Origin of the sequence: Pseudorhodobacter sp. W20_MBD10_FR17 (genome assembly GCF_052119765.1) — a bacterium.
Taxonomy (GTDB): Bacteria; Pseudomonadota; Alphaproteobacteria; order Rhodobacterales; family Rhodobacteraceae; genus Pseudorhodobacter.
In genome coordinates this window covers 111,798-166,473 of the sequence record NZ_JBGQOQ010000002.1, presented here as the reverse complement: position 1 = coordinate 166,473, position 54,676 = coordinate 111,798, and the positions used below count along the sequence as shown (strand labels likewise).

At 57.4% G+C, this 54,676-nt stretch carries 62 protein-coding genes (2 of these 62 only partly in view); 52 read left to right on the top strand and 10 right to left on the bottom strand.

Features of this window, described 5'->3' with window-relative positions:
- The 18 genes from ACEN2J_RS02340 to cysE all read left to right on the top strand — a co-directional run.
- On the top strand, positions 1–748 hold the 3' portion of the coding sequence (locus ACEN2J_RS02340) for a DNA-packaging protein (protein ID WP_442102948.1). Its footprint begins 596 nt before the window's first position; 748 of the gene's 1,344 nt are visible here — the last part of the coding sequence; its start codon lies beyond the left edge, outside the window; it ends in the stop codon at positions 746–748.
- 90 nt (positions 749–838) lie between these two features.
- Positions 839–2,014: a phage portal protein gene (locus ACEN2J_RS02335; protein ID WP_442102946.1), complete on the top strand. Its 1,176-nt coding sequence runs from the start codon at positions 839–841 to the stop codon at positions 2,012–2,014.
- On the top strand, positions 2,011–2,259 hold the full coding sequence (locus ACEN2J_RS02330; RefSeq protein ID WP_442102944.1) for a GTA head formation protein, RCAP_rcc01685 family: 249 nt from the start codon (positions 2,011–2,013) through the stop codon (positions 2,257–2,259). Before ACEN2J_RS02335 ends, ACEN2J_RS02330 begins: the two co-directional genes overlap by 4 nt.
- Positions 2,260–2,272: 13 nt before the next feature.
- On the top strand, positions 2,273–2,824 hold the full coding sequence (locus ACEN2J_RS02325) for an HK97 family phage prohead protease (RefSeq protein ID WP_442103042.1): 552 nt from the start codon (positions 2,273–2,275) through the stop codon (positions 2,822–2,824).
- A 37-nt stretch (positions 2,825–2,861) separates the two neighbouring features.
- The gene (locus ACEN2J_RS02320) at positions 2,862–4,058 is read left to right on the top strand and encodes a phage major capsid protein (protein ID WP_442102942.1); all 1,197 of its coding nucleotides are present in this window, start codon (positions 2,862–2,864) and stop codon (positions 4,056–4,058) included.
- Positions 4,059–4,226: 168 nt separating this feature from the next.
- Positions 4,227–4,829: a head-tail connector protein gene (locus tag ACEN2J_RS02315; RefSeq protein WP_442102940.1), complete on the top strand. Its 603-nt coding sequence runs from the start codon at positions 4,227–4,229 to the stop codon at positions 4,827–4,829.
- Complete coding sequence (locus ACEN2J_RS02310; protein WP_442102938.1) at positions 4,826–5,164, top strand: head-tail adaptor protein; 339 nt, start codon at positions 4,826–4,828, stop codon at positions 5,162–5,164. Before ACEN2J_RS02315 ends, ACEN2J_RS02310 begins: the two co-directional genes overlap by 4 nt.
- Positions 5,161–5,559 (top strand): DUF3168 domain-containing protein, encoded by a 399-nt coding sequence (locus tag ACEN2J_RS02305; protein ID WP_442102936.1) that lies wholly within the window; start codon positions 5,161–5,163, stop codon positions 5,557–5,559. The genes ACEN2J_RS02310 and ACEN2J_RS02305 overlap by 4 nt, the downstream gene beginning before the upstream one ends.
- Before the next feature lie 48 nt (positions 5,560–5,607).
- Complete coding sequence (locus ACEN2J_RS02300; protein WP_442102934.1) at positions 5,608–6,021, top strand: phage major tail protein, TP901-1 family; 414 nt, start codon at positions 5,608–5,610, stop codon at positions 6,019–6,021.
- A complete protein-coding gene (locus tag ACEN2J_RS02295) occupies positions 6,021–6,341 on the top strand; it encodes a gene transfer agent family protein (protein ID WP_442102932.1) in 321 nt (106 codons plus the stop codon). The genes ACEN2J_RS02300 and ACEN2J_RS02295 overlap by 1 nt, the downstream gene beginning before the upstream one ends.
- Complete coding sequence (locus tag ACEN2J_RS02290; RefSeq protein WP_442102930.1) at positions 6,338–6,541, top strand: rcc01693 family protein; 204 nt, start codon at positions 6,338–6,340, stop codon at positions 6,539–6,541. The genes ACEN2J_RS02295 and ACEN2J_RS02290 overlap by 4 nt, the downstream gene beginning before the upstream one ends.
- Positions 6,534–7,187, top strand: coding sequence for a phage tail tape measure protein (locus tag ACEN2J_RS02285; RefSeq protein ID WP_442102928.1), 654 nt, complete (start codon positions 6,534–6,536; stop codon positions 7,185–7,187). The genes ACEN2J_RS02290 and ACEN2J_RS02285 overlap by 8 nt, the downstream gene beginning before the upstream one ends.
- Before the next feature lie 9 nt (positions 7,188–7,196).
- Positions 7,197–7,829 (top strand): phage distal tail protein, Rcc01695 family, encoded by a 633-nt coding sequence (locus ACEN2J_RS02280; RefSeq protein WP_442102926.1) that lies wholly within the window; start codon positions 7,197–7,199, stop codon positions 7,827–7,829.
- On the top strand, positions 7,829–8,716 hold the full coding sequence (locus tag ACEN2J_RS02275) for a DUF2163 domain-containing protein (protein ID WP_442102924.1): 888 nt from the start codon (positions 7,829–7,831) through the stop codon (positions 8,714–8,716). Before ACEN2J_RS02280 ends, ACEN2J_RS02275 begins: the two co-directional genes overlap by 1 nt.
- A complete protein-coding gene (locus tag ACEN2J_RS02270) occupies positions 8,713–9,159 on the top strand; it encodes an NlpC/P60 family protein (RefSeq protein WP_442102923.1) in 447 nt (148 codons plus the stop codon). Before ACEN2J_RS02275 ends, ACEN2J_RS02270 begins: the two co-directional genes overlap by 4 nt.
- Positions 9,160–13,053 (top strand): baseplate multidomain protein megatron, encoded by a 3,894-nt coding sequence (locus tag ACEN2J_RS02265; RefSeq protein ID WP_442102921.1) that lies wholly within the window; start codon positions 9,160–9,162, stop codon positions 13,051–13,053. It begins immediately after the preceding gene.
- Between the two features lie 14 nt (positions 13,054–13,067).
- Positions 13,068–13,394, top strand: a complete 327-nt coding sequence (locus tag ACEN2J_RS02260; RefSeq protein ID WP_442102920.1) for a DUF7742 family protein — start codon at positions 13,068–13,070, stop codon at positions 13,392–13,394.
- Positions 13,395–13,439: 45 nt separating this feature from the next.
- A complete protein-coding gene (gene cysE / locus ACEN2J_RS02255) occupies positions 13,440–14,249 on the top strand; it encodes a serine O-acetyltransferase (protein ID WP_442102918.1) in 810 nt (269 codons plus the stop codon).
- 75 nt (positions 14,250–14,324) lie between these two features.
- Here cysE and ACEN2J_RS02250 read toward each other — a convergent pair whose 3' ends face one another.
- The 7 genes from ACEN2J_RS02250 to ACEN2J_RS02220 form a co-directional block, all read right to left on the bottom strand.
- Positions 14,325–15,608, bottom strand: coding sequence for a pyruvate dehydrogenase complex dihydrolipoamide acetyltransferase (locus ACEN2J_RS02250; protein WP_442102916.1), 1,284 nt, complete (start codon positions 15,606–15,608; stop codon positions 14,325–14,327).
- A gap of 11 nt (positions 15,609–15,619) precedes the next feature.
- Positions 15,620–16,981, bottom strand: coding sequence for a pyruvate dehydrogenase complex E1 component subunit beta (locus tag ACEN2J_RS02245; protein ID WP_442102915.1), 1,362 nt, complete (start codon positions 16,979–16,981; stop codon positions 15,620–15,622).
- 15 nt (positions 16,982–16,996) lie between these two features.
- Positions 16,997–17,986, bottom strand: coding sequence for a pyruvate dehydrogenase (acetyl-transferring) E1 component subunit alpha (pdhA, locus tag ACEN2J_RS02240; RefSeq protein WP_442102913.1), 990 nt, complete (start codon positions 17,984–17,986; stop codon positions 16,997–16,999).
- Positions 17,987–18,129: 143 nt separating this feature from the next.
- Complete coding sequence (locus ACEN2J_RS02235; RefSeq protein WP_442102911.1) at positions 18,130–18,432, bottom strand: FtsB family cell division protein; 303 nt, start codon at positions 18,430–18,432, stop codon at positions 18,130–18,132.
- Positions 18,433–18,540: 108 nt separating this feature from the next.
- Complete coding sequence (locus ACEN2J_RS02230) at positions 18,541–19,434, bottom strand: fructose bisphosphate aldolase (protein ID WP_442102910.1); 894 nt, start codon at positions 19,432–19,434, stop codon at positions 18,541–18,543.
- 122 nt (positions 19,435–19,556) lie between these two features.
- Positions 19,557–20,339, bottom strand: a complete 783-nt coding sequence (locus ACEN2J_RS02225; RefSeq protein ID WP_442102908.1) for an SDR family NAD(P)-dependent oxidoreductase — start codon at positions 20,337–20,339, stop codon at positions 19,557–19,559.
- Between the two features lie 4 nt (positions 20,340–20,343).
- Positions 20,344–21,537, bottom strand: coding sequence for a phosphoglycerate kinase (locus ACEN2J_RS02220; protein WP_442102907.1), 1,194 nt, complete (start codon positions 21,535–21,537; stop codon positions 20,344–20,346).
- Positions 21,538–21,660: 123 nt separating this feature from the next.
- On the opposite strand from ACEN2J_RS02220, the gene ACEN2J_RS02215 reads away from it, so the two are divergent.
- Both ACEN2J_RS02215 and ACEN2J_RS02210 read left to right on the top strand, forming a co-directional pair.
- Positions 21,661–22,167 (top strand): peptidylprolyl isomerase, encoded by a 507-nt coding sequence (locus ACEN2J_RS02215; RefSeq protein ID WP_442102905.1) that lies wholly within the window; start codon positions 21,661–21,663, stop codon positions 22,165–22,167.
- Complete coding sequence (locus tag ACEN2J_RS02210) at positions 22,160–22,771, top strand: peptidylprolyl isomerase (RefSeq protein ID WP_442102903.1); 612 nt, start codon at positions 22,160–22,162, stop codon at positions 22,769–22,771. Before ACEN2J_RS02215 ends, ACEN2J_RS02210 begins: the two co-directional genes overlap by 8 nt.
- A gap of 46 nt (positions 22,772–22,817) precedes the next feature.
- On the opposite strand, the gene ACEN2J_RS02205 is transcribed toward ACEN2J_RS02210, so the two are convergent.
- The gene (locus ACEN2J_RS02205; protein ID WP_442102901.1) at positions 22,818–23,324 is read right to left on the bottom strand and encodes an asparaginase domain-containing protein; all 507 of its coding nucleotides are present in this window, start codon (positions 23,322–23,324) and stop codon (positions 22,818–22,820) included.
- 134 nt (positions 23,325–23,458) lie between these two features.
- Between ACEN2J_RS02205 and ACEN2J_RS02200 the strand changes: the two genes are divergently transcribed.
- Both ACEN2J_RS02200 and ACEN2J_RS02195 read left to right on the top strand, forming a co-directional pair.
- Positions 23,459–24,925, top strand: coding sequence for a protein adenylyltransferase SelO (locus tag ACEN2J_RS02200; protein WP_442102899.1), 1,467 nt, complete (start codon positions 23,459–23,461; stop codon positions 24,923–24,925).
- Positions 24,926–24,963: 38 nt separating this feature from the next.
- Positions 24,964–25,446, top strand: a complete 483-nt coding sequence (locus tag ACEN2J_RS02195) for a hypothetical protein (protein ID WP_442102897.1) — start codon at positions 24,964–24,966, stop codon at positions 25,444–25,446.
- On the opposite strand, the gene ACEN2J_RS02190 is transcribed toward ACEN2J_RS02195, so the two are convergent.
- Positions 25,443–26,429 (bottom strand): LLM class flavin-dependent oxidoreductase, encoded by a 987-nt coding sequence (locus ACEN2J_RS02190; RefSeq protein WP_442102895.1) that lies wholly within the window; start codon positions 26,427–26,429, stop codon positions 25,443–25,445. The two genes, ACEN2J_RS02195 and ACEN2J_RS02190, sit on opposite strands and share 4 nt — an antisense overlap.
- A 51-nt stretch (positions 26,430–26,480) precedes the next feature.
- Positions 26,481–27,311, bottom strand: coding sequence for a 3-deoxy-8-phosphooctulonate synthase (kdsA, locus tag ACEN2J_RS02185; RefSeq protein WP_442102894.1), 831 nt, complete (start codon positions 27,309–27,311; stop codon positions 26,481–26,483).
- A 182-nt stretch (positions 27,312–27,493) separates the two neighbouring features.
- Here kdsA and ACEN2J_RS02180 point away from each other — a divergent pair, with 182 nt between their 5' ends.
- The 30 genes from ACEN2J_RS02180 to ACEN2J_RS02035 form a co-directional block, all read left to right on the top strand.
- On the top strand, positions 27,494–28,651 hold the full coding sequence (locus tag ACEN2J_RS02180) for an acyl-CoA dehydrogenase family protein (RefSeq protein WP_442102892.1): 1,158 nt from the start codon (positions 27,494–27,496) through the stop codon (positions 28,649–28,651).
- Positions 28,648–29,103, top strand: a complete 456-nt coding sequence (locus tag ACEN2J_RS02175; RefSeq protein ID WP_442102891.1) for a lysozyme inhibitor LprI family protein — start codon at positions 28,648–28,650, stop codon at positions 29,101–29,103. The genes ACEN2J_RS02180 and ACEN2J_RS02175 overlap by 4 nt, the downstream gene beginning before the upstream one ends.
- A complete protein-coding gene (locus tag ACEN2J_RS02170) occupies positions 29,103–30,707 on the top strand; it encodes a carboxyl transferase domain-containing protein (protein WP_442102890.1) in 1,605 nt (534 codons plus the stop codon). The genes ACEN2J_RS02175 and ACEN2J_RS02170 overlap by 1 nt, the downstream gene beginning before the upstream one ends.
- 109 nt (positions 30,708–30,816) lie before the next feature.
- Entirely contained in the window at positions 30,817–32,751 is a 1,935-nt protein-coding gene (locus tag ACEN2J_RS02165; protein WP_442102888.1) for an ATP-binding protein, read from the top strand.
- Positions 32,752–32,794: 43 nt separating this feature from the next.
- Positions 32,795–33,664, top strand: a complete 870-nt coding sequence (locus tag ACEN2J_RS02160; protein WP_442102887.1) for a hydroxymethylglutaryl-CoA lyase — start codon at positions 32,795–32,797, stop codon at positions 33,662–33,664.
- 3 nt (positions 33,665–33,667) lie between these two features.
- A complete protein-coding gene (locus ACEN2J_RS02155; protein ID WP_442102885.1) occupies positions 33,668–34,453 on the top strand; it encodes a crotonase/enoyl-CoA hydratase family protein in 786 nt (261 codons plus the stop codon).
- A 179-nt stretch (positions 34,454–34,632) separates the two neighbouring features.
- Complete coding sequence (locus ACEN2J_RS02150) at positions 34,633–34,998, top strand: NADH-quinone oxidoreductase subunit A (protein WP_442102884.1); 366 nt, start codon at positions 34,633–34,635, stop codon at positions 34,996–34,998.
- The gene (locus ACEN2J_RS02145; RefSeq protein WP_082223943.1) at positions 34,989–35,522 is read left to right on the top strand and encodes a NuoB/complex I 20 kDa subunit family protein; all 534 of its coding nucleotides are present in this window, start codon (positions 34,989–34,991) and stop codon (positions 35,520–35,522) included. Before ACEN2J_RS02150 ends, ACEN2J_RS02145 begins: the two co-directional genes overlap by 10 nt.
- Before the next feature lie 11 nt (positions 35,523–35,533).
- Complete coding sequence (locus tag ACEN2J_RS02140) at positions 35,534–36,139, top strand: NADH-quinone oxidoreductase subunit C (RefSeq protein ID WP_442102883.1); 606 nt, start codon at positions 35,534–35,536, stop codon at positions 36,137–36,139.
- 5 nt (positions 36,140–36,144) lie between these two features.
- Positions 36,145–37,032, top strand: a complete 888-nt coding sequence (locus ACEN2J_RS02135; protein ID WP_442102882.1) for a sulfotransferase — start codon at positions 36,145–36,147, stop codon at positions 37,030–37,032.
- On the top strand, positions 37,032–38,240 hold the full coding sequence (locus ACEN2J_RS02130) for an NADH-quinone oxidoreductase subunit D (protein ID WP_442103041.1): 1,209 nt from the start codon (positions 37,032–37,034) through the stop codon (positions 38,238–38,240). The genes ACEN2J_RS02135 and ACEN2J_RS02130 overlap by 1 nt, the downstream gene beginning before the upstream one ends.
- Complete coding sequence (locus ACEN2J_RS02125) at positions 38,240–38,461, top strand: hypothetical protein (protein WP_442102881.1); 222 nt, start codon at positions 38,240–38,242, stop codon at positions 38,459–38,461. Before ACEN2J_RS02130 ends, ACEN2J_RS02125 begins: the two co-directional genes overlap by 1 nt.
- Complete coding sequence (locus ACEN2J_RS02120) at positions 38,461–39,606, top strand: NADH-quinone oxidoreductase subunit E (protein WP_442102880.1); 1,146 nt, start codon at positions 38,461–38,463, stop codon at positions 39,604–39,606. The genes ACEN2J_RS02125 and ACEN2J_RS02120 overlap by 1 nt, the downstream gene beginning before the upstream one ends.
- Before the next feature lie 2 nt (positions 39,607–39,608).
- Positions 39,609–39,848 carry a DUF5337 domain-containing protein gene (locus ACEN2J_RS02115; RefSeq protein ID WP_442102878.1) on the top strand — a complete coding sequence of 80 codons (240 nt, stop codon included), beginning with the start codon at positions 39,609–39,611 and terminating at the stop codon, positions 39,846–39,848.
- A 9-nt stretch (positions 39,849–39,857) separates the two neighbouring features.
- Entirely contained in the window at positions 39,858–41,153 is a 1,296-nt protein-coding gene (nuoF, locus tag ACEN2J_RS02110; protein WP_442102876.1) for an NADH-quinone oxidoreductase subunit NuoF, read from the top strand.
- Positions 41,150–41,440, top strand: a complete 291-nt coding sequence (locus ACEN2J_RS02105; RefSeq protein ID WP_442102875.1) for a hypothetical protein — start codon at positions 41,150–41,152, stop codon at positions 41,438–41,440. Before nuoF ends, ACEN2J_RS02105 begins: the two co-directional genes overlap by 4 nt.
- Positions 41,437–41,928: a DUF3291 domain-containing protein gene (locus ACEN2J_RS02100; protein WP_442102873.1), complete on the top strand. Its 492-nt coding sequence runs from the start codon at positions 41,437–41,439 to the stop codon at positions 41,926–41,928. Before ACEN2J_RS02105 ends, ACEN2J_RS02100 begins: the two co-directional genes overlap by 4 nt.
- A 4-nt stretch (positions 41,929–41,932) precedes the next feature.
- Entirely contained in the window at positions 41,933–43,954 is a 2,022-nt protein-coding gene (gene nuoG / locus ACEN2J_RS02095) for an NADH-quinone oxidoreductase subunit NuoG (RefSeq protein WP_442102872.1), read from the top strand.
- Positions 43,955–43,957: 3 nt separating this feature from the next.
- Positions 43,958–44,356 carry a hypothetical protein gene (locus ACEN2J_RS02090; protein ID WP_442102870.1) on the top strand — a complete coding sequence of 133 codons (399 nt, stop codon included), beginning with the start codon at positions 43,958–43,960 and terminating at the stop codon, positions 44,354–44,356.
- Positions 44,357–44,395: 39 nt separating this feature from the next.
- Positions 44,396–45,433 carry an NADH-quinone oxidoreductase subunit NuoH gene (nuoH, locus tag ACEN2J_RS02085; RefSeq protein ID WP_442102868.1) on the top strand — a complete coding sequence of 346 codons (1,038 nt, stop codon included), beginning with the start codon at positions 44,396–44,398 and terminating at the stop codon, positions 45,431–45,433.
- A 2-nt stretch (positions 45,434–45,435) separates the two neighbouring features.
- Positions 45,436–45,954 carry an NADH-quinone oxidoreductase subunit NuoI gene (gene nuoI / locus ACEN2J_RS02080; RefSeq protein WP_442102867.1) on the top strand — a complete coding sequence of 173 codons (519 nt, stop codon included), beginning with the start codon at positions 45,436–45,438 and terminating at the stop codon, positions 45,952–45,954.
- The gene (locus ACEN2J_RS02075; RefSeq protein ID WP_442102866.1) at positions 45,951–46,361 is read left to right on the top strand and encodes a carboxymuconolactone decarboxylase family protein; all 411 of its coding nucleotides are present in this window, start codon (positions 45,951–45,953) and stop codon (positions 46,359–46,361) included. The genes nuoI and ACEN2J_RS02075 overlap by 4 nt, the downstream gene beginning before the upstream one ends.
- Complete coding sequence (locus ACEN2J_RS02070; protein ID WP_442102865.1) at positions 46,358–46,972, top strand: NADH-quinone oxidoreductase subunit J; 615 nt, start codon at positions 46,358–46,360, stop codon at positions 46,970–46,972. Before ACEN2J_RS02075 ends, ACEN2J_RS02070 begins: the two co-directional genes overlap by 4 nt.
- A gap of 80 nt (positions 46,973–47,052) precedes the next feature.
- The gene (nuoK, locus tag ACEN2J_RS02065; RefSeq protein ID WP_050522600.1) at positions 47,053–47,358 is read left to right on the top strand and encodes an NADH-quinone oxidoreductase subunit NuoK; all 306 of its coding nucleotides are present in this window, start codon (positions 47,053–47,055) and stop codon (positions 47,356–47,358) included.
- A gap of 4 nt (positions 47,359–47,362) precedes the next feature.
- Positions 47,363–49,489: an NADH-quinone oxidoreductase subunit L gene (gene nuoL / locus ACEN2J_RS02060; protein ID WP_442102863.1), complete on the top strand. Its 2,127-nt coding sequence runs from the start codon at positions 47,363–47,365 to the stop codon at positions 49,487–49,489.
- A complete protein-coding gene (locus ACEN2J_RS02055) occupies positions 49,489–51,027 on the top strand; it encodes an NADH-quinone oxidoreductase subunit M (protein WP_442102862.1) in 1,539 nt (512 codons plus the stop codon). Before nuoL ends, ACEN2J_RS02055 begins: the two co-directional genes overlap by 1 nt.
- A gap of 10 nt (positions 51,028–51,037) precedes the next feature.
- A complete protein-coding gene (gene nuoN / locus ACEN2J_RS02050) occupies positions 51,038–52,477 on the top strand; it encodes an NADH-quinone oxidoreductase subunit NuoN (protein WP_442102861.1) in 1,440 nt (479 codons plus the stop codon).
- On the top strand, positions 52,467–53,228 hold the full coding sequence (locus ACEN2J_RS02045) for a biotin--[acetyl-CoA-carboxylase] ligase (protein ID WP_442102860.1): 762 nt from the start codon (positions 52,467–52,469) through the stop codon (positions 53,226–53,228). The genes nuoN and ACEN2J_RS02045 overlap by 11 nt, the downstream gene beginning before the upstream one ends.
- A gap of 16 nt (positions 53,229–53,244) precedes the next feature.
- Positions 53,245–54,018 (top strand): type III pantothenate kinase, encoded by a 774-nt coding sequence (locus ACEN2J_RS02040; RefSeq protein WP_442102859.1) that lies wholly within the window; start codon positions 53,245–53,247, stop codon positions 54,016–54,018.
- Positions 54,015–54,676, top strand: the 5' end (the start) of a protein-coding gene (locus ACEN2J_RS02035; RefSeq protein ID WP_442102857.1) for a ribonuclease J. 1,015 nt of this gene lie beyond the right edge of the window; only the first 662 of its 1,677 coding nucleotides appear in the window; the start codon lies at positions 54,015–54,017; its stop codon lies off the right edge, out of view. The genes ACEN2J_RS02040 and ACEN2J_RS02035 overlap by 4 nt, the downstream gene beginning before the upstream one ends.

The window sequence follows — 54,676 nt, the reverse complement described above, 5'->3', positions numbered from 1 at the left end:
GGCCGTGTTGAAAAACCCGTCGACCGTTTCAACCCATGCGCCTACGCAGGCCAACCGTGCCAATCTGGCGGCGTCTTTCCTTGAAGAGGTCGAGCGGCGCTATGCAGGCACGGCGCTGGGGCGACAAGAAATTGAGGGTGTGCTGTTGGAAGAAGCCGAAGGCGCGATGTGGACCCTTGCGCGGCTAGAGGCTGGGCGGGTGGAGCGTGCGCCTGCGCTGAGCCGCATTGTGGTGGCAGTAGACCCGCCGGTGACGGGCCATGCCGGATCGGATGAATGCGGGATTTTGGTTGTGGGGGCGGTGACCGAGGGGCCGCCGCAAACTTGGCGGGCTTATGTGTTAGAGGATGCGAGCGTCAAGGCGGCCTCGCCCGATACTTGGGCGCGGGCGGTGATTGCCGCCAAAGAGCGGCATGGGGCGGACCGTGTGGTGGCCGAGGTGAACCAAGGCGGCGACATGGTGGAAAGCATTATGCGCCAGATTGACCCGCTGGTGGCTTACCGTGCTGTGCGTGCGACACGGGGTAAAACCGTGCGGGCCGAGCCTGTGGCTGCGCTCTATGAGCAGGGGCGCGTGCTGCATTTGCCGAACCTTGGCACGTTGGAGGACCAGATGTGCCAGATGACCGGCACAGGCTTTCAAGGCAAGGGCAGCCCTGACCGCGTGGATGCGCTGGTTTGGGCGCTGACGGATTTGATTTTGGATGCGTCGGCCAAGTGGCAACGCCCCACCGTTCGCACACTTTAACGCTTTTTAATCAATTTCGATCAGATTGTTTTCAAGTCGAGGGGGCCACCGCTACGGGCCCGCAGACAAAGACAAAAGGAGCTGACCCAGATGGTTTTCGATTTCCTGAAACGCAGCGAGGTTGCGGTGCCGGAACAAAAGGCGTCGGCCACGGGGCCGGTGATCAATTATTCCAGCACGGGCCGTGTGGCCTGGAGCCCGCGTGACACTGTGAGCCTGACCAAGACGGGGTTTCTTGGCAACCCGATCGGGTTTCGTGCGGTGAAACTGATTGCGGAAACGGCGGCGTCTATGCCGTTGGTTTTGCAAGATTGCGAGCGGCGGTTTGACGTGCATCCATTGCTGACACTGCTGCGCCGCCCAAACCAGATGCAAGGGCGGGCCGAGCTGTTTGAGGCGCTTTATGGTCAGCTTTTGCTGTCTGGCAATGCATATCTTGAGGCGGTGCAAGGCGTGGATTTGCTGCCCTCAGAGCTGCATGTGTTGCGGTCGGACCGGATGAGCCTGGTGCCAGGGGCGGATGGCTGGCCGGTGGCCTATGACTATACTGTGGGTGCCCGCAAGCATCGGTTTGATATGACCACGGGGTTGAACCCGATTTGCCATATCCGCAATTTTCATCCGCAAGATGACCATTACGGGTTTTCGCCGATGCAGGCGGCGGCGGTTGCGCTGGATGTGCATGTCTCGGCCTCGCATTGGTCTAAGGCGTTGTTGGATAATGCCGCGCGGCCAAGCGGGGCGATCATTTACAAAGGCGCGGATGGGCAATCACAGTTGTCGAATGACCAGTATGACCGGTTGCTGAACGAGATGGCCTCGCATCACCAAGGCGCGCGCAATGCGGGGCGGCCGATGCTGCTGGAAGGCGGGCTTGATTGGAAGCCGATGGGGTTTAGCCCGTCAGATATGGAGTTCCAAAAGACCAAAGAGGCCGCGGCGCGGGAAATCGCGATTGCCTTTGGTGTGCCGCCGATGCTGATGGGGATTCCAGGCGACGCGACCTATGCCAATTATCAAGAGGCCAACCGCGCTTTCTTTCGCCTGACAGTGTTGCCGTTGGTGACCAAAGTGGCGGCGAACCTGTCGCATTGGTTGTCGGGGTTTAGCGGCGAAGAGGTCGAACTGAAGCCCGATTTGGACCAGGTGCATGCGCTTGCGACCGAGCGTGACCAGCAATGGGCGCGCGTGGGGGCGGCGGATTTTCTGACACAGGCCGAAAAGCGATCCATCCTTGGGCTGCCGGTTTTGGCTGTAGATGAATGAGCCCGCGCGGCAAAGAGGCCGGCGGCTCGCGCTATTTATACGACAGCTTTGACGCGACGCAAGCACGGATTGATGCGAATGAGCGGGTGGCCGAGGAGCGCTGGTCGGGCCTGGAATACCGGCTGGGCCAGATAGAGGGCACGCTGGACAGGTTGGAGCGGCGGATCTGGCTGGGCGTTTACGGGGTTGCGGCCTTTCTGCTGGCGCAGGGGGCCGAGGCTGTACTGAAAGCGGCAATGAGGTAAGATTATGGGATATATGGATAATCATGGCGCGCCCGAGCGTAAGTACCATGCGCCTGAGGCGGGGCTGATCGTGACGGATGGGCGGCTGATTGAGGGCTATGCAAGCCTGTTTGGCAAGCGCGATCAGGGCGGCGATGTGGTGCAAAAGGGCGCTTATGCAGGCAGTCTGAAGGCGTTGGCGGCATCAAATCGGCGGGTGAAAATGCTGTGGCAGCATGACCCCCAACAGCCTATCGGCGTGTGGGATGAAGTGCGAGAAGATGGCACCGGCCTGTTTGTCAAAGGCCGCATTCTGACCGATGTGGAAAAGGGGCGCGAGGCGGCGGCACTGCTGGCTGCTGGCGCGATTGACGGGCTTTCTATCGGCTACCGCACGTTGCGGGCCGAAAAGGATGGCAAAGGCCAGCGGCTTTTGTCGGAACTGGAGCTTTGGGAGGTGTCACTGGTGACGTTCCCGATGCTTTCCGAAGCACGGGTGGCGGCGAAGGGCGATGCGCTTGCCGACACTTGGCGCAGTGTGGCGCAGATTTTTGAGGATGCGCGCCGGGACTTAGCCGCCCGCTAAAGCGGCTTTCACGACTGAAACCCAAAAGGAATTAATGATGACCGAGGTAAAGGCTCGGGCTGGGGAAGTATTCCCTGAGGCCCAGCATCCGGGTGCGGAAGTGAAATCCGCAATGGCCGGATTTTTGAAAGAATTCAGCGGCTTTCAGGCCGAAGTGAAGACAGCGTTGCAACAACAGGAAGAGCGTATGACCATGCTTGATCGCAAATCGATGACCTACGGCCGCCCGGCACTTTCCGCCCACGCGGATGTGGAAGTGCCCCATATGAAAGCCTTTGATGCGTATTTGCGTTCGGGGGATGATGACGGCCTGCGCGGCCTTGTGCTGGAAGGCAAAGGCCTGAACACGTCGGTCAATGCCGAGGGTGGCTATTTGGTCGACCCGCAGACGGCGGATAGCATTCGGTCGAGCCTGAAATCGACCTCGTCAATCCGTGCAATTGCGAATGTGGTGCAGGTTGAGGCGACGTCGTTTGATGTGCTGATTGACCACACCGACGTGGGGTCTGGCTGGGCAACCGAAAGCGGGCCGCAGGTGGAAACCGGTGCCCCGACGATTGAGCGTATCTCGATCCCGCTGCACGAACTGTCCGCGATGCCAAAGGCCAGCCAGCGTTTGTTGGATGACGCGGCATTTGACGTTGAGGGCTGGCTTGCAGGCCGTATCGCTGACAAGTTTATGCGCGCCGAGGCTGCGTCTTTTGTGGCGGGCAATGGTGTCGATAAACCGCGCGGTTTCCTAAACCATACGGCGGTGGCGGATGATGTTTGGACTTGGGGCAACCTTGGTTATATCGCGACTGGTGAGGCTGGTGATTTCCAAGCGGCCAACCCAGTCGATGCGATCGTGGATCTGGTTTATGCGCTGGATGCGACCTACCGCGCCAATGCGAGTTTCGTGATGAACTCGAAAACCGCAGGGGCCGTGCGTAAGATGAAAGATGCCGATGGCCGCTTCTTGTGGTCGGATGGTCTGGCGGCTGGTGAGCCTGCACGCCTCATGGGCTATCCGGTGCTGATTGCCGAGGATATGCCGGATATTGCGGCAGGGGCCTATGCGGTTGCCTTTGGTGATTTTGCCAATGGCTACACGATTGCCGAGCGTCCTGACCTGCGGGTTATGCGTGACCCCTTTAGCGCGAAACCACATGTTTTGTTCTATGCGACCAAGCGCGTGGGCGGCGATGTTTCCGACTTTGCGGCAATCAAACTGCTGAAATTCGCGGTGTCTTAAGCGGCGACTGCGAAGGCCCGACCCTTAGAAAAGGGGTCGGATTTTGGGCGCGCACTTGGGTTCGACCCTGACCCGGGTCGTCTAGCTGCTCCCACCCGATCGAGCGATGCGGGGTGTGCGTCCAATTTTTGGCCGACGGTTTTAGGCAGATTTATCGGAGAATAAGAGATGATGTTGATCGAGCAGACAACGGTTCCTACGCTGGCCTTGCCGGTGCAGGCGTTGAAAAACCATCTGCGGCTTGGCACCGGGTTTGCCGATGACGGGATGCAGGATGGGCTGATTGAGAGCTATCTGCGTGCGGCCATGGCGGCGATTGAGGGCCGCATTGGCAAGGTGTTGATTGAACGCGGCTATTTGTGGCGGCTGGAGGATTGGCGCGGCGGTGGTGAGCAGGCCTTGCCGGTGGCCCCCGTGCGCAGCATCACTCAGATCTCGCTGTTTGACAGAGAGGGGGCGGTAGAGGTCATCCCTGCGTCTTTGTACCGTTTGGTGCAAGATATTCACCGGCCCAAAGTTCAGCCCCAAGGGTTTATGCTGCCGCAGGTACCGATGGGCGGTGCGGTCGAGGTGACCTTCGTTGCGGGCTTTGGGCCGGATTGGGCCGATGTGCCAGCTGATCTGGCGCAGGCCGTGTTGATGCTGGCGGCCGAGTATTACGAGCGCCGCCATGATGGTGGGATGAGCGGCGATGCAGGCCTGCCTTTTGGTGTGGTCACGTTGATCGAGCGTTGGCGCACGGTACGGGTGCTGGGGGGGGCGGGCGCATGAAGGGGGTAAACCTGTCACGCGCGCTGGTGCTGGAAGGGCCGGTTGAAACCGTCGATGGCATGGGCGGGATTGCGTTGAGTTGGGCCGTAATTGGCACGCTTTGGGCCGAGGTTTTGCCCGGCACAGGGCGCGATACATCGGGCGAGGAGGTGGTTTTATCGACCGTACCTTATCGCATCACGGTGCGGGGGGCACCGCAGGGGGCGGCGTCGCGCCCTGTCGCAGGGCAGCGGTTTCGTGAAGACGCGCGGATTTTTACCATTCTGGCAGTGACAGAGCGCGATGATACCGGGCGCTATTTGGTGTGCTTTGTACGCGAGGAGGTGCCGTCATGAGCTATGGGGCCGCGGCGGCGCTTCAGGCCGCGATTTATGGGCGATTGACGGAGACTGCGACGCTTGCGGGGGTGTCGGTGTTGGATGCGATGCCGTCGGGCAGTGGCACAGGGACGTTTGTGTTGATCGGGCCCGAGGATGTGATTGACCAGTCGGATAAAACCGGCGGCGGTGCCGAGCATCGCCTTACCGTGGCCGTGATTTCGGATGCGGCGGGGTTTCAGGCGGCCAAGGATGTGGCGGTTGCGGTATCGGATGCGCTGATCGATGCGCCGCTGGCGTTGACGCGCGGGAATTTGGTGGGCTTGCGGTTTTTAAAGGCCAAGGCGCGGCGGTTGGACACCGGCTTGACGCGGCGGATTGATCTGAGCTTTCGGGCGCGGGTTGAGGACTAGGCCTATGCCCGTTTGGGCAAGGTGATCTTTCAAAAATGGAGATGTGCGATGGCTGTTCAAAACGGTAAGGATCTGTTGATCAAACTGGATATGGTCGGCGACGGGAGTTTCGAGACGATTGCGGGCTTGCGGGCCTCGCGCATCAGTTTCAACGCCGAAACAGTGGATGTGACGAGCCTGGAAAGCAGCGGCGGCTGGCGTGAATTGTTGGCGGGGGCTGGCGTGAAGACGGCGTCGATTTCCGGGTCGGGTGTGTTTCGCGATGCCAGCACTGATGAGCGCGCGCGCCAGATTTTCTTTGACGCCGAAATCCCGTCTTTTCAAGTGATTATCCCTGATTTCGGCGTTGTTGAGGGGCCGTTCCAGCTGTCGTCTATTGAGTATTCGGGCAACCACAATGGCGAGGCAACCTATGAGATGACGATGGCCTCGGCCGGTGCTTTGACGTTTACGGCGCTATGATGGCGAACCCTTGGGCAGGAGAGGTGGCGGTCGTGCTGGACGGCACACGCTATGTGGCCAAGCTGACGCTGGGAGCGCTGGCCGAGTTGGAGGCGGTGTTGGAAACTGGCTCACTGATTGAGTTGGTCGAGCGGTTTGAAGCTGGACGATTTTCGACGCGGGATGTGCTGGCACTGTTGGTGGCGGGCCTGCGTGGCGGTGGTTGGCAAGGTACGGCGGCGGATTTGCGCACTGTCGATATTGGCGGTGGGCCAGTCGAGGCAGCACGCTGTGCGGCCGAGCTGTTGGCGCGGGCTTTTGCGACCCCGGGTGAGACATGACAGGGATCGATTGGGCAGGGCTGATGCAGGTGGGCCTGCACGGTTTGGGCCTACAGCCTGATGCGTTTTGGCGGCTGACGCCGGTAGAACTGCGCATCAAGCTGGGTGCGCAGGCCAGCGCTGCCCCGTTAACCCGCGCGCGCCTTGAGGATTTGGCGCGTGCTTTTCCAGATGTGAAAAGGGAGCCGACAGATGGCTGATATATCCGGATTGGAAGACCAGATTGCCGCGCTTGAGGTATCGTTGGACGGTGCAGGCGGCATGGTGGGCGCGTTTGAGAGTGAGCTTTCGCGGATGCGGGAGAGCCTTGTTTTCACAGGGCGCGAGGTGAACACGCTGTCGACCAGCATTGGTGGCGGGCTGCGGCGGGCCTTTGACGGGTTGGTTTTTGACGGGGTTAAGCTGTCGGATGCGCTGAACGGGGTCGCCCAGACGATGATTGACACGGTGTATGCGGTGGCGATGAAACCGGTCCAAAACGCGCTTGGCGGTCTTGTGGCGAATGGGGTGAATTCGCTGTTAAGCGGGGTAATGCCCTTTGCCAATGGCGGCGCGTTTGCACAAGGACGTGTGATGCCCTTTGCCAAGGGCGGCGTTGTATCATCGCCAACCCATTTTCCAATGCGGGGCGCTACCGGGTTGATGGGTGAGGCGGGGCCAGAGGCGATTATGCCATTGGCGCGCGGCGCGGATGGGCGACTTGGCGTGCAATCGGCGGGCGGGGGGCAATCGGTGACAGTGGTGATGAATATTTCTTCGCCCGATGTCGCAGGCTTTCAGCGCAGTCAAAGCCAGATTGCGGCGCAAGCGTCGCGGGCTTTGTCACGCGGGCAACGGAATAGGTAAGGGCAGGTTATGGGATTTCATGAGATACGGTTTCCGGCAAACCTTAGCTTTGGGTCGGTTGGTGGGCCTGAACGGCGTACCGAGATTGTGACGCTTGCCAACGGGTTTGAAGAGCGCAACACCCCTTGGGCCCATTCGCGCAGGCATTATGACGCGGGGGTCAGCCTGCGCAGTCTTGATGATGTCGAGGCGCTGATCGCGTTTTACGAGGCGCGGCGCGGCCAGCTGTTCGGCTTTCGGTGGAAGGATTGGCCGGACTATAAATCCTGTTTGCCGTCAAAGACGGTGTCGGCGGATGATCAGCTTATTGGGCTGGGTGACGGCGAACGGTTGGTTTTTTCGTTGTCCAAAACCTATCAATCGGGCGAGCAAAGCTATGTGCGCCCCATTGTAAAGCCCGTTTTGGGTACGGTCTTGGTGGCGATCGCGGGTGACCCAAAGGTGGAGTCCCTGGAATTTTCGGTTGATGTGACGCGCGGCCAGATTTCTTTTCCCACACCGCCGGACCCCGGCGTGCGTATCACTGCCGGGTTCGAGTTTGACGTGCCAGTGCGCTTTGATACCGACCAGATCCAAACCTCGGTTGAGAGCTTTCGCGCAGGCAGTGTGCCGAGTGTGCCAGTATTGGAGCTGAGAGTTTGATGGCGGGTGCAGAGGGGCTGTATGAACATTTGGCGACGGGAACCACAACCGTTTGTCATGCTTGGGAAATTTTGCGCAAAGATGGGTTTTGGTTTGGCTTTACCGACCACGATACTGATCTTGATTTTGGCGGTAAAACTTACGCTGCCAATTCGGGCCTTACAGCGCGGGCCTTGCAGCAGACCACCGGTTTGTCGGTTGATAATACCGAGGCTGCCGGGGCCTTGTCTGATCTGGGAATGACCGAGGCAGATATTTTGGCAGGCAGGTTTGACGGTGCTGATTTGATTGGTTGGGACGTGAACTGGACCGATACCGAAAGCCGTGCCCTGACGTTTCGCGGTACGATTGGCGAGATAACACGCGCGGGCGGTGCATTTCAGGCCGAATTACGGGGCTTGACCGAGGCACTGAACCAACCGCAGGGCCGCGCGTTTCAGCGCAGTTGCCCCGCCATTCTGGGCGATGGGAAGTGCGGGTTTGACCTGTCGCAGCCGGGCTATTCGACCGAGTTGATGGTGGAATCCATTTCTGAAAATCGTGTGTTGGTTTTCTCGGATCTTTCGGAGTTTGAGGACCGGTGGTTTGAAAAAGGCCGTCTGAAGGCGCTTACTGGCGCTGCGACGGGGGTGATCGGCATTGTCAAAAATGATCGGATTGTCAGTGGCGGGCGGAAGGTGGAACTGTGGCAGGGGCTCGGCCCAAAGCTTGAGGTTGGTGATGTTGTCAGGCTAGAGGCGGGCTGTGACAAACGCGGCGAAACCTGCCGGTTGAAGTTTGATAACTTTCTGAATTTTCGGGGATTTCCGGATATTCCGGGTGAAGAATGGCTAACGTCATATCCGATCTCGTCGCAGTCGAACGATGGCGGGAGCCTGGTGCGATGAACCCGCATCAAGACCGCATTGTTGCCGAGGCGCGAAGCTGGATTGGCACGCCCTATGTTCATCAGGCCAGCGTAAAAGGGGCGGGGACAGATTGCCTCGGCCTGTTGCGCGGCGTTTGGCGGGTTGTGTTGGGGCAAGAGCCTGAACGCGTCCCCGCCTATACTGCCGATTGGGCAGAGCCGGGGCGTGATGAGGTCTTAATGCGTGCGGCGTTTCGCTGGTTGCGGCCTGTGGCTAAGGGCCATAAGGGGGCGGGCGATGTGCTGTTGTTTCGCATGCGCCAAGGCAGTGTTGCTAAACATATCGGGATCGCGGGGCCTTGTGCCCCCAATCCCAGCTTTATTCATGCCTATACGGGGCATGGTGTCATTGAAAGCCCGTTGTCCGAGCCGTGGGGGCGACGCGTGATTGCGCGGTTTGAAATACCAGAAGGAGTGCTATGAATGGCGACGATTCTGCTGTCAGCTGTTGGGGCCGCCGCCGGGGCGGGGTTTGGGGGCACGGTCTTGGGCCTGTCTGGTGCGGTTATTGGCCGTGCCATTGGCGCCACTTTGGGCCGGGTTATCGACCAGCGTTTGCTTGGGTCCGGCTCGGAAGCCGTTGAAACCGGCCGTGTGGACCGGTTTAGGATTGCAGGGGCATCAGAGGGTGCGGCTGTTCCGCAAATCTACGGGCGCATGCGCACCGCGGGCCATATTATTTGGGCAACGCGTTTTGAAGAAAGCTCCACCACGCAAAGCAGCGGCGGGAAAGGTGCACCAAAATCAAGTGTCACGCGCTATACTTATACGGTTAGTTTTGCTGTCGCATTGTGTGAGGGCGAGATTTCGACCATTGGCCGCGTCTGGGCTGATGGTGCGGAAATTGATCCGGATACAATCAATCTGCGGGTGTATCGCGGCACCGAAGATCAGCAGCCTGACCCCAAGATTGCGGCGGTAGAAGGGGCGGCTAACGCGCCAAGCTATCGCGGGATTGCCTATGTGGTGATCGAAGATCTTGATCTGTCGAGTTATGGCAACCGTGTGCCGCAGATGACCTTTGAGGTGGTTCGGCCAGCGCAAGGCGACTATGCCGAGACGACCGTGGATCTGGCGCGTTCAGTGAAAGCTGTGGCAATGATGCCGGGCACGGGCGAGTATGCTTTGGCCACCACTGCGTTGCATTTTAACGATGGTCCGGGCCTTAGCCGAAGTGCCAATGTGCATTCTGCCTCGGGCAAAAGTGACTTCGTGACCTCGCTTGCACAATTAAACGGGGAATTGCCGAATGTGGCGTCGGTCTCGTTGATCGTGTCTTGGTTTGGCAATGATCTGCGGTGCTCGACCTGCTTGGTTCAGCCAAAGGTCGAGCAAACGGCGCAAAACGTGACAGCTATGGCATGGCGGGCCGGAGGCATCGCACGCGGTGCGGCAGCCGAGCTTCCCAAAGTGACTGGGCGGTCAATTTATGGGGGTACGCCGTGTGATGCATCGGTCATCGAGGCGATCACAGCTGTTCGTTTCGGTGGCCAAGAGGTCATGTTTTATCCGTTTATCCTTATGGAGCAATTGGATTCGAATACATTGCCAGACCCGTATTCGGATGCGGCAACGCAGGCGAAACTGCCTTGGCGCGGCAGGATCACCCTGTCGGTAGCACCAGGCCGCGATGCCAGCCCTGACCGAAGTGCGGCCGCCGAAGCCGAGGTCGCCGCGTTTTTCGGAACCGCATCGGCATCAGATTTTTCTACGTCCGGGAATGTGGTCAATTATGCGGGTCCGAATGAATGGCGCTATCGGCGGTTTGTACTGCATTATGCCCATTTATGTGCGCTTGCGGGTGGGGTTGATGCGTTTTGCATAGGGTCTGAAATGCGAGGGTTGACCCAGATCAGGGGTGCGGCGGATAGTTTTCCCGCGGTTGCTGCTTTGCGCCAGCTTGCCGCCGATGTGCGGGGCATTTTGGGGCCAGAGACCAAGATCACCTATGCGGCTGATTGGACAGAGTATTTCGGGTATCAGACCGATGGGAACGTGTATTTTCATCTTGACCCGCTTTGGGCCGACCCGAATATCGATTTTGTCGGTATCGACAATTACATGCCACTTTCAGATTGGCGTGACGGTGATGATCACGCAGATTCTGAATTTAAATCAATCTATGACTTGGATTATCTCAGCAGCAATGTCTTGGGCGGGGAAGGGTTTGATTGGTATTATGACAGCCTTGAAGGCGAGGCGGCACAACGCCGTTTGCCAATTGAGGATGGAGCGCATGATGAGCCTTGGGTGTTTCGCTATAAAGACCTGAAAAGCTGGTGGTTGAATGATCACTATGAACGGATTGATGGCGAACGTCAGCTTGTAGCGACAGATTGGATGCCACAATCAAAGCCTATTCGTTTCACCGAATATGGGTGTGCCGCAATCGACAAAGGGGCCAACCAGCCCAACAAGTTTCTTGATCCGAAATCATCTGAATCTAGTTTGCCAAAATATTCGAACGGCCGCCGCGATGATACGATGCAAATGCAATATTTGCGTGCGATGGCGCTGACTTGGGCAAAGGCGGAAAACAACCCCGTCTCGGCGCTCTATGGTGCGCCGATGTTGGATATGGAGCGGGCGCATGTCTGGGCTTGGGATGCGCGGCCATTTCCTCAATTCCCGAACAACCAAGAGGTTTGGTCCGATGGAGAGAATTATTCGCGTGGCCATTGGTTAACCGGACGCAGCGCAAACCAGCCGCTGTCGCTTGTTGTGGCCGAAATTTGCGAACGCTCAGGACTAAAACATTTTGATGTGTCTGGCCTGTTTGGCGTGGTGCGTGGGTATGTGCCCGAAGGCGTTGGAACGGCGCGGGCAGCGTTGCAGCCACTCATGCTTGCCTATGCATTTGAAGCGATCGAGCGCGAGGGCAAGCTTGTGTTTCAAATGCGTGGCACCCAAAGGGCAAATATTTTGGATGGAGAGCATCTGGTTGATAGCGCGGATTTGAAGGGCGCGATTGAGGCGACGCGCACGCCCGAGGCGGAAACAGCCGGTCGGGTGCGCCTGAACTTTGTTGAGGCCGAGGCGGATTTTGGTGCGCGGCAGGTTGAGGCAATCTTTCCGGATGAAGAAAGCTTTGGGGTATCGCAGAGCGAACTTGCACTTGCCTTGACGGATGCCGAGGGGCGCAGCATTGCAGAACGTTGGCTTTCCGAGGCTCGCGTTGCGCGGGATAGTTCCCGCTTTGCTTTGCCGCGCTCGCTGGCGCATTTGGGGGCGGGGGATGTGGTTGACCTTGCTGGCACCCAATACCGCATCGACCGCATTGAACAAACAGACGCGGCACTGGTTGAAGCGGTTCGCATTGAGCGTTCGATCTATACGCATTCGGACGCGGCAGATGAACGCCGACAGGTAAATCAGTTTGTGGCGCCGGTTCCAGTGTATCCCGTGTTTCTTGATTTGCCCCTTTTGACAGGGGATGAGGTTGAAAACGCGCCACATATTGCCGTGACAGCGCGGCCTTGGCCCGAATCCGTCGCGGTATGGAGCGCCGTTGAGGACGCAGGTTACCGCCTCAACCGATTGATATCACGTCCTTCTACGGTTGGCGTGACCCAAACGCATCTTGCCGCAGCCAAGCCTGGGCTGTGGGATAGGGGCGAGGCCTTGCGGGTAAAGCTAAGTTATGGCGAGCTTTCGTCAGCGGATGAGCTTGCCGTATTGAACGGGGTAAATGCGGTGGCGATTGGGGACGGAAGCACCGACACTTGGGAGGTCTTTCAGTTTTCGGATGCTCACTTAGTCGAACCGGGGGTGTATGATTTAAGCCATCGTTTGCGGGGCCAATTGGGTACGGACGGGGTGACTCCCGCCAATTGGCCTGCCGGCAGTTTGGTCGTTCTTTTGAACAGTGCCTTGCAACAAATAGAATTGGCGCAATCTGCACGGGGCTTGGCACGCAACTATCGCATTGGTGCGGCTGGGCGGGGTGTGGACGATGCGAATGTTGTGCATTTGGTTGAGGCGTTTTCTGGAATTGGCCTGCGCCCTTATGCGCCGGCACAGCTGAAAGCTGTGGCACAGTCAAATGGGGAACTCGCGGTTTCTTGGGTGCGGCGCACACGGATAGATGGCGACAGTTGGGAATCGTTTGAGGTGCCTCTGGGAGAGGCGCAAGAGCAGTATCTCATTCGGGTTTTTGCTGCGGGAAATCTAGTTCGAGAGGTTCAGACCGCTGTAGGCAACTGGACCTATGCGAGCAGCGCACAGCTGGCTGACGCGGTCGGGGGCACAGTAACGATATCCGTGGCACAACTTTCTGATCGGTTTGGGCCGGGGCTGTTCTCTAGTCTTGTTCTTTGAAACGGGACGAAAAAATGCGTCAGGTTCTGATGGGGGATATTATTGCGGCGGCACGCTCTTTGCAAAACGTGCCGCCGCAGATGAAAGCGGCGGCTGCCAACGAGATGCTATTTCGGGCCCATGCAGCCGATAAGTTTGTGAAGCGAACAGGCACTGCCCATGCCGTTTGGGGAAATGGCAGCCTGATGGCGTCTGCTTTGAATTGGCCAAGGCAGACAGAGCCTTTTCCAAGCAATTTGGAGTATCTTGATAGCCTGCGTTTGGTGATTGAAAAACTCATCGTTTGGAAAAAGGCTCAGGCGGCTCTCAACTCGTCGTGTGCTGCGATGGACCTTTGCTAAACCTTTCGAGTATAGTCTAGGACATATTATTGACGGAGCATTGCTATGGCGGAATACAAAAAAAGCGTCGCAACAGTTGATCCTGTATGGCAGCGTGTCTGTGAAGAGGCGGTGCAAGCCATCGCAGCCGAGCCACTTTTGGGTGGCTTGATCCATTCAAGCATATTGCATCACCCCTCGTTTGAGCGCACTTTGGCCTATCGGTTTTCGCTAAAGCTGGCCTCTGGTGAGATGAGCGAGCAGATTTTGCGGGAAATTGCGGATGAGGCATTTGCCGCCGATGACCAACTTGGCCAATATGCCCGCGCCGATATTACTGCGGTGCTGGATAGGGACCCAGCTTGCAACAGATATCTTCAGCCGTTGCTTTTCTTTAAGGGATATCAAGCGGTTCAGGCGTACCGGATCGGCCATTGGCTGTGGCTGCAAGGGCGTCGTGACTTGGCCTATTTTGTGCAAATGCGTGTCTCTGAAGTGTTTGGCGTAGATATTCATCCCGCAGCAAAGCTTGGTCGAGGCTTGATGATTGACCATGCCCATTCAATCGTCATTGGTGAAACTGCAGTGGTTGGCGACAATGTGTCCATGCTGCATTCGGTCACCCTTGGCGGGACGGGCAAGCAAGATGGCGACCGGCACCCAAAAATTGGCAACGGCGTTTTGATTGGTGCAGGAGCCAAAATTCTTGGCAACATCAAGGTCGGAAATTGCTGCCGAATCGCAGCGGGCTCGGTCGTTTTGCAAGACATTCCAAACTGTAAAACCGTCGCCGGGGTACCCGCCCGGGTGGTTGGGGAGGCCGGTTGCGACCAGCCTGCCGTGATGATGGACCAAATGTTTGAGCGCGAAGCCTGACATAATCCCAACATTTCAATTCAAAAGGCCGGGCATTTAGCGTGCCCGGCCTTTTTTCTATTTTTAAAAGCGGCGTTATGCCAACATCGACATCGGGTTTTCCAAATTCTCGATCACAGCTTTCAGGAAGGCAGCACCTAGTGCACCATCGATAACCCTATGATCGACGGAAAGTGTCATCGACATCACCGTTGCCACAACGATTTCTCCCGCAGCATTGACGACAGGTTTTTTCACACCAGCGCCAACCGCCAAGATAGAGCCATGCGGTGGGTTGATCACGGCGTCAAAGTTATCGATGCCCATCATTCCAAGGTTGGAAATCGCAAAGCTGCCGCCTTGGTATTCGTGCGGGGCAAGCTTTTTGGTCTTGGCGCGCCCCGCCAAATCTTTCATTTCGGCGGAAAGTGCAGATAGCGATTTTTGATGCGCGTCGCGCAGCACAGGCGTGAACAAACCGCCTTCAATCGCCACGGCTACTGCCACGTCCGAAGGTTTCAGCTTCAAAATCCGGTCGCCCGCCCAAACGGCATTGCAATCCGGAACGGCTTGCAGGGCGTTGGCACAGGCTTTGATGATGAAATCATTGACCGACAGCTTTACACCGCGCCCTTCCAATTGCTTGTTCAGCGTGGCGCGGAAGGCCATCAGCGTATCGAGCTGCACATCGCGGCGCAGATAGAAATGCGGGATGGTTTGCTTGGCTTCGGTCAAACGGGCGGCAATCGTTTTGCGCATCCCGTCCAGTGCCACCTCGGTATATTCGCGGTCTGCGAACATCTTTTTAACCGTATCGGCCGATGCACCGATTGCCATTGCTGGGGCAGCTTTGGCTGGGGCAGGGGTTGCTGCCGCCGCAGGGGCAGACGTTGCGGTGGGGTTAGCGGCCTCAACATCGGCCTTTACAATACGACCATGTGGGCCAGAACCGGAAATGCCTGTTAAATCAATGCCTTTTTTAGCCGCAATGCGGCGTGCAAGCGGTGATGCAAAGACCCTTGCGCCAGCGGCTTTGGGGGCTGCTAAAGCTGCAACAGGGGCTGCTACCGGCGCTTCCGGTTTCGGGGCTACGGCGGCAGCAGGCGCTGCCGCGGCAGGAACAGCCGAAGCATCCTCGCCTTCCTCAACCAGCACCGCAATAGGTGTGTTCACCTTCACGCCAGCCGTGCCCTCTGCAATCAGAATTTTGCCAACGATCCCTTCATCAACGGCCTCAAATTCCATCGTCGCTTTGTCGGTTTCAATCTCGGCCATGATGTCGCCGGATTTCACCGTATCACCCTCTTTCACCAACCATTTGGCCAATGTGCCTTCTTCCATCGTCGGTGAAAGCGCGGGCATTAAAATCTGTGTCGCCATGAACTTTCTCCTTACCGATAGCAAACGAGTTTGACGGCCTCGACCACTTCGGCGGTCGTGATCAATGCGTGTTTTTCAAGGTTGGCTGCATAGGGCATCGGTACATCCTTGCCCGTGCAATTGATCACTGGCGCGTCCAGATAATCAAAGGCGCGTTCCATGATCGTGGCCGACAGGTGGTTGCCGATAGAGCCGACAGGCCAGCCTTCCTCAACCGTCACACAGCGATTGGTTTTCTGCACCGAGGCCAAAACCGTGTCGTAATCAATCGGGCGCAGGGTGCGCAGATCAATGACCTCGGCGGAAATCCCATCTTCGGCCAGCTTGTCAGCCGCTTCCAAAGCATAGGTCATGCCGATGCCGAAGGACACAATCGTCACATCGGTGCCTTCACGCCAAATCCGTGCCTTACCGAATGGAATGGTAAAATCAGGCAGGTCAGGCACCTCAAAGGATTTGCCATACATGATCTCGTTTTCCAAGAAGATCACAGGGTTCGGGTCACGAATAGCCTGCTTTAACAACCCTTTAGCATCGGCGGCCGAGTAGGGCATGACCACTTTCAGCCCTGGCACCATAGCATACCATGCCGCATAATCCTGGCTGTGTTGCGCACCCACACGGGCTGCGGCGCCGTTGGCACCACGGAACACAATTGGGCACCCCATTTGCCCGCCAGACATATACAGCGTCTTGGCGGCCGAGTTCAGCAGATGGTCAATTGCCTGCATCGCAAAGTTAAAGGTCATAAACTCGACAATTGGGTTCAAACCCGCCATCGCTGACCCAACCGCGATACCGGTAAACCCATGTTCGGTGATCGGTGTATCAACCACGCGGCGTGGGCCGAATTCGTCCAGCAACCCTTGGGAAATTTTATAGGCGCCTTGGTACTCGCCCACTTCCTCGCCCATCAGATAAACCAGCTCATTCGCGCGCATTTCTTCAGCCATCGCTTCGCGCAACGCCTCACGCACGGTCATGGTTTTCATTGGCGTGCCTTCGGGCCAATCGGGTGAGGCATTGGATTTCACCGCAACCGGCGCGGCGGCTGGTGCGCTCGCAGGTTTTGTAACCTCAGGCTTTGCCTCAGTCACTGGGGCAGGCGAACCGACATCATCCGCGCTTTCGCCTTCCTCAACCAAAACGGCAATCGGCGTGTTCACCTTAACGTTCGCGGTGCCCTCAGCGATCAAGATCTTGCCGACGATGCCTTCATCAACGGCCTCAAACTCCATCGTTGCTTTGTCGGTTTCAATCTCGGCCATGATCTGGCCGGATTTCACGGTGTCGCCTTCTTTGACCAACCATTTGGCCAAAGTGCCCTCTTCCATCGTGGGTGAAAGGGCCGGCATCAGGATTTGCGTTGCCATGTGTGTTTGTCCCCCTCAGGCGTAAATATCTGTCCAAAGCTCGTCTAGCGCGGGCTCTGGGCTGTTTTTGGCAAATTCGGCGGACTCGTTGATGATCGCCTTAATTTCTTTGTCGATGGCTTTCAGGTCCTCATCAGTCGCATGGCCGCCTTGGACCAAAAGGTCGCGGATATGGTCGATCGGATCTTTTTCATCGCGCATTTTTTGCACCTCTTCGCGGGTGCGGTATTTCGCCGGGTCAGACATGGAATGCCCGCGATACCGGTATGTATTCATTTCCAAAATATAAGGGCCTTCGCCCGCGCGGCACACGGCCACGGCCTTTTCGGCGGCGGCTTTTACAGCCAGCACATCCATACCGTCTACAGCCTCACCCTTAATGCCATAGGCGGCACCGCGTTCCCACAAAGACGGCGATTTGGTCGACCGTTTCATGCTGGTGCCCATGGCGTATTGGTTGTTTTCAATGACAAAAACCACCGGAAGGTTCCACAGCTCGGCCATGTTATAGGTCTCATAGACCTGGCCTTGGTTCGCAGCACCATCGCCAAAATAGGTGAAGGACACGTTGTCATTGCCCAGATATTTATCGGCAAAGGCCAGCCCTGCGCCAAGCGGCACCTGTGCGCCCACGATCCCGTGACCGCCGTAAAAATGCTTCTCTTTCGAGAACATGTGCATCGAGCCGCCCTTGCCTTTGGAATAGCCGCCCTCGCGGCCCGTCAGCTCGGCCATCACGCCTTTTGGGTCCATCCCGCAGGCCAGCATATGGCCGTGGTCGCGGTAAGATGTGATGCGTTTGTCGCCTTCTTTGGCCGCAGCCTCGATCCCCACGACAACGGCTTCTTGGCCGATATACAAATGGCAGAACCCGCCAATCAGCCCCATGCCGTACAATTGGCCCGCCTTTTCTTCGAATCGACGGATCAACAGCATCTCACGGTAAAATCCCATGAGTTCTTCTTTGGATGTATTTGATTTTGTGGGTTTCTTTGCCGCAGCCATGAAACGCAACCTCCCGCATCGGTGAAAGTAGTTCAGTATTAAACTACTAAGGGCAATACGGAAAAACAAGGCAGAATTCGGCTATGCATGCAAAAGCACCGCAGGGGCGGCGGCGCAAAAGGTTAATTCATAAAGGGGACGTCTTAACGAATGACGATCTCATCCGCGCGTAGATAGCCAAGCACATCGCGGGCTTGTTCATCCAGCAGATCAAGGTCGAGGTAGGTGTCAGACAGGCGCAGCGTCAGGTTTTTCATCTCGGCAAGCTGAACCTTTAGCGCATCGCGCTGTTCAATCAGCGCACGTTCTTCGGCGCGCAGTTGTACCTGCCTGAACACGCCGTAATCGCCTTGCACGGCGGCAAAGGTGAAATAACCACCAAGGATAACCGCCAATGTCATCAGCAAAAGTAAAGCTATGGCGGGGCGTTGTTTAGGGGTGTTCATGTCTGCGCTGCCTCATACCCCTCTCTATCGGGGGTTTAGGGCAATATGACACAAGTGATTCGCAAAGGGAATCCCCCAGTCAGGGGAATTCCCAATATTTTGGCCCTATTAACCGGCGATCGACGCAGCGTGGATGCTGTCGATTGCTTCGGCCAGGATCGCGTCAAACTCGGCATCCGTTTGGTTCGCAAACAGCCCCTCAGACAGCGCACGGCTAAAGCTGGCAATAATGCCCGTGTTTTGCGCAAGGATTTTATTTGCCTCTGCGCGGTTATAGCCGCCCGACAAAGCAACCACTTTCATCACGGCTGGGTGGTCAACCAAGGGTTTGTAAAGATTGGCTTTTGTTGGCAGTGTCAGCTTTAGCATCACCTGCTCACCCGCAGGAAGTTTGTCCAAATGGCGCAAAAGTGCTGCCAGCAGCAATTCTTCTGCCTCGGCCTTATCTGCGATGGAGATCGTGACTTCGGGTTCCAAAATTGGCATCAAGCCTGCCGCTTTTACTTCGGCCCCCAAGGCGAATTGCTGGGCGACCAATGTCTCAATCCCTGCGGCATTGGCGCCGTTCACGACCGAGCGTTCTTTGGTGCCAAAAATCCCTGCTTTGGCGGCACGCGCCAGCAGTGCCTGCAACCCTGGAATAGGTTTCAGCAGTTGCACGCCATCGGCCTCGTCCTCTAACCCCTTATCAATCTTCAAAAACGGCACAACGCCGCGTTTTTCCCACAAATAGGTCGCGGTTGGCATGCCGTCGATCTCACGGTCCATTGTTTGTTCAAACAGGATGGCAGCAATAACTTTATCACCGGTAAACGCAGGCGATTTAATAATCCGCGACCGCATTTGGTGGATCAGGTCGTACATCTCGGATTCTGAGCCATAGGCGCTTTCCTCAACCCCATAAAGCCGCAATGCCTTGGGGGTCGAGCCGCCGCTTTGGTCCAGTGCCGCGATAAAGCCTGCGCCGCGTTGCATTTGTTCGGTTTGTTTGCTGTTTGGCATTCCGATAATCCCATGTGTTCAAATCTGGGGTAACAACCCCGTTACCACTGGGCATAGCCGCATGTTTGACTGCGATCAATTCTGTTGGCGCTAACAGTCTGGAATTACATTAGAACCGCGCGCTACCCACGCCGCTTGAGGAAAATCTGTGCGATCCAAGCCACCAAAACGCGTGGCGCAAAGCGGGGGAGGGTGGCAAAGATCACGTTCAGGGCCCCCGGCACTTTGACCCGCGTACCCTTTTGCATCGCCGCCCAGCCGGCCGCCGCAACCGACGCCGCCGAGGCCATGCCAAGCCGCGTAATCAACGTGGCCTTTACGGCATCATCGGCGGCGAAAAATGCAGTCTCGGTCGCACCGGGGCAGAGCGCCGTGACAGACACACCGCTGCCTGCAAGCTCGGTCGCCGCCGCCTCGGACAGGCTGAGCATATAGGCCTTGGTCGCGTGATACACCGCCATCTGCGGCCCCGGCATAAAGGCCGCTGTTGACACTACGTTCAAAATGCGCCCCGAGCCATGCGCCTGCATATGCGCGACGGCCCGTTTCATCAAAATCGTCGCCGCCACCACATTGACCGAAATCGATGCGGTCTCGCGCGGCCAATTCGCGTCATCTGCGAATGCACCGTTGCGGCCCAGCCCTGCATTGTTAATCAAAACCCCGATCTGGCGGTCTTGCGCGGCATCTAGCCAAAGCTGCTCTACCGCCTTGGGGTCGGCCAAATCGGCGGGCAGAACGACCACCGCCACATGATACGCCCGCTCTAATTCATGGGCGAGCGTCTCTAGTTTTGCCTGTTGCCGCGCGGTCAGGATAACGTCAAACCCTGACTGCGCAGCGAGGATGGCAAATTCGCGCCCCAAGCCTTCGGATGCTCCGGTAACAAGGGCCCAATTTGCCATGCCTTTATCCCTTTAGGGCTGCAACACCGGGCAGGTCTTTGCCTTCCATCCACTCAAGGAAAGCCCCGCCTGCGCTGGAAATATAGGTAAACTGATCGGCCACACCGGCCTTGTTCAGCGCGGCCACCGTATCGCCCCCACCGGCAACAGATACAAGCGCGCCCGCCACGGTCAGCTCACCTGCCTTTTGCGCCGCCGCATTGGTGGCGGTATCAAACGGCTCAATCTCAAACGCGCCCAGCGGGCCGTTCCAGATCAGCGTGCGCGAGGCGGTGAAAACCTCGGCGATATTGGCAACCGTCGCAGGCCCCGCATCCAAAATCATCGCATCGGCAGGGCATTCGCCCACAGGCAACACTTCCGATACTGCCCCCGCCTTGAACTCACGCGCGACAACGATGTCTTTTGGCAGGTGAATGGCGCAACCCGACTGGTCAGCCTTGGCCAAAATCGCCAGCGCCGTTTCGGCCATATCGCGTTCAGCAAGGCTTTTGCCAACCTCGATCCCTTGGGCGACCAAAAACGTGTTGGCCATGCCGCCGCCGATGATCAGGTGGTTCACCTTGGTCACCAGATTGCCAAGCAGCTCCAGTTTGGTGGAAACCTTGGCGCCGCCAACAACCGCGACAACAGGGCGCTGAGGTGTGCCCAAAGCCGCCTCAAGCGCCGACAGTTCGGCCTGCATCAAACGGCCGGCACAGCTTGGCAACAAGCGCGCGATGCCTTCGGTGCTGGCATGGGCGCGGTGGGCGGCCGAAAAGGCATCGTTCACGTAAATATCACCCAAAGCGGCCATGCTGGCGGCCAGCATCGCATCATTCCTTTCCTCACCCGCATGAAAGCGCGTGTTTTCCAGCAAAACCACTTCCTTGGCGCCCATCGCACCAATTGCTTCTTTTGCAGGGCCACCGATGCAATCGCTGGCAAAGGTAACCTTGACGCCGGGCAGGGCGGCTTGCAGCGCAGGCACAACCTGCGCAAGGCTCATATCCGGCACAACTGCGCCCTTGGGGCGGCCAAAATGCGCCAGCAACACCGGCTTGCCGCCTTTGGCCAAAATATCAGTGATCGTCGGCACAATCCGTTCAATCCGCGTGGCATCGGTGACCTTGCCGTTTTCCATCGGTACGTTCACATCGACCCGCACAAGGGCTACCTTGCCGGCCAAGTCCATGTCATCCAGCGTCTTCCAAGCCATAACAGCCTCCACAGTTTCATTTGCTTCCTTCGACCCTATCCCAAAGGGTTCGTCAATGGTTAGCCCTTTCCAACCGCGCTTTGGATGATTAAGTTGTGCATCAGAAAATTATAGGAGCGCCAAATGGCCGATATCAAAGACCCAGAAAACACAATCTTGATGGAACTTAAGGGCGGCACCGTCACGATCGAACTGCTGGCCGATGTGGCACCGGCCCATACCGCGCGTATGAAAGAACTGGCCCGTGCTGGCGCTTATGACAACGTTTGCTTTCACCGCGTGATTGCCGGCTTTATGGCGCAAACTGGCGATGTCCAGCATGGCGACATGGAAGACGGCTTTAACCTGCAACGCGCAGGCACGGGCGGCTCGGACATGCCCGACTTGCCAGCCGAGTTTTCGAAGCTGCCGCACGCACGCGGTACTTTGGGCGCGGCGCGTTCAAGCAACCCGAACTCGGCCAACAGCCAGTTCTTCATCAATTTCAAAGACAATGATTTCCTGAACGGGCAATACACGGTCTATGGCCGCGTGATTTCTGGCATGGAACATGTCGATGCGATCGCAAAGGGCGAGCCGCCAGCAGCGCCAGACCGCATGATCTCGGTTAAGGTAGCTGCCGATGCGTAAGGACACCTTGGTTGCAGGCTGCTTTTTCGCAGTAGGTTTGGCAGTTTTGGGCGGTTATGCGCTGTCCCAATCCGCGACCCCTGCAATGGCGCAGGCGGTGGACGGCCCCGGCCCGAACTTGGTGATTGAGGTTGCGGGCGAGGCCAATGGCGAAGTTGTCATCGATCTGCTGCCCGATCTTGCGCCAAAGCATGTGGCCCAGATCACGGCTTTGGCCGAGGCGGGTAACTATGATGGTGTGGTGTTTCACCGCGTGATTGATGGTTTCATGGCCCAGACGGGTGATGTTGAGTTCGGCAAAAAAGCCGGTGATACATCGCGCGCCGGTATGGGGGGCTCGGATTTTCCGGACATTCCCGCCGAGTTTTCCAAGGAAACTTTTGACCGTGGTGTCGTCGGTATGGCCCGCAGCCAAAGCCCGGATTCTGCCAACAGCCAGTTTTTCATCATGTTCGCGCCAGGCCCGTTCTTGGACGAGCAATACACCGTCGTTGGTCGTGTGATTTCCGGCATGGACGTGGTTGATAAAATCAAGCGCGGCGCTGGTGGCAATGGTGAGGTTGTCGACCCCGATCAAATGGCAACAGTGACCGTTGTGAAATAACCTTTTGGCCCGTCTTGCAATTCGCAAGGCGGGCCAAAAACTGCGCTTAGGCTTGGTCGAACCGGCCCAGATCGGTGTTCTTCACCAAATCCTCGGCGGCGAAAACGCGGCCGTTCATCACGCCCCACACCCCCGCACCCAGCAATTGCGCCGCAACAATCGCGCCGCCGATGTTGAAATCGGCATCCGATTTTTGCAACGAATAGGGCCGCATGGCCCCGCTCAACACCACCGTTTTACCGGCCTTTGATTGCGCAATCAAAGGCGCCAGAAACCGCGCGGTTTGCCCCATCGTACCTGTGCCATGCGTCACCACAATGGCGCGTTCGGGGGCGCGGATCACAGCCAGCGCTATGGCTTGGCGGTCAGCATCATCGAAATACAGACTGTCCTTTAGCATCAACAGCTCGACCGTTGGGAAATGGCAGCGCGACGTTTTCAGCAGTTCGGGCAGGTGGGTCGTGCCGTCGGGGGTAAAGCTCAGGCCCTCGGTCTGTGTGTCATGTATTTTATCCAAGGTGCCGCCGGTGACGAGGATGCGCAGGTTTTCCAAGGGGTTTCCTTTTAGGCTATGGTGGGCTGGGGTTGGCGCGATGTAACCCGCCGCGCTGCGATAACGCAATATCTACTGGCCCGTGGCGTGGATTTGGGCCAAGCTAAAGCCGACAAAGACCAAAGGATTTAGGAATGCCCGACTTGCCACTGCCCGACCTGCCATTGTTTGCGTTCGACAATAGTTTTGCCCGCGAAATGGAGGGATTTTTCGTGGAATGGCAAGGCGATAAGCTGCCCAACCCGCAGGTCTTGCGGCTGAACCGCGGCCTTGCTGAAACGTTGGGGTTGGATGCAGACGCGCTGGCGGGGGCAGGTGCAGTGCTGGCAGGGGCCGAGGTGCCTGTGGGCGCAAACCCTTTGGCCATGGCCTATGCTGGGCATCAGTTTGGCGGGTTCTCGCCGCAGTTGGGCGACGGGCGGGCGCTGTTGCTGGGTGAGATTGTGGCCCCTTCGGGCAAGCGGTTTGACCTGCATCTAAAAGGGTCCGGTCGCACGCCCTTTTCGCGCGGTGGTGATGGTAAGGCGGTGCTGGGGCCAGTGCTGCGCGAATATCTGTTTGGCGAGGCAATGGCCGCCTTGGGCATTGCGACTACGCGGGCGCTGGCAGCCGCAACCACGGGTGAGAAAATCCGGCGTGACGGCCCGCAGCAGGGGGCCGTTCTGGCGCGGATTGCGGCCTCACATCTTCGGGTCGGGACGTTTCAATTCTTTGCCGCTAGGGGCGAGGTGGACCGGGTGCGTCAACTGGCTGATTACGCGATTACACGGCATTTTCCGCATCTCGCATCCAGCGATGCCCCCTATCTTGCTATGTTTGAGGCGGTGGTCGATGCGCAGGCCGCCTTGGTCGCGCAATGGGTATTGGTGGGCTTCGTGCACGGGGTGATGAACACCGATAATACAACGATTTCGGGCGAGACGATTGATTACGGGCCTTGCGCCTTTATCGACAGCTATGACCCTGCGGCTGTGTTCAGCTCTATCGATCGCAACGGGCGCTATGCCTATGGCAACCAGTCCGCGATCATGCATTGGAACCTGACCAAGCTGGCCGAAACCTTGATCGACCTTGTGAATCCGCAAGACAGTGAGGCCGCGATTGCGGTTTTGACGACAGCGTTGCACAGGTTTCCGGCGCTCTATGAAGGGTATTGGCTGGCGGGCATGCGGGCCAAGCTGGGCCTAGGGGGCGAGGAGCCCGAGGATTTGGCACTGGCACAAGATTTTCTGGCAGCGGCCGAGGGGCAGGATATAGATTATACCCAGTTGTTTAGGGATTTGGCCGAGGTGGTACGTGGCAAGCGGGTGGGCGTGTTCGCCGCGCCTTCGGTTTTTGACGATTGGTTGGTTCGGCACAGGGCACGGTTGGCGATCGAATCTGCAGGTGCCGATGCGATGGATGCGGTGAACCCAGTTTATATTTTACGGAACCATTTGGTCGAGGCTGCGTTAACAGATGCAGCAAGCGGCGATATGGCGGCGTTTGACCGTTTGTTGGCCGTGGTCTCGCAGCCCTTTGCGGTGCAGGCGGGTGCCGAGGAATTTGCCAAGCCCGCACCTGCCGGTTTTGGCGCGCATGTCACCTTTTGCGGAACGTAAAGCTGCGCCAGATCAAAGACGGTATGGGGGCCGCTGCTATGCTAAAGATAACTTTGGAATTTCAGGAGGACGAGATGATCGACAAGCAGCAGTTGCAGGCCGTAATGTTGGCGCTGACCGAGGCCGACTTGGCCCAAGCCCATGCAAAATATCAACAGTTCTTGGCCGAGGCGCGGTTGGACCGGACCGAGGTGATTGAACGCGACGAGCATGCACAAGCCGAGACTGCCGCCGATTTGGCCGAGGCCTTTGATGACTTTGAGCATCAGGCCGAGTCGAAGGTAGCGGCGATAAAGGCGCTGGATTTCGGGCCAAAGGATGTGGTTGAACCCGGTGCCGTGCTGCGCTTTGGCGACCGGTTCTTGGTTGTCTCCGTTTCAACGGCCGAGTTTGAATGTGGTGGTCGGCGCTGTATCGGCATTTCGCCCGCAGCCCCAATCTATCAGGCGCTTGAGGGCAAGGCGCAGGGGGATGATTGCGCGTTTCGCGGGCGGAACTTGCATATTCACGAGCTGTATTAAAGCCCCGCCATTGCGTGCGCTGCGATCTGAAAGGATGTGATGCGGGCGGCAGGGTCGTGGATCATGCCGGTCAACATCACCTCATCTGGCTGATGCTTTGCGATCAGGGCTGTCAGTTGGGTTTGCACCGTATCAGGCGCCCCTGTGGCCGCGCATGACAGGGCTTGGCGCACTTGGGCCAAAACCGTTGGCGCGACCTGTGTTGTAATATCATCAACAGGGCGCGGCAGTTTGCCCGGCGTGCCGCTGCGCAGGCGGGCAAAGGCCAGTTCTTGCGAGCTGCGCAAATACTGCGCCTGCGCGTCGGTTTCGGCAGCGCAAACCCCGATCGCCATCATTGCATAGGGTTTGTCCAAATGCACCGAGGGGCGAAAGGTGGCGCGGTAGGTGGCCAGTGCGTCCGACAGCTGGGCTGGTGCGAAATGTGAGGCAAAGGCATAGGGCAGGCCGAAATAAGCCGCCAGTTGCGCGCCATACAGGCTAGACCCAAGAATCCACACCGGAACATGTGTGCCCGTACCGGGAACAGCCATAACGCTGGCATCTTCGGGCGCATCCCCCAAATAGCCAATCAATTCCTGTACATCGGCGGGAAAGCTGTCATCCGGTGCCATGTGGCGGCGCAGCGCACGGGCGGCGGCCATATCGGTGCCGGGCGCGCGGCCAAGGCCAAGGTCGATGCGATCAGGGTACAGCGTGGCAAGGGTGCCAAATTGTTCAGCAATCACCAAAGGCGCGTGGTTGGGCAGCATAATGCCCCCTGCGCCCACACGGATGGATTTTGTGTTTGCGGCGACATGACCGATCACAAGGCTGGTCGCGGCACTGGCAATCCCAGGCATATTGTGATGCTCGGCCAGCCAAAAGCGTTTGTAACCGGCAGCCTCGGCTGCTTGGGCCAAGGTTACGGAATTAGCCAGCGCATCGGAGGCGGTGTGGCCTTCGGGGATGGGTGACAGATCGAGTAGGGAATAGGCGGTCATCGGGGACTCCTTTCGCCCTAGCTAGTGGCGCGGGCGAAAGGTTCCAAGGGGTTAAAGACCTTTTACCAGCGCATCAATCGCCTTGAGGCTGGCCAATAGCGCGCCGAGTTCGGCCAAAGGCACCATGTTCGGGCCATCCGAGGGCGCGATATCTGGGTTGTCATGCGTTTCAATAAATACACCTGCCACACCCACGGCGACAGCCGCGCGCGACAGCACCGGCACAAATTCGCGTTGCCCACCGGATGAGCCACCTTGGCCGCCCGGTTGCTGCACCGAGTGGGTGGCGTCAAAAATCACCGGCGCACCAGTGGCGGCCATAACCGGAAAGCTACGAAAATCTGTGACAAGGGTGTTATAGCCAAACGAGGCTCCACGCTCGGTCAGCAAGACATTGGGGTTGCCCGACCCAGTCACCTTAGCCAGCACATGTTTCATATCCCACGGCGCCAGAAACTGGCCCTTTTTGATGTTGATCACGCGGCCGGTTTCGGCGGCAGCGACCAGCAGATCGGTTTGACGGCACAGGAAAGCGGGGATTTGCAGGATGTCGCAAACCTCGGCGGCCTCGGCGCAATGGCTTGGCTCGTGCACATCCGTAAGCGTGGGCATGCCGTAAGTTTCCTTAATCTCGGCAAACACCTCAAACGCTTTGGTTTTGCCGATGCCGCGCGGGCCGTTCAGGCTGGTACGGTTGGCCTTGTCATAGCTTGCTTTGAACACGGCCTTGACGCCAGCGGCACGGGTAATTTCATCAATTGCGGCAGCCATTTCCATCGCATGGGCGCGGCTTTCCATTTGGCAAGGACCAAGGATAAAGGCCACAGGGCCCGCATTGTCAAAGCTGACGTTTCCGGCGGTGACGGTTGTGTTCGCGTCCATCTGTTTCCCCTAATCGTTTGTATGCGTATGGCTAAAAGGCTTGGCCTTTATTTACCGCCGCCGCCGCAGGGCTTGCAACCCCTTTAGCCGCGCCCCCAAGAACGGGACCAAGGCCAGCATTGACGCAGCAAGGGTTTTGTGCCTATGAATTGAACAGGTGTTCAGTTTGCAGGGAGGCAAGTATGTTCACAGGCTCGATGCGCTTTGATCTGGGGGGCGATGTTGCAGCATTGCAAGACGTGGTGCATCGCTGGGCGCAACAGCGGGTCAAGCCGATGGCCGCAGCGATTGATGCGAGTAATGTATTTCCGGCAGAGCTGTGGCGTGAGATGGGCGATCTGGGACTGCTGGGCATAACCGTGCCCGAGGCAGGTGGCGGGGCTGGGATGGGCTATCTGGCGCATGTGATTGCCGTTGAGGAAATCGCGCGGGCGAGTGCGAGTGTGGCGTTGTCCTATGGCGCGCATTCCAACCTCTGTGTGAACCAGATTGCGATGAACGGGACGCCAGCGCAAAAGGCCAAATATTTGCCGGGGCTAATTGCGGGCAGCTGCGTGGGGGCGCTGGCGATGTCCGAGTCGGGGGCGGGGTCTGATGTGGTGTCGATGGCGCTACGGGCCGAGACATGCGACGGGTTTTACCGCCTGACGGGGCATAAGTATTGGATCACCAACGGCCCCGAGGCAGATGTGCTGGTGGTCTATGCCAAGACCGATCCTGCAGCGGGTAGCAAAGGCGTCACGGCGTTTATTGTTGAAAAATCCATGGCCGGATTCTCGACCAGCCCGCATTTTGATAAACTTGGGATGCGCGGGTCCAATACGGCCGAGCTGATCTTTGACGGCGTTGAGGTGCCGTTTGCCAATGTGCTTGGGACGGAAGGCAAGGGCGTACGGGTGTTGATGTCGGGCCTCGATTATGAACGCGTGGTTCTGTCGGGGATTGGCACGGGTATCATGGCGGCCTGCTTGGATGAGGTGGTGCCCTATCTGCAAACCCGCGAGCAGTTTGGCCAAAAGATCGGGGGCTTTCAGCTGATGCAAGGTAAGGTGGCAGATATGTATACGGCGATGAACTCGGCCCGGGCCTATGTTTACGCGGTGGCTGGGGCCTGCGACCGTGGGGTGGTGACGCGGGCCGATGCGGCGGCCTGTGTGCTCTATGCCAGTGAACAGGCAATGGTGCAGGCGCATCAGGCGGTGCAGGCACTGGGCGGGGCAGGCTTTTTGGCCGATAGTGCTGTAAGCCGGTTGTTCCGCGATGCCAAGTTGATGGAAATCGGCGCCGGCACGAGCGAGATAAGGCGGATGCTGATCGGACGCGAGGTGCTGGGGGTATGAAGCTGATTTGGATTTTAGCGCTGGTCGCAGGGGCCCCGCAGGCGCAGGAGTTTGCACCGGTTGTAAATCGCATTGCTGTGGATGGGTGTTTCAACCAAGCGCTGCGCGACACTGCAGATGCCGATTGTATTGGTGCGGCGTCAGGCGTGTGCATGGAACAGTCGGGCGGCTATTCAAACCAAGGCATGAGCGCCTGCACCAGCGCGGAAACCGAGCTGTGGGATGGTTATCTTAACCGTGAATACAAGGGGCGGATGGCCACGATTACCGCCGATCAAAAAACCGCATTGCGCACGGCGCAGCGCGCTTGGATTGCGTTCCGCGATGCCGAGTGTGGTTTGCAGTATCAAATGTTCATTGATGGCACGATGCGCTCGAACATCTATACCGGCTGTATGCTGGATATGACCGCGCGGCGGGCACTGACCTTGCGCGATCTAGGGGGGATGTGATGCGTCTGAACTCCGCCTTCCTGCCCAATACCGATACCGCCCGCGCCAATCGCGCCGCCCATTTGGCAATGTTGGAGGCTGTGGCGCAGGCCGCGCAACTGGCCGCCGCGGGTGGCGGGGAGAAATCGCTGAACCGTCATGTCGCCCGTGGCAAGATGCTGCCGCGTGACCGGGTGGCGAACCTGCTGGATGTGGGCAGCCCGTTTTTGGAAATAGGGGCTGTGGCGGCGCATGGGCTGTATGGTGGCGATGCGCCCTGTGCGGGGTTGATTGCTGGCGTGGGGCAGGTGATGGGCCAAGACGTGATGGTGGTCTGCAATGATGCCACGGTGAAAGGCGGCACCTATTACCCGATGACGGTGAAGAAACACCTGCGCGCGCAAGAGATTGCCGAGGAAAACCATCTGCCCTGTGTGTATCTGGTCGATAGTGGCGGCGCGAACCTGCCCAACCAAGATGAGGTCTTCCCCGACCGCGACCATTTTGGCCGGATTTTCTATAATCAGGCGCGCATGTCGGCCAAGGGGATCGCCCAGATCGCGGTGGTTATGGGCTCTTGCACCGCAGGGGGTGCCTATGTGCCTGCGATGTCGGATGTGACGATCATCGTGCGCAATCAGGGCACGGTATTTCTGGCAGGCCCACCATTGGTAAAGGCCGCTACGGGTGAGGTGGTCAGCGCCGAAGAGTTGGGCGGTGGCGATGTGCATACGCGGCTTTCGGGCGTAGCCGATTATCTGGCCGAAGATGATGCCCATGCCTTGGCGCTTGCCCGCCGTGCGCTGGGCAACCTGAACCGCCCCAAGCCCGCAACCGTACAATGGCAAACCCCCGAGGACCCTGCCTATGACCCCGAAGATATCCTCGGCCTTGTTCCCCCCGATTTGCGCACGCCTTATGATATCCGCGAGGTGATAGCCCGTGTCGTCGATGGATCAAGATTTGATGAGTTCAAGGCGCGATTTGGCGACACGCTGGTTACCGGCTTTGCCCATATCAATGGTTGCCCTGTGGGGATTGTCGCCAATAACGGCGTGCTGTTCTCGGACTCCGCCGTCAAAGGCGCGCATTTTGTGCAGCTGTGCAGCCAGCGCGCTATCCCGCTGGTGTTTTTGCAAAACATCACCGGCTTTATGGTGGGCCGCAAATACGAAACCGAAGGGATCGCGCGCCACGGGGCCAAACTGGTCACAGCCGTGGCCACCACCAATGTCCCTAAAATCACCATGATCGTCGGGGGGTCCTTTGGGGCGGGCAATTACGGCATGGCAGGGCGCGCCTACAGCCCGCGTTTCCTGTGGTCGTGGCCCAATTCCCGCATATCGGTTATGGGCGGCGCACAGGCCGCAGGTGTGCTGGCCACCGTCAAACGCGATAGCATTGAACGCAACGGTGGCACTTGGTCAGCCGATGAAGAAACCGCCTTCAAGCAACCCACACTTGACATGTTCGAAGAACAGTCCCACCCGCTCTACGCCTCGGCGCGCCTGTGGGATGACGGCATCATTGACCCGCGCAAAACCCGTGCCGCCCTTTCTCTTTCGCTGCAAATCGCCCTTAACGCCCCGATAAACCCAACCATTTTCGGCCTTTTTCGCATGTAACCTCATCATCTGTTTGAAAATATCCCACGGGGGTCCGGGGGTGTGAAACCCTCGGCTTCTACCTTGGTTCTGGGTTAAGCCCTAGCCGTCTACAACACGTGAGGCTTTGATGTTTGACAAAATCCTGATAGCCAATCGTGGCGAAATCGCCTGCCGCATCATCCAAACCGCCCAACGGCTTGGCGTGTCCACGGTTGCCGTCTATGCTGATGCCGATGCAGGCGCCAAGCATGTGGCATTGGCCGATGAGGCTGTGCATATCGGTGGCTCCGCCCCGCATGACAGCTACTTGCGCGGCGATGTCCTTATCGCGGCGGCCAAGGCCACAGGGGCTACCGCCATTCACCCTGGCTATGGGTTCCTCTCGGAAAACCCCGGTTTTGTGGATGCGGTGGAGCGCGCTGGGCTGGTTTTTATTGGCCCTTCTGCACAGGCGATCCGCGCCATGGGGCTGAAAGACGCCGCCAAACGCCTCATGGAGGCGGCAGGTGTGCCGGTTGTGCCGGGCTATCTGGGCGAGAGCCAAGACTCGGCCCATCTGGCGGCGGAGGCCGAAAAAATCACCTATCCTTTGCTGATAAAGGCCGTCGCGGGCGGCGGTGGCAAAGGGATGCGCAAGGTCACTCACCCCAAAGATTTTGCCGATGCCCTGATCTCTGCCCGCAATGAGGCGATGGGTGCCTTTGGCAATGACGCCGTTTTGCTGGAAAAATACGTCGAAAAACCCCGTCATATTGAGGTGCAGATTTTTGGGGACGGGGTCGATGCCGTCCATTTGTTTGAACGCGATTGCAGCCTGCAACGCCGCCACCAAAAGGTGATCGAGGAAGCGCCAGCCCCCGATATGCCGCCCGCCATGCGCCTCGCGATGGGCGATGCTGCGGTTCGGGCTGCGCGTGCGATTGGCTACAAGGGGGCAGGCACGGTCGAATTTATCGCCGATGCCAGCGCAGGCCTGCATCCCGATCGGTTCTGGTTCATGGAAATGAACACCCGCCTGCAAGTGGAACATCCGGTGACCGAGGCGATAACCGGCGTTGATTTGGTCGAATGGCAGCTAAGGGTGGCCAGCGGCGAGGCCTTGCCATTGCGCCAAGACGATCTGCACATCAACGGTCACGCTTTTGAGGCGCGGCTTTACGCCGAAGACGTGCCCGCAGGGTTCTTGCCTGCCACAGGGCGGCTCGATCATCTGGCGTTTCCCGCCAATGTCCGCATTGATAGCGGGGTGCGCAGCGGCGATAGCATCAGCCCGTGGTATGATCCGATGATCGCCAAAATCATCGTGCATGGCCCCACCCGCGCCGTAGCCCTTGCACAGCTCTCGCGCGCTTTGGCGCAAACCCAAGTGGCGGGCACCGTGACCAATCTGGCGTTCCTGGGCGTGCTTGCCCGCAACCCGCGTTTTTGCCAAGGAGATGTGGACACGGGTCTGATTGAACGGGACTTGGCGGCCCTAACCCATATTCCCGAGTCTTCGCTGGCGCGGCGTGCGTTGGCGGTGCTGGTTGCCGCCAATGTACCAATGGTGGCGCAGGCTGGGTTTTCGCTATGGGCACCGCTGCGCCGCCGCGTGTTACTCGCACATCAGGGCGACATTATCACGGCTGTGGTTGAGATTTTTTCCCCAGACCGCGCACAAGTAACGCTTGGCACCAAAACGCTAACGGCTACGCGCGGCGAAAAGGGCTGGCAGGTTGAGGGTGCCTCGTTTGTGCCGGTGACGGTCGTGGCGGGCAAGGTCTTTGTCTTTGCCCCCGAGGGGCAGTTTGCCTTTACGACCGTTGACCCTTTGGCGCGCGTTTTTGTGGGCGAGGCGGCGGGCAACGCGGCGCTGGCCTCAATGCCGGGGCTGGTTAAGGCGCTGTTTGTGGGGCCGGGGCAGCCGGTTTTGGCGGGTGACCGTTTGGCGGTGCTAGAGGCGATGAAGATGGAACACAGCCTTACCGCCGCCCGTGATGGCATTGTGGCCGAGGTTTTGGTGCAAGTGGGCGATCAGGTTGAGGCCGGGGCTGCGTTGATCGTGTTAGAGCAAGAGGTCTGAACCAGACCCGCAGAACCGGCCCTAAATGAAGAAATGTTAAACTATGCAAGACTATGTCGAGATATACGAGGTTGGGCCCCGCGATGGGTTGCAGAATGAGACGGCGATTATTCCGCTGGCGCGAAAGGTTGCGCTGATTGATCTGCTGTCCAAGGTTGGCTTTCGCCGGATCGAGGTTGCGAGTTTTGTGTCGCCAAAATGGGTACCGCAAATGGCGGACAGCGCGGCTGTAATGGCGGCAATGACGCGCGCGGCGTCTGTGCGCTATGCTGCCCTGACGCCCAATCTACAAGGCTATGCGGCGGCAAAAGCGGCAGGCGCAGATGAGGTGGCGGTGTTTGCTTCGGCCTCCGAAGGGTTTTCGCAGGCCAATCTTAATGCCTCAATCGCCGAGAGCATGGAGCGGTTTGCGCCAGTCGCTTTGGCTGCGCGGTCGGACGCTGTGCCGCTGCGGGGCTATGTGTCTTGTGTGATCGATTGCCCCTATGACGGTGCAACGCCCCCGCAGGCTGTGGCGCAGACCGTGGCTGCTCTGCGGCGTTTTGGCTGCCACGAGATAAGCCTTGGTGACACATTGGGGCAGGGCAGGCCCGAAGCGGTGGATGCGATGTTGGCGGCGGTTTTGAACGAAGTACCGGCGCAGCAGTTGGCAGGTCATTTCCATGATACGAATGGGCGCGCACTTGGCAATATCGCGGTGGCCTTGGCACGGGGGCTGCGGGTGTTTGATGCGGCGGTGGGTGGGCTTGGCGGCTGCCCTTATGCGCCAGGGGCGGCGGGGAATGTGGCGACGGAAAGGGTCGCCGCGTATTTGACCGCTCAGGGCTATGTGACAGGGTTGGATCACGCCGTTTTGCAGCAGGCCGCTGTCACGGCACAGGCCATGCGCGGGCCGTTAGGCGCACAGGAGTAAGCTATGGAATTCAAGACCCTTCTGCTAAAGATCGACCCGCGCGGAGTGGCAACCCTAACGCTTGCGCGGCCGGATAAGCGCAATGCGCTGTCAGCCCAGATGATTGACGAGCTGACACAGGCGGCGCAGGCGCTGGGGGCCGACCCTTCGGTGCGGCTGGTGGTTCTGGCGGCGCAGGGCGGCAGTTTTTGCGCGGGTGGTGATCTGGCGTGGATGCAAGACCAGATGGCGGCGGACAGTACAACCCGCGCGGACGCCGCGCGCAAGCTGGCGCAAATGCTGGCGGCGTTGAACGCGTTACCAAAACCGCTGATAGGGCGCATTCACGGCCAAGCTTACGGCGGCGGTGTTGGCTTGATATCGGTCTGTGACGCCGCAATTGGCGTGCCAGAGGCGCGTTTCGGCCTGACGGAAACGCGGCTGGGGCTGATTCCCGCAACGATTGGCCCGTATGTTTTGGCGCGGGTAGGTCAGGCAAATGCGCGCCGCATCTTTGCGTCCTCGCGTATTTTTGATGCCGATGAAGCGCTGCGCATTAACCTTTTGGCGCGGATTGTCACGCCAGACGCACTTGACGCCGCGGTCGAGGATGAGGTTGCACCCTATTTGGCCTGCGCGCCAAGGGCTGTGGCCGAGGCCAAAGCCTTGCTGCGAAAACTGGCCCCACAGCCCACGCAAGAGGATGTAGAGGCAAGCATTGCTGCCCTTGTTACCCGTTGGCAAAGCGATGAGGCCGCTTTGGGAATCGCGGCGTTCTTTGCCAAAGAAAAGCCGGGCTGGGCGCTTTAGCAACTATTTGCGCGTGTAAGGTGCAAGGCAGTGCGAATTAACATATTTCACTTTTGCAATCTGTGATTTTCGCGCTGCCTTCGGTTGACCCCGGCATAGCAGGGGAGTAAACGAAACCGTGAGAGTCCTCTGCCCTATTCGGGTGGAAGCCTGCATGTCGCCAGCGATAGGAGCATCTAGTGGACCACCTACTCCGGGAATACTTGCCCATTATCATTTTTCTAGCTGTGGCCATCGGCCTTGGGCTTGTCCTGATTCTAGCGGCTGTCGTGCTTGCCGTGCGCAACCCCGACCCTGAAAAAGTTTCGGCCTATGAGTGCGGGTTTAACGCGTTTGACGATGCGCGAATGAAGTTTGACATCCGCTTTTACCTCGTCTCAATCCTGTTTATCATTTTCGATTTGGAAGTGGCCTTTTTGTTCCCTTGGGCGGTCGCCTTTGGTGAGATTTCGATGGCAGCCTTCTGGTCGATGATGGTGTTCTTGGCGGTTCTGACCGTCGGCTTTGCTTATGAATGGAAGAAGGGGGCGCTCGAATGGGAGTGATGGCCGGAGCAAATACTGCGGGCGCTGATCTTGAGGTTTCGACCCAAGCGCTGAATGCCGAGTTGCAGGATAAGGGCTTTTTGCTGACCTCGACCGAAGATATCATCAACTGGGCGCGGACGGGTTCGTTGCACTGGATGACCTTTGGTTTGGCGTGCTGTGCGGTAGAAATGATGCATGTCGCCATGCCGCGCTATGATGCCGAACGCTTTGGCTTTGCGCCCCGCGCGTCACCGCGTCAGTCGGATGTGATGATCGTGGCCGGGACATTGACCAATAAAATGGCCCCTGCGCTGCGCAAGGTTTATGACCAGATGCCAGAGCCGCGCTATGTGATCTCGATGGGGTCCTGCGCCAATGGCGGTGGGTATTACCATTACAGCTATTCGGTTGTGCGGGGCTGTGACCGGATTGTTCCGGTTGATATTTATGTGCCAGGATGCCCGCCAACAGCCGAAGCGCTGCTGTACGGTATCTTGCAGCTGCAACGCAAAATCCGCCGTACTGGCACGCTGGTTCGTTAAGGGAGACGAAAATGACCGAAGCCCTGACCGAACTTGCTGGCCTGCTGGAACTGCGCCAAGCTGATGCGATTGTCTCAACCGCTATTACCAATGGTGAGTTGACGGTGATTATTGCGCCGCGCGCCATGGTGGCGTTCGTCGACTTTCTGAAAACCGACAGCAATTGCAAGTTCTCATCCCTTGTCGATATTACGGCTGTGGACCACCCCGAGCGGGTTGGCGCACGGTTTGATGTGGTTTACCACTTTCTGTCGATGTACCTGAACCACCGTATCCGCGTGAAAGCCGCAGTGCGCGAGGATGAGATGGTTCCGTCGATCACATCCGTTCACCCCTCGGCCAATTGGTTTGAGCGTGAAGTCTATGATATGTTTGGCATTCTGTTTTCGGGCCACCCCGATTTGCGCCGAATTTTGACGGATTACGGCTTTCGCGGCCACCCGCTGCGCAAGGATTTCCCGACCACCGGCTATACCGAAGTGCGCTATGATGAGGCGCAAAAGCGTGTGATTTATGAGCCGGTTAAGCTGGTTCAAGAATACCGTCAGTTCGATTTCATGAGCCCATGGGAGGGTGCGAAATATGTGCTTCCGGGCGACGACAAGGCCAAGGGCTGAGCGGCGTGAGCAAAGAACCGACCATATTGTTTTGCGTGGGGGCGACGAAATCGGGCACCAGTTGGCTGTTCGATTATCTCTCCAGCCACCCAGAATGCCATGTGCGCTCGATCAAAGAGTTGCACTATTTCGACACGCTCGAAACCAAGGCATTCCGGCAGCAATTGGTGGTGCAGCGCAATCACATGGCGCGGTTGCGTGATCGGATTGGGGCATCAAAGGGCGACAGTCAAAGCCGCGCTGCCAATAAGATGCAAGACGTGCTGGATTGGCATAAGGTGTTGAAAACGCGGGCGGAAAATACAGCCAATTACCTTGAGTATTTGACATGGGGTATGGAGGCACATTCGCTGGTTGCCGATGTGACGCCGGCCTATGCTTTATTGCCGATCAAACGGTTAAAGCAGATGGCGCGGCTGTCAGGCGAGACGCGGTTTATATATGTGATGCGCGATCCTGTGGCACGGCTTTGGAGCCATGTTCGGATGTTGGGACGGCGGGTTTGCGATGGCGTTGATGGCCTGACGGCGACCTGTAATGTGATGATGGAACGGGTGCTGCAAGGTCAGAAAAGCAGCCTAACCGAACGCGGCGACTACGAGGGCGCAATCCGGCGGCTAAATGCTGCTGTTGACCCGTCCAAGCTGTTGATAATGTTTATGGAAGAGTTGCTGACGCCTGCCGGGGTTGCCCGTGTCTGCGCGTTTTTGAACCTTGATTACAAGGCTGCCAATTTTACGCAGCCGGTGCATGTTGGCGTATCGGTCGCGATGTTGCCAGAGCATAGAGACCGCGCGCGCGCACATCTGCGCCCGCAATATGAATTTGTCGCCCGCCAGTTTTCGGATCTTCCCGAGGCTTGGCGCAGGAACATGGGTGAGGCTAGGCTATGATGGATGGCAACTTCAACGACGCGCAAACGGGCGAGCAGAAGATCCGCAATTTTAACTTGAACTTTGGCCCGCAACACCCTGCTGCGCATGGTGTTTTACGGCTTGTGCTAGAGTTGGACGGCGAGATTGTAGAACGCTGCGACCCGCATATCGGCCTGCTGCACCGTGGCACCGAAAAGCTGATGGAAAGCCGGACTTATCTGCAAAACCTGCCGTATTTTGACCGGCTGGATTATGTGGCGCCGATGAACCAAGAACATGCTTGGTGTTTGGCGATTGAAAAGCTGACAGGCGTAGAAGTGCCGCGCCGTGCGCAGTTGATCCGCGTGCTGTTTTGCGAAATTGGCCGTGTTTTGAACCACTTGCTGAACGTAACCACACAGGCGATGGACGTCGGTGCGCTGACCCCGCCGCTGTGGGGCTTTGAAGAGCGCGAAAAACTGATGGTGTTTTATGAGCGGGCTTGTGGCGCACGCCTGCACGCCGCTTATTTCCGCCCTGGTGGTGTGCACCAAGATCTGACGCCTGCGTTGATCGAAGATATGGACGTTTGGGCACAGGAATTCCCGCGCGTTCTGGCCGATATCGACGGGCTGTTGACCGAGAACCGCATCTTTAAGCAGCGCAATGCTGATATTGGCGTTGTGTCCGAGCAAGACATTCTGGACTGGGGCTTTTCGGGCGTCATGGTGCGGGGCTCCGGCCTTGCGTGGGATTTGCGCCGTGCGCAACCCTATGAATGCTATGATGAATTCGAGTTTAAGGTCCCTGTTGGCAAGAATGGCGACTGCTATGATCGTTATCTGTGCCGGATGCAGGAAATGCGTGAAAGCACCTCGATCATCCGTCAAGCGCTGGCCAAACTGCGCAAAGAGCCCGGCGATATTTTGGCTCGTGGCAAGATCACGCCGCCCAAACGCGGTGAGATGAAAACCTCGATGGAAGCGCTGATCCACCACTTTAAGCTGTATACCGAGGGCTTCCACGTTCCTGCGGGTGAGATTTACGCAGCTGTTGAGGCACCGAAGGGTGAGTTTGGCGTCTATCTGGTCGCGGATGGCAGCAACAGACCTTACCGCGCCAAGATCCGTGCGCCGGGGTTTCTGCACCTGCAAGCCATGGATTACATTTGCAAAGGTCACCAGCTGGCCGATGTGGCCGCGATCATCGGCACGATGGACGTGGTATTTGGAGAGATTGACCGCTGATGGATTGGGCAAACGCAGCAACCGGTAAGGCTTGGGTCGGGGTCGCCGTAACGGGCGGCATCGCGGCCATGTGCCTGCGTGATCCGGATGCGGCGCTTGCCGATGCCGCTATCTATGCCCGCTCGGGCAAATCTTATATGAAACACCTCAGCAGTGGTGTGGCGGCGCTTGGTGCGTCTGCTGTATTCGTTGCCGCGCTGAAAACCAACGGAGCCGCATGATGCTGCGTCGCTTGCACAAAGAACAGCCTGCTACTTTCGCCTTTACGCCTGCCAATTTGGCATGGGCGCAGGGGCAGATCACGAAATACCCCGAAGGGCGGCAGGCGAGCGCGATTATTCCGCTGTTGTGGCGTGCACAGGAGCAAGAGGGCTGGCTAACCCGCCCCGCGATTGAGCATATCGCCGACATGCTGGGCATGGCCTATATTCGTGCGCTGGAAGTGGCGACATTCTACTTTATGTTCCAGCTGCAACCTGTTGGGTCTATTGCAAATATCCAAATTTGCGGCACCACGTCCTGCATGATCTGCGGCGCCGAAGATTTGGTTGCGGTCTGCAAAGAGCTGATCAATGACAAGCCGCATACGTTGTCGGCAGATGGCAAGTTTTCTTGGGAAGAGGTCGAGTGCCTTGGGGCCTGCACCAACGCACCGATGGCCCAGATTGGTAAAGACTATTACGAAGACCTGACGCCCGACAGCCTTCGCGACTTGATTGCACGGTTTTCCAAGGGCGAAGTGCCGGTACCCGGCCCGCAAAACGGGCGTTATGCGTCCGAGCCTTTGGGTGGTTTGACCAGCTTGAAAGAGTATGGGGAAGACCGCAAACGTTATAATGCCAGTGTGCAAGAGGCCGTGGATATTGGCGAAACGGTTAAGCGCATTGACGGTACCGAGGTGCCGCTTTTGACCCCTTGGTTGGGTAAATCGGGCAGCAAACCTGCAAAAGCGGTCAAGGCAGAGGCTCAAACCGAGCCAAAACCTGCGAAAGCTGTGCCTGCAGATGCGACCGGTGCAACGGTGCAAGAAGCGCAGGCAACCTCGGCTGCCAAACCCGCTGTTGCGGACGAGGCTGTCAGCACTAAGCCAGAAAGCTTAGCCTCCGCGCGGGACGGCAAAGCCGATGATCTGAAGCAAATCAAAGGCATTGGCCCAAAACTCGAAGTCCTTTGCAACAGCCTTGGCTTTTACCATTTTGACCAGATCGCGAACTGGACGGCAGCCGAAGTTGCTTGGGTTGATGAAAACCTTGAGGGCTTTAAAGGCCGCGTGACCCGCGATAACTGGGTTGAGCAGGCCAAGGTTTTGGCGGCGGGTGGTACGACAGAGTTTTCCAAACGCGTTGATAAAGGCGGGGTATACTAAAGGTGAAAACGACGCCCAACAAAACAGAAATCCAGAATGCGCGGGATGCACGTTTGGTGGCGGTTGTGCTGGTTGGCACAATGGCCCTGTGGTTGGGCGCGCAGTGGCTGGGCGGGCATTACGGCTGGGAAACGCGGTTTGTTTTCTTGTTTGATATGCTGGCGTTTGCCGCTTTCCTTTGGACGATGGTTGTAACGTATAGAATTTGGCGTCGGCAAAAAGCCGCGTCCGAGAAAAATTGAGGGCATGACATGCTGAAAGATCAAGATCGGATCTTTACCAATCTTTACGGGATGCATGACCGCACCCTTGCTGGCGCCAAAAAGCGTGGGCATTGGAACGGCACGGCAGGGTTTATCGCCAATGGCCGCGGCTGGTTGGTCGATCAGATCAAGGCGTCTGGTTTGCGCGGTCGTGGTGGCGCGGGCTTTCCAACCGGTCTGAAATGGTCGTTCATGCCGAAGGAATCGGATGGTCGCCCGTCTTATCTGGTGATTAACGCAGACGAATCCGAACCGGGCACCTGCAAAGACCGCGAGATCATGCGCCATGATCCACATACGCTTATTGAAGGTGCGTTGATTGCGTCTTTTGCGATGGGGGCGAACGCCTGCTACATCTATATTCGCGGCGAATATATCCGCGAAAAAGAGGCGCTTCAGGCCGCGATTGATGAATGCTATGATGCTGGCCTGATTGGTAAAAACGCCTCTGGGTCTGGTTTTGACTTTGATTGTTATGTGCATCACGGGGCAGGCGCCTATATTTGCGGCGAAGAAACAGCCTTGCTGGAAAGCCTCGAAGGCAAGAAGGGGATGCCGCGGATGAAGCCGCCATTCCCTGCGGGCGCTGGCCTGTATGGTTGCCCAACGACAGTGAACAACGTGGAATCGATTGCCGTTGTGCCGACCATTTTGCGCCGTGGGGCCGATTGGTTTGCCGGTTTTGGCCGCCCTAACAATGCAGGCACCAAGCTGTTTGGCATTTCGGGCCATGTTGTTAACCCTTGTGTGGTTGAAGAGGCGATGTCTATTCCGCTGCGCGAATTGCTCGACCGTCACTGTGGCGGCGTGCGTGGCGGCTGGAAAAACATCAAGGCGGTTATTCCCGGCGGGTCTTCGGTGCCAATGCTGAACGCGGCGCAATGTGAAGATGCGATCATGGATTTTGACTGGCTGCGTGAGCAGCGTTCGGGGCTGGGTACGGCGGCTGTGATCGTGATGGATCAGTCTACTGATGTGATCAAAGCGATCTGGCGCCTGTCTAAATTTTACAAGCACGAGTCCTGTGGCCAGTGTACCCCTTGCCGTGAAGGCACAGGCTGGATGATGCGCGTGATGGACCGTTTGGTCCGTGGCGAGGCCGAGGTCGAAGAAATTGACATGCTCTTGTCGGTGACCAAACAGGTTGAAGGCCACACGATTTGCGCGCTTGGCGATGCTGCTGCATGGCCGATCCAAGGCTTGGTACGGCACTTCCGTGAGGAAATTGAAGACCGGATCAAAGCGCAAAAAACCGGGCGTATGGGGGCTATGGCTGCCGAATGATTCACCCTGCTTACCCTTTAACACTTGGTGCGTTGGCCCTTTCGGCCTGCGTCTCCGCGCCTGCCCCTGTGGCGCGCGGGCCTGTTGTGTTGGATGGGGTAAGCTATAACGTGGCCAAGCGGCCGACCGGGGCGATTGAGGTTGCCCGCATCGGACGGCCCTTTGAAAACTGGGAAGGTGCCGAAGCACGTCGCGCAGCGGACCGCTTTTGCGTAAGCCGCGCCAAAGGGACCAGCCGTGACCGGTTTCAGGGCGATACTTGGTTGATCGTGGAGGGCTGCGTATGACGATGCAGCTTGCTGAGTTGAATGTAGGGCGTTTGTTGGCCCCCACCGATGACCCGCGTGTCGCCGATTTCATGGCCGGGCTGGATCAAGTCAACAGCTTGGGCAAACGCATGCCGGGCTTTGTCTGGATGATGGAAGGCTCGGGCGAACCGGGGATGGGGAACACCGAGGCCAAGATTGGCGGCGATCCGCAGTTCGTGTCAAACCTGACGGTTTGGGAAGACGCGGCAAGCCTTGAGACATTTGTTTGGAAAACTGTGCATAAGCAGTTTTACGACCAGCGTGCCGATTGGTTCGAGGTTCTCGGAAAGATGCATTTTGTGATGTGGTGGGTGCCTGCGGGGCACCGCCCATCACTTGACGAAGCGTTAAAAAAACTGGCGTATAAACAAGAACATGGCGATAGCGATGCGGCCTTTGGCTGGTCCTATTTGAAAGAGGCACAGGCGTGGGAAACCCACGGATGTGCGGAAGTTGCGGCGGAGTAGTGGCATGTCCAACCTGAAGAAGATCATTATTGACGGCATTGAGGTTGAGGTGGAAGGCGCGATGACGCTGATCCAAGCCGCCGAAGTAGCCGGTATCGAAATTCCGCGTTTTTGCTACCACGAGCGGCTGACCATCGCGGGCAACTGCCGCATGTGTCTGGTTGAGGTAGTGGGCGGCCCGCCTAAACCTGCCGCCTCTTGCGCCATGCAGGTCAAAGATTTGCGCCCGGGCCCAGAGGGCCAACCGCCTGTGGTGAAAACCAACTCACCTATGGTGAAAAAGGCGCGCGAAGGCGTGATGGAGTTTTTGCTGATCAACCACCCGCTGGATTGCCCGATTTGCGACCAAGGCGGCGAGTGCGATTTGCAAGACCAAGCCATGGCTTACGGGGTCGATTTCAGCCGTTTTCGTGAACCGAAGCGTGCGTCCGAGGATTTGGATTTGGGGCCGCTGGTGGCCACCACCATGACCCGCTGCATTTCTTGTACCCGCTGTGTGCGCTTTACGTCCGAAGTCGCGGGCATTTTGACCATGGGCCAGACGGGCCGTGGCGAAGATGCTGAAATCACTACTTATTTGGGCGCAACGCTTGATAGCAACCTGCAAGGCAACATCATTGATTTGTGCCCCGTTGGTGCGTTGACGTCCAAACCCTATGCCTTTACCGCACGCCCTTGGGAGCTTACGAAGACCGAGACGATTGATGTGATGGACGCTTTGGGTTCCAACATCCGCGTCGATACCAAAGGCCGCGAAGTCATGCGGATTCTGCCGCGCAACCATGACGGTGTGAATGAGGAATGGATTTCCGATAAAACCCGTTTCGTCTGGGATGGTCTGCGCCGCCAACGTCTTGATACGCCGTATATCCGTGAAAACGGCAAACTGCGTAGGGCAGGTTGGGGCGAGGCGCTGCAAGCCGCCGCAGCAGCGATGAAGGGCAAAAAGGTTGTTGGTTTGGTCGGCGATTTGGCCCCAGTTGAGGCTGTGTTCAGCCTAAAAACTTTGGTCGAAGGCATGGGCGGCAAGGTTGAATGCCGCACCGATAAGGCAAAACTGCCTGCCGGAAACCGTTCTGGCTATGTTGGCAATGCGGCTATCGAAGATATTGACGCGGCCAAATATATTTTGCTGATCGGTACCAACCCTCGCACAGAAGCGCCTGTGCTGAACGCGCGGATTCGCAAAGCTTGGACAACGGGTTGCAACATTGATGTTCTTGGCCAACCCGTTGATCTAACATATGATTATGCCCACAAAGGGACTGACCGTGCGGCATTGGTCAAACTGGCCAATACCAAATGTTCGGATGAGATTAAGGCCAATCCTTCGCTTATCATCATCGGCCAAGGCGCCTTGAATGAGGCGGATGGCGAGGCCGTTTTGTCGCAAGCGATGAAAATGGCCGAGGAGAGCGATTCCAAGCTGCTGGTGTTGCACACCGCAGCATCGCGCGTTGGCGCGATGGACGTTGGGGCTGTCAGCGAGAACGGCCTGACCGATGCGCTTGATGGGGCCGAGGTGATCTATAATCTTGGCGCGGATGAGGTGGAAATCGCGGCAGGTGCCTTTGTGATCTACCAAGGCAGCCACGGTGATCGTGGCGCGCACCGTGCCGATATTATCTTGCCGGGCGCTGCCTATACCGAGGAATCGGGCCTGTTTGTGAACACCGAAGGCCGTCCTCAATTGGCGGCCCGCGCGGGGTTTGCGCCGGGTGAGGCCAAAGAAAACTGGGCCGTTTTGCGCGCTTTGTCGGGTGAGCTTGGCGCCGCTTTGCCGTGGGATAGCTTGGCTGCACTGCGCAAAGCGGTTGTCGCCGCGGCACCACATTTGGGCGCGATTGATGAGGTTGCGGAAAATGCGTGGGTGCGTATCCCGCTGCGCGATCCGGGCCAAGCCGATTTCCGCAATGCGGTGCGCGACTTCTATTTGACCAACCCGATTGCACGGTCGTCCAGCTTGATGGGCGAGCTTTCGGCGCAGGCCAAAGCGCGGGCGGCTAAACCAATGGCGGCTGAGTAAAACATGACACGTATCGCCCACATCACCCTCTCAGCGCTGGCCTTGGCCGGGCTGTCCGGGTGTGTTGGCGATACTGCGGGGCAGGGGGCGTTCAAGCCAAGCTATGGCGGGATACAAACCGTGCTTTTGGATGGGGATTTGGTGAATTTTCACGTGGCCATGACGGGCGCGCGGGACAGAACCTACGTTGATGCCTATGCGCGTTGTGCCGCGGCGCAATATGCATTGATCCGTGGCTTTGGATTTGCGCGCCATGTGCGCACTTCTGTCGCACAAACGGGTGGTAATTGGCGCGGCGATGCGGTTTACACCATCTCAGCGGCGCTGCCCCGTGGGTCGGCAACGATTGATGCCGAAGTGACGGTTCGCGATTGCGGCGCACAAGGGATACCGACGATATGACGATGACACTGACGAATAAGGCCGAAGGGTAAGGGCGCCATGGATCAATTTCTACAAACCGGCTTGGGAATGACATTGCTGATCTTAGCGCAATGCCTTTTGGTCATCGCTTTTGTGATGATTTCACTGCTGTTTCTGGTGTATGGCGACCGCAAAGTTTGGGCCGCTGTGCAAATGCGGCGCGGGCCGAACGTGGTGGGCGCTTGGGGCCTGCTGCAATCGGTTGCCGATGCGCTGAAATATGTTGTTAAGGAAATTGTGGTACCCGCAGGGGCTGACCGCGCGGTGTTTTTCTTGGCGCCGATGTTGTCATTTGTTCTGGCTGTTCTGGCTTGGGCGGTTATCCCGTTCAACGAAGGCTGGGTATTGTCAGACATCAACGTGGCAATCCTGTTCGTTTTCGCGGTGTCCTCGCTTGAGGTATATGGCGTGATCATGGGGGGCTGGGCCTCGAACTCGAAATACCCGTTTCTTGGCTCTCTACGCTCGGCTGCACAGATGATTTCCTATGAGGTGTCGTTGGGGCTGATCATTATCGGCATCATCATCTCGACCGGCTCGATGAATTTCGGGGCGATCGTTGCGGCTCAGGATGGCAACTACGGTTTGCTGAACTGGTACTGGCTGCCGCACTTCCCAATGGTGTTTTTGTTCTTTATCAGCGCCTTGGCTGAAACCAACCGCCCACCCTTCGATCTGCCCGAGGCGGAATCAGAACTTGTGGCTGGCTTTATGGTGGAATATTCCTCGACCCCGTATCTGTTGTTTATGGCGGGCGAATATATCGCGATCTTCTTGATGTGTGCGCTGATTTCCCTGCTGTTCTTTGGCGGTTGGCTGTCGCCAATTCCCGGCCTGCCCGATGGCGTGCTGTGGATGGTTGGCAAAATGGCGTTCTTCTTCATCATGTTCGCGATGGTGAAGGCAATTGTGCCGCGCTACCGCTATGATCAGCTGATGCGCATTGGTTGGAAAGTGTTCCTGCCGTTGTCGTTGGGGTGGGTCGTACTGGTTGCGTTCTTGGCAAAGTTTGAAGTTCTCGGCGGCTTTTGGGCTCGCTGGGCGATTGGAGGCTGATCATGGTTGAGACCCGCACACTCGCCAAACGTCCTGTTGATTGGACCCGTGCCACGAAATACTTCCTGCTGTTTGATTTCATCAAAGGCTTTGGTTTGGGGTTCAAGTATTTCTTTGCGCCGAAAGCCACGCTGAACTATCCGCATGAAAAGGGCCCGCTGTCGCCTCGTTTCCGGGGTGAGCACGCGCTGCGCCGCTATGCCAATGGCGAGGAACGCTGCATTGCATGTAAGCTGTGTGAGGCGGTTTGTCCTGCGCAGGCGATCACGATCGATGCCGAGCCGCGCGATGATGGCTCACGTCGTACCACGCGCTATGACATTGATATGACGAAATGTATCTATTGCGGGTTCTGCCAAGAAGCGTGCCCCGTGGATGCAATCGTCGAAGGCCCGAATTTCGAATTTGCCACCGAGACCCGCGAAGAGCTGTTCTACAACAAAGAAAAGCTACTGGATAACGGCGACCGCTGGGAGGCCGAAATTGCCCGCAACCTTGAAATGGATGCGCCCTACAGATGAATGATGACCTTACAAAAATGTTTGCGGCGATGATGGCGCAGGGGCAGGACATGGCCAAGGCGTTTGCGCCTGCCATGCAAGGCATGGATGTGAAGGGCTTTGAAAAGCTGTTTCCGGCCATGTCGCCTGATATGCTGGAATTGTGGTTTGGCAAAACCTTTAACCCTGAAGGGCTTGATGCGCGCACCCGCCTTTTGGTGACCATTGCCGCGCTAACTGTTTTGGGCGCGCAGGCCGAGCCGCAGCTACGGTTGACCGTGCGCCAAGCCATGACTGCTGGGGCGACCAAGCGCCATATCGCCGAGGTGATATGGCAAATGAGCATGTTCGGGGGCTTGCCTGCTATGCATAAGGCGCTGGAAATTGCGCAATCTGTCTTTGCCGAAGATGAGGAGACAAAAGAATGACCGTTGTCGATCTGGCGTTTTACGCCTTTGCCCTGACGGCTTTGACGGCCGGGGTTTTGGTAACCGTGTCGCGCAACCCTGTGCATTCGGTTTTGTGGCTGATCCTTGCCTTTTTGTCGGCGGCGGGGCTGTTTGTACTGTTGGGCGCAGAATTTGTCGCGATGTTGCTGATCATTGTTTATGTTGGCGCGGTCGCGGTGTTGTTCTTGTTTGTTGTGATGATGTTGGATGTTGATTTCGCTGAGCTGAAAGGAGAGATGGCCAAGTATATGCCGATCGCTTTGCTTATCGGGGTTGTTTTGTTGATGCAGCTTGGCATTGGCGTCGGTGCATGGGTCTCGGCCGATGGCGCGATGGGCCTTCGTCGCGCGATCACACCGGATATGGCACAGGTGGAAAACACCCGCGCGATTGGCCTGCTGATCTATGATAAGTATCTGATGTTGTTCCAGCTTTCTGGCATGATTTTGCTGGTCGCGATGATCGGCGCTATCGTTTTGACCATACGCCACCGTAAGGATGTTAAGCGTCAGAACGTGTTGCACCAGATGTGGCGCGACCCTGCGCAAGCGATGGAATTGAAAGATGTAAAGCCGGGGCAGGGGCTGTAAGGGCGTAAGCCCTAAGCAGATCGCCGGCCGGTGGCCAAGACGACGAACAGAAAATCGGGCAATGACCCGGAGGGACGAAAATGGTTGGATTAGAGCATTACTTGGCAGTTGCAGCGGCGCTTTTTGTCGTTGGGATCTTTGGCATCTTCCTGAACCGGAAGAACGTGATCGTTATTTTGATGTCGATTGAGTTGATGCTGCTTTCGGTTAACATCAACCTCGTTGCCTTTTCATCGTTTCACGGTGATTTGGTTGGGCAGATCTTTACCATGTTTGTCTTGACGGTTGCCGCGGCTGAGGCCTCCATTGGCCTTGCAATTCTTGTCACCTTCTTCCGGACCCGTGGCACCATCGACGTCGAAGACGTCAACGTGATGAAAGGCTAAGCTTATGGCAACGATCATCCTTTTTGCGCCGCTTATTGGCGCCCTGATCTGCGGCTTTGGCTGGCGCTGGATTGGTGAGTTTGCAGGCCAGGTTATCACCACGAGCCTTGTGTTTCTGGCGGCATTTTTGTCGTGGATCATCTTCCTCGGGCATATTGATGCGGTCGAGCACATCACTGTGCTGCGCTGGATTGAGTCCGGTTCGCTGAGCACCGACTGGGGCATCCGCATGGATCGCCTTACTGCGATTATGTTGGTTGTTATCAATACGGTATCGGCGCTCGTGCATCTGTATAGCTTTGGCTACATGGCGCATGATGATAACTGGACCCACCATGAGCATTACAAGGCGCGGTTTTTTGCGTATCTGTCCTTCTTTACCTTTGCGATGTTGATGCTGGTGACGGCCGATAACCTTGTGCAGATGTTCTTCGGCTGGGAAGGTGTGGGCGTCGCGTCTTACCTTTTGATCGGCTTTTACTATCGCAAGCCTTCTGCCAACGCCGCCGCGATCAAAGCGTTTGTGGTTAACCGCGTGGGTGACTTTGGCTTTGCGCTGGGGATTTTCGCGCTGTTCTTCCTGACCGACAGCATCCGTATGGATGATGTGTTTGCGGCAGGCCCGATGTTGGCCGAGACCAACCTGCATTTTCTATGGACGGATTGGAATGCTGCCAACCTGATTGGCGTGCTTCTGTTCATCGGCGCGATGGGGAAATCGGCGCAGCTGTTCTTGCACACGTGGTTGCCTGACGCGATGGAAGGCCCGACGCCTGTTTCGGCCCTGATCCACGCCGCGACCATGGTTACGGCCGGTGTCTTCTTGGTTTGCCGTATGTCGCCGATCTTTGAATATGCACCGCAAGCTTTGGCCTTTATCACTGTCTTAGGGGCGACGACTGCCTTTGTGGCAGCGACGATCGGCCTTGTGCAAAACGATATTAAGCGTGTGATCGCCTATTCGACGATGTCGCAGCTTGGCTATATGTTTGTGGCCGCAGGTGTTGGCGCCTATCCGGTGGCAATGTTCCACCTGTTCACACACGCTTTCTTTAAGGCGATGCTGTTCCTTGGCGCGGGCTCGGTTATCCACGCGATGCACCATGAACAAGACATGCGGAACTATGGTGGTTTGCGTAAGAAAATCCCGCTGACCTTTGGCGCAATGATGATTGGCACATTAGCGATCACCGGTGTCGGTATTCCGCTGACAGGTTGGTTTGGCTTTGCCGGTTTCGTGTCGAAAGACGCTGTGATTGAAAGCGCTTATGTAGGGTCAAGCTATGCGTTCTGGATGTTGGTGATTGCAGCATTCATGACCAGTTTCTACAGCTGGCGCCTAATGTTTATGACCTTTTACGGCAAGCCACGCGGCGACCATCATGCACATGACCACGCGCATGAAAGCCCGAAAGTTATGCTGATACCGCTTGGCGTTTTGGCGCTTGGGGCCACGTTCTCGGGGATGATTTGGTACAACTCGTTCTTTGGCGATCTGGATAAGGTGCACAGCTGGTTTGGCATGGAAACCGCGCAGCATGAGGCCGCAGGCGAAGGCCACGCCGTACCCACAGCCGGGGGGGCAGGCGCCGACGCGGCCACGACCAACCATGCTGCAGCGCCAGCCCCAGAGGCACTTGGTCAAGTTGCGGCACATGGTGAAATGGTCCATGCGGCGCCAAAAGGGGCAATCTTCTTTGGCCCCGACAACCACACGATCCATGAGGCACATGATTCGCCGGTTTGGGCCAAAGTGTCGCCGTTTATCGCGATGCTCTTGGGCTTTGCCTTGGCGTGGAAGTTTTACATTCGCAGCCCAGACTTGCCGGGTAAACTGGCCAAGCAGCAGCGGCCTTTGTACCTGTTCTTGTTAAACAAGTGGTATTTCGACGAGCTGTACGACGTTATCTTTGTGCGTCCTGCCAAGTGGCTTGGTGCTTTCCTGTGGAAAAAAGGCGATGGCAAGGTCATTGATGGCACAATCAACGGGATCGCCATGGGCTTTATTCCGATGCTGACCCGTCTCGCTGGGCGCGCCCAATCCGGTTATATCTTTCACTACGCATTCGCCATGGTGTTGGGCATCGTCGCCCTTGTCACCTGGATGACGCTCTCGGGGGGCGCGCACTAATGGATAATCTTCTTTCCATCATCACGTTTATTCCGGCGGTTGCTGCGGGTATTCTGGCGCTGTTTTTGCGCGGTAACGATGCCGCGGCAAATACCAATGCGAAATGGGTGGCACTGGTGGCCACGGGCACCACGTTCATCGTGTCGCTGTTTGTGCTGGCAGGGTTTAACTCTGCCGACACCGGCTTTCAGTTTGTTGAGGAATACAGCTGGATCCTTGGCCTGAAGTATAAGATGGGCGTCGATGGTATTTCGGTGTTGTTCGTGATGCTGACGACCTTCTTGATGCCGATCACCATCGCTGCCTGCTGGTCGGTTGAAACGCGGGTCAAGGAATATATGATCGCGTTCCTGCTGCTGGAAACGCTGATGCTTGGCGTATTCTGCGCGCTCGATTTGGTGCTGTTCTACCTGTTCTTCGAAGCAGGTTTGATCCCGATGTTCCTGATTATCGGGATCTGGGGCGGTCAGGCGCGTGTTTACGCGGCGTTCAAGTTCTTCCTCTACACCTTCCTTGGCTCGGTGCTGATGCTGGTTGCGATGATCGCGATGTATGTTGATGCGGGCAGCACTGATATCCCAACTTTGCTGGTCCATAATTTTGCCTCGGACACGTTGAATATCGCGGGTTTTCACATTGTTGGCGGCATGCAAACCCTTCTGTTCCTTGCGTTTTTTGCCAGCTTTGCGGTGAAGATGCCGATGTGGCCAGTACACACTTGGTTGCCAGATGCGCACGTTCAGGCCCCGACGGCTGGTTCGGTTGTGCTGGCGGCGATTTTGCTGAAAATGGGCGGTTACGGCTTCCTGCGGTTCAGCCTGCCGATGTTCCCAATCGGCGCGGATCTGCTTAGCCCGATTGTGCTGTGGATGTCGGCTATTGCGATTGTCTACACCTCGTTGGTGGCACTCGCGCAAGAAGATATGAAAAAGCTGATCGCCTATTCGTCGGTTGCCCACATGGGCTATGTGACGATGGGTATTTTCTCGGCCAATCAACAAGGTGTGGACGGGGCTATTTTCCAGATGATCAGCCACGGCTTTATCTCGGGCGCGCTGTTCCTGTGCGTTGGCGTGATTTATGACCGGATGCACACCCGCGATATCAGCGCCTATGGCGGCTTGGTAAACCGGATGCCATCTTATGCGCTGATCTTTATGTTCTTTACGATGGCGAACGTGGGCCTGCCGGGTACCTCGGGTTTCGTGGGCGAATTCCTGACGTTGGTGGGGATTTTTCAAGTAAACACATGGGTTGCTGCGGTGGCCACGTCGGGTGTGATCCTTTCGGCCTCTTACGGCTTGTGGCTCTACCGCCGCGTGGTGTTTGGCGATCTGATTAAGGAAAGCCTCAAATCCATTACTGATATGACCACCCGCGAGCGCGCAATCTTTGCGCCGCTGGTGGCCATGACGCTGCTTTTGGGCGTGTATCCGAGCCTTGTGACCGATATTATCGGCCCTTCGGTAAGCGCGCTTGTGACTGATTACCATGCCGCCATCCCCGCAGTGGGTGATGTGCCTGTGGCAAAGCATTGAGGGACGACAGATGAACCCGACAGATTTTTCAACGGTCCTTCCGGAAATCACCTTGGCGCTATGTGCTATGGGCGCGCTTTTGGGCGTGGTCTACACCGGCAAAGACAAGCTAGCAGGTAGCTTGAACTGGGCGATGGCGGGGCTGTTTATTTTCCTTGCGTTCTGGATCGGCGTCGGCATTTCGGGTGAGCGCACTGCGTTTGACGGAATGTTCAACGATGACCCCTTTGCGCGCTTTGCCAAGGTGACGATTTTGCTCTCGGCGGCTGCGGTGCTGATTATTAGCCACGACTTTATGACCCGTCGTGGTTTGATGCGATTTGAGTATCCGATTTTGGTCGCTCTTTCGGTTTTGGGCATGATGTTCATGGTCTCGGCCGGAGATCTGATTGCGTTGTACATGGGGTTAGAGCTGCAATCCTTGGCGCTGTATGTCGTGGCCAGTTTCCGGCGTGATAACGTGAAATCGGCTGAGGCTGGGTTGAAGTATTTTGTGCTCGGCTCGCTCTCCTCGGGGATTTTGCTCTATGGTGCGTCGCTGACCTATGGCTATGCTGGCACGACCGATTTTGCTGGCATCATGTCCACGCTTGGCCATGGCGATATTCCGTTAGGTCTGCTGTTTGGCCTTGTGTTCCTGATCACCGGCTTGGCGTTTAAGGTTTCTGCAGTGCCGTTCCACATGTGGACGCCTGATGTCTATGAGGGCTCGCCGACACCGGTCACTGCGTTTTTAGCGACTGCACCCAAAGTGGCTGCAATGGCTCTGTTGGCGCGGCTTATGTATGATGCGTTTGGCGCAATTCCGGGGCAGTGGGGGCAAGTGATTGCACTGCTGTCTGTGATGTCGATGTTTGTCGGTGCTATTGCAGCGATTGGGCAGCGCGATATCAAGCGGCTTATGGCCTATTCTTCGATCGCCCATATGGGTTTTGCGTTGATCGGCCTAGCCTCAGGCACTGTAATGGGCGTTGAGGCGATGCTGATTTACATGGCGATTTACGTAAGCATGAACATTGGCACCTTCGCGTTTATCCTGTCGATGGAAAAAGACGGACATGCAATCACCTCGATTGACAGCCTGAATATGCTGTCGAAAAAGGCGCCGTTGCAGGCTTTGGCCATGCTGGTGCTGTTGTTCAGCCTTGCAGGTGTGCCGCCGATGTTGGGCTTCTTTGGTAAGTTCTACGTTCTGCAAGCCGCGGTGAATGCTGGAATGACTTGGCTCGCTGTTGCAGGGGCCGTGGCCTCGGTGATCGGTGCGTTTTATTACCTCCGCGTCGTGTTCTATATGTATTTCGGCAAAGAAGGCGAAGGGATCGATGCGCGGATGGGCACTGTGCAATGGGTGGCCCTGATGGGGTCGGCGTTGATCATGGTGTTCGGCATCGTCAACCTCTTTGGGGTTGAGGCTGTGGCCCAAATGGCGGCGGAAACGCTTGTCCGCTGATCTGCTTCCTTCGGGCTGGCCGCAAGGTGTGGCCCGAATTTTGCTTGATAGCGTTGACAGCACCAACGCCTATGCAACCAAACTTGCGCCGGTTCAGCCGACGTGGATTATGGCGGCGGAACAAACCGGCGGGCGTGGCCGTAGGGGTCGCCCCTGGAACAGCCCTCGTGGTAATTTCTACGCAACATTGGCTTTGCAACCGTCTGAACCGGCCGAGCAAGTCGCGCTGCGGTCTTTTGCTGCCGCACTGGCGCTGCGCGAGGCTTGTGCCGCAGTGACAGGTCTTAGCACCGGTTTTGCGCTGAAATGGCCGAATGATGTGCTGTTAAATGGCGGCAAACTGGCGGGGATTTTGCTGGAAAGCAGTGGGGTTGGCCAAGGCATCAGCCAGCTGTCGATTGGCATCGGTGTTAACCTGATCGGCGCACCGAGCGCAGACCAAGTAGAGCCGGGCGCCGTACCGCCGGTTAGCCTTTTGGCTGAAACCGGTCTGCGTATCAGCCCTGAAAATTTCCTGACCGCCTTGGCCTGCGCCTATGACCGTTGGGAAACGCTGTTCGTGCAGCAGGGCTTTGCGCCATTGCGCACGGAATGGCTGGCCCATGCCGCCCGCTTGGGCGAGACTATCACGGCCCGCACGGGCACCCAATCCGAGAACGGTGTTTTTGAAACCATCGACGCCAGTGGTGCGTTGATCCTCAAAACGTCACACGCCCGCCGCGCCATTCCGGCGGCCGAAATTTTCTTTTAAGCGAAGGGTAAGCCAGATGCTTTTGGCCATCGACTGCGGCAATACCAACACCGTCTTTTCAATCTGGAACGGCACCCAATTTATCGCGACGTGGCGCTGTTCGACCGATCATAAGCGGACGGCGGACGAGTATTATGTGCTGCTGACCACGTTGATGACGCTGAACAAGGTCGAGGCCGAGATTACCGAGGCGATCATTTCCTCCACCGTGCCGCGCGTGGTGTTTAACCTGCGGGTGCTGACGGACAGGTATTTCAATTGCCGCCCTTTGGTGGTGGGCAAGGCCGATTGCAGGCTGCCGGTGGCGCCTAGGGTTGACGTGGGCACGACAGTTGGCCCTGACCGTCTGGTCAATACGGTTTCAGGATTTGATCGGCATGGCGGCGATTTGATTGTGGTCGATTTCGGCACCGCCACGACCTTTGATGTCGTAGACCAAGACGGTGGGTATATTGGTGGCGTCATTGCGCCGGGCGTTAACCTTAGCCTTCAGGCGCTGTCGATGGCTGCAGCGGCCTTGCCTCATGTTGATGTAAGTCACCCCGCCACCGCGATCGGAAAGAATACGGTGGCCTGTATGCAGTCAGGCGTGTATTGGGGCTATATCGGCCTAGTTGAGGGCATTTGCAAACAGATCCGTCTGGAGCATCCGCGCCCGATGAAGGTTATTGCCACCGGGGGGCTTGCCCCGTTGTTCCAGCAGGGAACGGAAATTTTTGACGCAATCGAGGATGATTTGACCATGCATGGCCTTGTCCTTATTAACGAACTGAATAAGGAAACCGCATGAAAGCGAACCGTTTAATCTATCTTCCCCTCGGCGGAGCGGGCGAGATTGGGATGAATGCTTATGTCTATGGCTATGGCCCCGAGGACAAGGAACGCCTGATCCTCGTTGATCTGGGCGTTGCCTTTCCCGATATGGATACGACGCCCGGCGTCGATTTGATCATGCCAGATATGACGTGGCTGGAAGAACGCAAAGACCGTCTTGAGGCTATCTTTATCACCCATGCCCATGAAGACCATATCGGCGCGGTCGCGCATTTTTGGGGCAAGTTCAAATGCCCTGTTTATGCCCGTAAATTTACGGCTACCATCGGACGGTTAAAGTTTGATGAACACGGCCACCCCAAAGACGCGATCACCGTGGTCGAGCCGCGTCCTGATGTGGTAAAAGCTGGCCCGTTTGATGTGCAATTTGTGCCTGTTGCACACTCCATCCCTGAAAGTTCGGGGCTTGTGATTGACTGTGAGGCAGGGCGCATTGTGCATTCCGGCGATTTCAAGCTGGACGAACATCCGCTGGTTGGCGAAGCGTGGGATCCGAATATGTTCCAGGCTATCGCGCGTGAGCGGCCAGTAAAGGCGTTGATGTGTGACAGTACCAACGTGTTTTCTTTGCATCCGGGCCGGTCGGAAACGACCCTGCGTGACCCGATCCGTGA

What these genes read in the sequence shown, in the direction of transcription:
- ACEN2J_RS02335 (WP_442102946.1), top strand. Translation starts at nt 839, where the DNA reads ATGGTTTTCGATTTCCTGAAACGCAGCGAGGTTGCGGTGCCGGAACAA.
- ACEN2J_RS02330 (WP_442102944.1), top strand. Translation starts at nt 2,011, where the DNA reads ATGAGCCCGCGCGGCAAAGAGGCCGGCGGCTCGCGCTATTTATACGAC.
- ACEN2J_RS02325 (WP_442103042.1), top strand. Translation starts at nt 2,273, where the DNA reads ATGGATAATCATGGCGCGCCCGAGCGTAAGTACCATGCGCCTGAGGCG.
- ACEN2J_RS02320 (WP_442102942.1), top strand. Translation starts at nt 2,862, where the DNA reads ATGACCGAGGTAAAGGCTCGGGCTGGGGAAGTATTCCCTGAGGCCCAG.
- ACEN2J_RS02315 (WP_442102940.1), top strand. Translation starts at nt 4,227, where the DNA reads ATGATGTTGATCGAGCAGACAACGGTTCCTACGCTGGCCTTGCCGGTG.
- ACEN2J_RS02310 (WP_442102938.1), top strand. Translation starts at nt 4,826, where the DNA reads ATGAAGGGGGTAAACCTGTCACGCGCGCTGGTGCTGGAAGGGCCGGTT.
- ACEN2J_RS02305 (WP_442102936.1), top strand. Translation starts at nt 5,161, where the DNA reads ATGAGCTATGGGGCCGCGGCGGCGCTTCAGGCCGCGATTTATGGGCGA.
- ACEN2J_RS02300 (WP_442102934.1), top strand. Translation starts at nt 5,608, where the DNA reads ATGGCTGTTCAAAACGGTAAGGATCTGTTGATCAAACTGGATATGGTC.
- ACEN2J_RS02295 (WP_442102932.1), top strand. Translation starts at nt 6,021, where the DNA reads ATGGCGAACCCTTGGGCAGGAGAGGTGGCGGTCGTGCTGGACGGCACA.
- ACEN2J_RS02290 (WP_442102930.1), top strand. Translation starts at nt 6,338, where the DNA reads ATGACAGGGATCGATTGGGCAGGGCTGATGCAGGTGGGCCTGCACGGT.
- ACEN2J_RS02285 (WP_442102928.1), top strand. Translation starts at nt 6,534, where the DNA reads ATGGCTGATATATCCGGATTGGAAGACCAGATTGCCGCGCTTGAGGTA.
- ACEN2J_RS02280 (WP_442102926.1), top strand. Translation starts at nt 7,197, where the DNA reads ATGGGATTTCATGAGATACGGTTTCCGGCAAACCTTAGCTTTGGGTCG.
- ACEN2J_RS02275 (WP_442102924.1), top strand. Translation starts at nt 7,829, where the DNA reads ATGGCGGGTGCAGAGGGGCTGTATGAACATTTGGCGACGGGAACCACA.
- ACEN2J_RS02270 (WP_442102923.1), top strand. Translation starts at nt 8,713, where the DNA reads ATGAACCCGCATCAAGACCGCATTGTTGCCGAGGCGCGAAGCTGGATT.
- ACEN2J_RS02265 (WP_442102921.1), top strand. Translation starts at nt 9,160, where the DNA reads ATGGCGACGATTCTGCTGTCAGCTGTTGGGGCCGCCGCCGGGGCGGGG.
- ACEN2J_RS02260 (WP_442102920.1), top strand. Translation starts at nt 13,068, where the DNA reads ATGCGTCAGGTTCTGATGGGGGATATTATTGCGGCGGCACGCTCTTTG.
- cysE (WP_442102918.1), top strand. Translation starts at nt 13,440, where the DNA reads ATGGCGGAATACAAAAAAAGCGTCGCAACAGTTGATCCTGTATGGCAG.
- ACEN2J_RS02250 (WP_442102916.1), bottom strand. Translation starts at nt 15,608, where the DNA reads ATGGCGACACAGATTTTAATGCCCGCGCTTTCACCGACGATGGAAGAA.
- ACEN2J_RS02245 (WP_442102915.1), bottom strand. Translation starts at nt 16,981, where the DNA reads ATGGCAACGCAAATCCTGATGCCGGCCCTTTCACCCACGATGGAAGAG.
- pdhA (WP_442102913.1), bottom strand. Translation starts at nt 17,986, where the DNA reads ATGGCTGCGGCAAAGAAACCCACAAAATCAAATACATCCAAAGAAGAA.
- ACEN2J_RS02235 (WP_442102911.1), bottom strand. Translation starts at nt 18,432, where the DNA reads ATGAACACCCCTAAACAACGCCCCGCCATAGCTTTACTTTTGCTGATG.
- ACEN2J_RS02230 (WP_442102910.1), bottom strand. Translation starts at nt 19,434, where the DNA reads ATGCCAAACAGCAAACAAACCGAACAAATGCAACGCGGCGCAGGCTTT.
- ACEN2J_RS02225 (WP_442102908.1), bottom strand. Translation starts at nt 20,339, where the DNA reads ATGGCAAATTGGGCCCTTGTTACCGGAGCATCCGAAGGCTTGGGGCGC.
- ACEN2J_RS02220 (WP_442102907.1), bottom strand. Translation starts at nt 21,537, where the DNA reads ATGGCTTGGAAGACGCTGGATGACATGGACTTGGCCGGCAAGGTAGCC.
- ACEN2J_RS02215 (WP_442102905.1), top strand. Translation starts at nt 21,661, where the DNA reads ATGGCCGATATCAAAGACCCAGAAAACACAATCTTGATGGAACTTAAG.
- ACEN2J_RS02210 (WP_442102903.1), top strand. Translation starts at nt 22,160, where the DNA reads ATGCGTAAGGACACCTTGGTTGCAGGCTGCTTTTTCGCAGTAGGTTTG.
- ACEN2J_RS02200 (WP_442102899.1), top strand. Translation starts at nt 23,459, where the DNA reads ATGCCCGACTTGCCACTGCCCGACCTGCCATTGTTTGCGTTCGACAAT.
- ACEN2J_RS02195 (WP_442102897.1), top strand. Translation starts at nt 24,964, where the DNA reads ATGCTAAAGATAACTTTGGAATTTCAGGAGGACGAGATGATCGACAAG.
- ACEN2J_RS02190 (WP_442102895.1), bottom strand. Translation starts at nt 26,429, where the DNA reads ATGACCGCCTATTCCCTACTCGATCTGTCACCCATCCCCGAAGGCCAC.
- kdsA (WP_442102894.1), bottom strand. Translation starts at nt 27,311, where the DNA reads ATGGACGCGAACACAACCGTCACCGCCGGAAACGTCAGCTTTGACAAT.
- ACEN2J_RS02180 (WP_442102892.1), top strand. Translation starts at nt 27,494, where the DNA reads ATGTTCACAGGCTCGATGCGCTTTGATCTGGGGGGCGATGTTGCAGCA.
- ACEN2J_RS02175 (WP_442102891.1), top strand. Translation starts at nt 28,648, where the DNA reads ATGAAGCTGATTTGGATTTTAGCGCTGGTCGCAGGGGCCCCGCAGGCG.
- ACEN2J_RS02170 (WP_442102890.1), top strand. Translation starts at nt 29,103, where the DNA reads ATGCGTCTGAACTCCGCCTTCCTGCCCAATACCGATACCGCCCGCGCC.
- ACEN2J_RS02165 (WP_442102888.1), top strand. Translation starts at nt 30,817, where the DNA reads ATGTTTGACAAAATCCTGATAGCCAATCGTGGCGAAATCGCCTGCCGC.
- ACEN2J_RS02160 (WP_442102887.1), top strand. Translation starts at nt 32,795, where the DNA reads ATGCAAGACTATGTCGAGATATACGAGGTTGGGCCCCGCGATGGGTTG.
- ACEN2J_RS02155 (WP_442102885.1), top strand. Translation starts at nt 33,668, where the DNA reads ATGGAATTCAAGACCCTTCTGCTAAAGATCGACCCGCGCGGAGTGGCA.
- ACEN2J_RS02145 (WP_082223943.1), top strand. Translation starts at nt 34,989, where the DNA reads ATGGGAGTGATGGCCGGAGCAAATACTGCGGGCGCTGATCTTGAGGTT.
- ACEN2J_RS02140 (WP_442102883.1), top strand. Translation starts at nt 35,534, where the DNA reads ATGACCGAAGCCCTGACCGAACTTGCTGGCCTGCTGGAACTGCGCCAA.
- ACEN2J_RS02130 (WP_442103041.1), top strand. Translation starts at nt 37,032, where the DNA reads ATGGATGGCAACTTCAACGACGCGCAAACGGGCGAGCAGAAGATCCGC.
- ACEN2J_RS02125 (WP_442102881.1), top strand. Translation starts at nt 38,240, where the DNA reads ATGGATTGGGCAAACGCAGCAACCGGTAAGGCTTGGGTCGGGGTCGCC.
- ACEN2J_RS02120 (WP_442102880.1), top strand. Translation starts at nt 38,461, where the DNA reads ATGCTGCGTCGCTTGCACAAAGAACAGCCTGCTACTTTCGCCTTTACG.
- nuoF (WP_442102876.1), top strand. Translation starts at nt 39,858, where the DNA reads ATGCTGAAAGATCAAGATCGGATCTTTACCAATCTTTACGGGATGCAT.
- ACEN2J_RS02105 (WP_442102875.1), top strand. Translation starts at nt 41,150, where the DNA reads ATGATTCACCCTGCTTACCCTTTAACACTTGGTGCGTTGGCCCTTTCG.
- ACEN2J_RS02100 (WP_442102873.1), top strand. Translation starts at nt 41,437, where the DNA reads ATGACGATGCAGCTTGCTGAGTTGAATGTAGGGCGTTTGTTGGCCCCC.
- nuoG (WP_442102872.1), top strand. Translation starts at nt 41,933, where the DNA reads ATGTCCAACCTGAAGAAGATCATTATTGACGGCATTGAGGTTGAGGTG.
- ACEN2J_RS02090 (WP_442102870.1), top strand. Translation starts at nt 43,958, where the DNA reads ATGACACGTATCGCCCACATCACCCTCTCAGCGCTGGCCTTGGCCGGG.
- nuoH (WP_442102868.1), top strand. Translation starts at nt 44,396, where the DNA reads ATGGATCAATTTCTACAAACCGGCTTGGGAATGACATTGCTGATCTTA.
- nuoI (WP_442102867.1), top strand. Translation starts at nt 45,436, where the DNA reads ATGGTTGAGACCCGCACACTCGCCAAACGTCCTGTTGATTGGACCCGT.
- ACEN2J_RS02075 (WP_442102866.1), top strand. Translation starts at nt 45,951, where the DNA reads ATGAATGATGACCTTACAAAAATGTTTGCGGCGATGATGGCGCAGGGG.
- ACEN2J_RS02070 (WP_442102865.1), top strand. Translation starts at nt 46,358, where the DNA reads ATGACCGTTGTCGATCTGGCGTTTTACGCCTTTGCCCTGACGGCTTTG.
- nuoK (WP_050522600.1), top strand. Translation starts at nt 47,053, where the DNA reads ATGGTTGGATTAGAGCATTACTTGGCAGTTGCAGCGGCGCTTTTTGTC.
- nuoL (WP_442102863.1), top strand. Translation starts at nt 47,363, where the DNA reads ATGGCAACGATCATCCTTTTTGCGCCGCTTATTGGCGCCCTGATCTGC.
- ACEN2J_RS02055 (WP_442102862.1), top strand. Translation starts at nt 49,489, where the DNA reads ATGGATAATCTTCTTTCCATCATCACGTTTATTCCGGCGGTTGCTGCG.
- nuoN (WP_442102861.1), top strand. Translation starts at nt 51,038, where the DNA reads ATGAACCCGACAGATTTTTCAACGGTCCTTCCGGAAATCACCTTGGCG.
- ACEN2J_RS02040 (WP_442102859.1), top strand. Translation starts at nt 53,245, where the DNA reads ATGCTTTTGGCCATCGACTGCGGCAATACCAACACCGTCTTTTCAATC.